Source organism: Streptomyces sp. NBC_01320 (genome assembly GCF_035974375.1).
GTDB classification, from domain to species: domain Bacteria; phylum Actinomycetota; class Actinomycetes; order Streptomycetales; family Streptomycetaceae; genus Streptomyces; species Streptomyces yanii.
Genome location: NZ_CP108390.1, coordinates 1,494,043 through 1,551,713, shown reverse-complemented (window position 1 = coordinate 1,551,713; position 57,671 = coordinate 1,494,043). Strand labels below are relative to the sequence as shown.

45 protein-coding genes and 6 pseudogenes (1 of these 51 running past the window's edge) are annotated in these 57,671 nt (G+C 68.4%); 30 read left to right on the top strand and 21 right to left on the bottom strand.

The genetic code is table 11. The annotated features are described in order from the left end of the window. From OG395_RS07465 to OG395_RS07410, 13 genes and pseudogenes are all read left to right on the top strand, one after another. Window positions 1-1,054, top strand: the 3' portion of a protein-coding gene (locus tag OG395_RS07465; RefSeq protein WP_327242176.1) for a cupin domain-containing protein. 59 nt of this gene lie to the left of the window's left edge; the window shows 1,054 of its 1,113 coding nt (coding positions 60-1,113); its start codon lies off the left edge, out of view; the stop codon is at window positions 1,052-1,054. Window positions 1,055-1,091: 37 nt separating this feature from the next. Beyond that, the gene (locus OG395_RS07460) at window positions 1,092-2,009 is read left to right on the top strand and encodes a fumarylacetoacetate hydrolase family protein (RefSeq protein WP_327242175.1); all 918 of its coding nucleotides are present in this window, start codon (window positions 1,092-1,094) and stop codon (window positions 2,007-2,009) included. Continuing rightward, window positions 2,006-2,806, top strand: a complete 801-nt coding sequence (locus OG395_RS07455; RefSeq protein WP_327242174.1) for a maleate cis-trans isomerase family protein — start codon at window positions 2,006-2,008, stop codon at window positions 2,804-2,806. The genes OG395_RS07460 and OG395_RS07455 overlap by 4 nt, the downstream gene beginning before the upstream one ends. Further along, window positions 2,763-4,388 carry an AMP-binding protein gene (locus OG395_RS07450; RefSeq protein ID WP_327242173.1) on the top strand — a complete coding sequence of 542 codons (1,626 nt, stop codon included), beginning with the start codon at window positions 2,763-2,765 and terminating at the stop codon, window positions 4,386-4,388. The genes OG395_RS07455 and OG395_RS07450 overlap by 44 nt, the downstream gene beginning before the upstream one ends. 108 nt (window positions 4,389-4,496) lie before the next feature. Next, a pseudogene (locus tag OG395_RS07445) lies at window positions 4,497-5,584 on the top strand (integrase core domain-containing protein). A 44-nt stretch (window positions 5,585-5,628) separates the two neighbouring features. Then, window positions 5,629-7,164, top strand: a complete 1,536-nt coding sequence (locus OG395_RS07440) for a PucR family transcriptional regulator (protein WP_327242172.1) — start codon at window positions 5,629-5,631, stop codon at window positions 7,162-7,164. Between the two features lie 206 nt (window positions 7,165-7,370). Next, entirely contained in the window at window positions 7,371-8,999 is a 1,629-nt protein-coding gene (locus tag OG395_RS07435; RefSeq protein WP_327242171.1) for a GMC family oxidoreductase, read from the top strand. Between the two features lie 23 nt (window positions 9,000-9,022). Further along, entirely contained in the window at window positions 9,023-9,415 is a 393-nt protein-coding gene (locus OG395_RS07430; RefSeq protein WP_327242170.1) for a hypothetical protein, read from the top strand. Window positions 9,416-9,445: 30 nt separating this feature from the next. Beyond that, window positions 9,446-10,888 carry an aminobutyraldehyde dehydrogenase gene (locus OG395_RS07425; protein WP_327242169.1) on the top strand — a complete coding sequence of 481 codons (1,443 nt, stop codon included), beginning with the start codon at window positions 9,446-9,448 and terminating at the stop codon, window positions 10,886-10,888. A gap of 24 nt (window positions 10,889-10,912) precedes the next feature. After that, window positions 10,913-12,370, top strand: coding sequence for a purine-cytosine permease family protein (locus OG395_RS07420; RefSeq protein ID WP_327242168.1), 1,458 nt, complete (start codon window positions 10,913-10,915; stop codon window positions 12,368-12,370). Then, a complete protein-coding gene (gene speB, locus OG395_RS07415) occupies window positions 12,363-13,352 on the top strand; it encodes an agmatinase (protein WP_327242167.1) in 990 nt (329 codons plus the stop codon). Before OG395_RS07420 ends, speB begins: the two co-directional genes overlap by 8 nt. Before the next feature lie 328 nt (window positions 13,353-13,680). Next, on the top strand, window positions 13,681-13,914 hold the full coding sequence (locus OG395_RS58160) for a TetR family transcriptional regulator (protein WP_442818523.1): 234 nt from the start codon (window positions 13,681-13,683) through the stop codon (window positions 13,912-13,914). Beyond that, window positions 13,829-14,392, top strand: a complete 564-nt coding sequence (locus OG395_RS07410) for a hypothetical protein (RefSeq protein WP_327242166.1) — start codon at window positions 13,829-13,831, stop codon at window positions 14,390-14,392. Before OG395_RS58160 ends, OG395_RS07410 begins: the two co-directional genes overlap by 86 nt. Here OG395_RS07410 and OG395_RS07405 read toward each other — a convergent pair. Next, window positions 14,389-16,017, bottom strand: a complete 1,629-nt coding sequence (locus OG395_RS07405; protein ID WP_327242165.1) for a transposase — start codon at window positions 16,015-16,017, stop codon at window positions 14,389-14,391. The two genes, OG395_RS07410 and OG395_RS07405, sit on opposite strands and share 4 nt — an antisense overlap. Window positions 16,018-16,305: 288 nt before the next feature. Here OG395_RS07405 and OG395_RS07400 point away from each other — a divergent pair, with 288 nt between their 5' ends. The 3 genes from OG395_RS07400 to OG395_RS07390 all read left to right on the top strand — a co-directional run bounded on the left by OG395_RS07400 (window position 16,306) and on the right by OG395_RS07390 (window position 19,057). Then, window positions 16,306-16,704: a hypothetical protein gene (locus OG395_RS07400; RefSeq protein ID WP_327242164.1), complete on the top strand. Its 399-nt coding sequence runs from the start codon at window positions 16,306-16,308 to the stop codon at window positions 16,702-16,704. After that, entirely contained in the window at window positions 16,701-17,333 is a 633-nt protein-coding gene (locus OG395_RS07395) for a transcriptional regulator (RefSeq protein WP_327242163.1), read from the top strand. The genes OG395_RS07400 and OG395_RS07395 overlap by 4 nt, the downstream gene beginning before the upstream one ends. A gap of 77 nt (window positions 17,334-17,410) precedes the next feature. Continuing rightward, window positions 17,411-19,057 carry a pyruvate, phosphate dikinase gene (locus OG395_RS07390; RefSeq protein WP_327242162.1) on the top strand — a complete coding sequence of 549 codons (1,647 nt, stop codon included), beginning with the start codon at window positions 17,411-17,413 and terminating at the stop codon, window positions 19,055-19,057. Between the two features lie 237 nt (window positions 19,058-19,294). Here OG395_RS07390 and OG395_RS07385 read toward each other — a convergent pair whose 3' ends face one another. Next, on the bottom strand, window positions 19,295-19,753 hold the full coding sequence (locus OG395_RS07385) for a hypothetical protein (RefSeq protein ID WP_327242161.1): 459 nt from the start codon (window positions 19,751-19,753) through the stop codon (window positions 19,295-19,297). A gap of 150 nt (window positions 19,754-19,903) precedes the next feature. Between OG395_RS07385 and OG395_RS07380 the strand changes: the two are divergent. Beyond that, a pseudogene (locus tag OG395_RS07380) lies at window positions 19,904-20,386 on the top strand (IS701 family transposase); the annotation flags it as partial. 277 nt (window positions 20,387-20,663) lie between these two features. On the opposite strand, the gene OG395_RS07375 reads toward OG395_RS07380, so the two are convergent. Then, complete coding sequence (locus tag OG395_RS07375) at window positions 20,664-21,218, bottom strand: alpha/beta fold hydrolase (protein WP_327242160.1); 555 nt, start codon at window positions 21,216-21,218, stop codon at window positions 20,664-20,666. A gap of 178 nt (window positions 21,219-21,396) precedes the next feature. Between OG395_RS07375 and OG395_RS07365 the strand changes: the two genes are divergently transcribed. The 4 genes and pseudogenes from OG395_RS07365 (at window position 21,397) to OG395_RS07350 (ending at window position 24,464) form a co-directional block, all read left to right on the top strand. Then, on the top strand, window positions 21,397-21,702 hold the full coding sequence (locus tag OG395_RS07365; RefSeq protein WP_327249761.1) for a hypothetical protein: 306 nt from the start codon (window positions 21,397-21,399) through the stop codon (window positions 21,700-21,702). A gap of 102 nt (window positions 21,703-21,804) precedes the next feature. Then, window positions 21,805-22,503: an aspartate/glutamate racemase family protein gene (locus OG395_RS07360; RefSeq protein ID WP_327242159.1), complete on the top strand. Its 699-nt coding sequence runs from the start codon at window positions 21,805-21,807 to the stop codon at window positions 22,501-22,503. Window positions 22,504-22,966: 463 nt separating this feature from the next. Beyond that, window positions 22,967-23,344 (top strand): annotated as a pseudogene (locus OG395_RS07355) (NF041680 family putative transposase); the annotation flags it as partial. A 274-nt stretch (window positions 23,345-23,618) separates the two neighbouring features. Further along, complete coding sequence (locus OG395_RS07350) at window positions 23,619-24,464, top strand: DUF6895 family protein (protein WP_327242158.1); 846 nt, start codon at window positions 23,619-23,621, stop codon at window positions 24,462-24,464. 17 nt (window positions 24,465-24,481) lie between these two features. Here the strand turns inward: OG395_RS07350 and zwf are convergent, their stop codons facing one another. From zwf to OG395_RS07325, 5 genes and pseudogenes are all read right to left on the bottom strand, one after another. Further along, on the bottom strand, window positions 24,482-25,819 hold the full coding sequence (gene zwf, locus OG395_RS07345; protein ID WP_327242157.1) for a glucose-6-phosphate dehydrogenase: 1,338 nt from the start codon (window positions 25,817-25,819) through the stop codon (window positions 24,482-24,484). Beyond that, window positions 25,816-26,952 (bottom strand): transaldolase, encoded by a 1,137-nt coding sequence (gene tal / locus OG395_RS07340; RefSeq protein ID WP_327249268.1) that lies wholly within the window; start codon window positions 26,950-26,952, stop codon window positions 25,816-25,818. The genes zwf and tal overlap by 4 nt, the downstream gene beginning before the upstream one ends. A gap of 29 nt (window positions 26,953-26,981) precedes the next feature. Then, window positions 26,982-29,069, bottom strand: coding sequence for a transketolase (tkt, locus tag OG395_RS07335; RefSeq protein WP_327242156.1), 2,088 nt, complete (start codon window positions 29,067-29,069; stop codon window positions 26,982-26,984). 62 nt (window positions 29,070-29,131) lie between these two features. Further along, window positions 29,132-30,572: pseudogene (gndA, locus tag OG395_RS07330) on the bottom strand (NADP-dependent phosphogluconate dehydrogenase). 137 nt (window positions 30,573-30,709) lie between these two features. Continuing rightward, window positions 30,710-31,177, bottom strand: coding sequence for a zinc-binding dehydrogenase (locus OG395_RS07325; RefSeq protein ID WP_327242155.1), 468 nt, complete (start codon window positions 31,175-31,177; stop codon window positions 30,710-30,712). On the opposite strand from OG395_RS07325, the gene OG395_RS07320 reads away from it, so the two are divergent. Beyond that, window positions 31,176-31,478, top strand: a complete 303-nt coding sequence (locus OG395_RS07320) for a muconolactone Delta-isomerase family protein (protein WP_327242154.1) — start codon at window positions 31,176-31,178, stop codon at window positions 31,476-31,478. The genes OG395_RS07325 and OG395_RS07320 overlap by 2 nt on opposite strands. Before the next feature lie 305 nt (window positions 31,479-31,783). On the opposite strand, the gene OG395_RS07315 is transcribed toward OG395_RS07320, so the two are convergent. From OG395_RS07315 to OG395_RS07285, 7 genes are all read right to left on the bottom strand, one after another. After that, a complete protein-coding gene (locus OG395_RS07315) occupies window positions 31,784-33,775 on the bottom strand; it encodes an acetoacetate--CoA ligase (protein WP_327242153.1) in 1,992 nt (663 codons plus the stop codon). 187 nt (window positions 33,776-33,962) lie between these two features. Next, window positions 33,963-34,523, bottom strand: a complete 561-nt coding sequence (locus OG395_RS07310; protein ID WP_327242152.1) for an RBBP9/YdeN family alpha/beta hydrolase — start codon at window positions 34,521-34,523, stop codon at window positions 33,963-33,965. After that, window positions 34,520-35,851, bottom strand: a complete 1,332-nt coding sequence (locus OG395_RS07305; protein ID WP_327242151.1) for an MFS transporter — start codon at window positions 35,849-35,851, stop codon at window positions 34,520-34,522. The genes OG395_RS07310 and OG395_RS07305 overlap by 4 nt, the downstream gene beginning before the upstream one ends. 32 nt (window positions 35,852-35,883) lie before the next feature. After that, window positions 35,884-36,801, bottom strand: a complete 918-nt coding sequence (locus OG395_RS07300; RefSeq protein WP_327242150.1) for a TauD/TfdA dioxygenase family protein — start codon at window positions 36,799-36,801, stop codon at window positions 35,884-35,886. A gap of 35 nt (window positions 36,802-36,836) precedes the next feature. Further along, window positions 36,837-37,808 carry a quinone oxidoreductase family protein gene (locus tag OG395_RS07295; protein ID WP_327242149.1) on the bottom strand — a complete coding sequence of 324 codons (972 nt, stop codon included), beginning with the start codon at window positions 37,806-37,808 and terminating at the stop codon, window positions 36,837-36,839. A gap of 100 nt (window positions 37,809-37,908) precedes the next feature. Next, entirely contained in the window at window positions 37,909-38,967 is a 1,059-nt protein-coding gene (locus OG395_RS07290; RefSeq protein WP_327242148.1) for a 3-keto-5-aminohexanoate cleavage protein, read from the bottom strand. A gap of 872 nt (window positions 38,968-39,839) precedes the next feature. Beyond that, window positions 39,840-40,862: an AraC family transcriptional regulator gene (locus OG395_RS07285; protein WP_327242147.1), complete on the bottom strand. Its 1,023-nt coding sequence runs from the start codon at window positions 40,860-40,862 to the stop codon at window positions 39,840-39,842. Window positions 40,863-41,218: 356 nt separating this feature from the next. Here OG395_RS07285 and OG395_RS07280 point away from each other — a divergent pair, with 356 nt between their 5' ends. The 4 genes and pseudogenes from OG395_RS07280 (at window position 41,219) to OG395_RS07265 (ending at window position 45,392) form a co-directional block, all read left to right on the top strand. Continuing rightward, complete coding sequence (locus tag OG395_RS07280; RefSeq protein ID WP_327242146.1) at window positions 41,219-42,304, top strand: TauD/TfdA family dioxygenase; 1,086 nt, start codon at window positions 41,219-41,221, stop codon at window positions 42,302-42,304. A 31-nt stretch (window positions 42,305-42,335) separates the two neighbouring features. Further along, window positions 42,336-43,841 carry a long-chain-fatty-acid--CoA ligase gene (locus OG395_RS07275; RefSeq protein WP_327242145.1) on the top strand — a complete coding sequence of 502 codons (1,506 nt, stop codon included), beginning with the start codon at window positions 42,336-42,338 and terminating at the stop codon, window positions 43,839-43,841. An 18-nt stretch (window positions 43,842-43,859) separates the two neighbouring features. After that, entirely contained in the window at window positions 43,860-44,711 is an 852-nt protein-coding gene (locus OG395_RS07270; RefSeq protein WP_327249267.1) for a LysR family transcriptional regulator, read from the top strand. 159 nt (window positions 44,712-44,870) lie between these two features. After that, window positions 44,871-45,392 (top strand): annotated as a pseudogene (locus OG395_RS07265) (enoyl-CoA hydratase/isomerase family protein). 79 nt (window positions 45,393-45,471) lie between these two features. On the opposite strand, the gene OG395_RS07260 reads toward OG395_RS07265, so the two are convergent. Then, window positions 45,472-46,281 carry an MBL fold metallo-hydrolase gene (locus OG395_RS07260; RefSeq protein ID WP_327242144.1) on the bottom strand — a complete coding sequence of 270 codons (810 nt, stop codon included), beginning with the start codon at window positions 46,279-46,281 and terminating at the stop codon, window positions 45,472-45,474. A 140-nt stretch (window positions 46,282-46,421) separates the two neighbouring features. Then, on the bottom strand, window positions 46,422-47,279 hold the full coding sequence (locus OG395_RS07255) for a LysR family transcriptional regulator (RefSeq protein ID WP_327242143.1): 858 nt from the start codon (window positions 47,277-47,279) through the stop codon (window positions 46,422-46,424). Window positions 47,280-47,398: 119 nt separating this feature from the next. Between OG395_RS07255 and OG395_RS07250 the strand changes: the two genes are divergently transcribed. Continuing rightward, the gene (locus tag OG395_RS07250; protein ID WP_327242142.1) at window positions 47,399-48,601 is read left to right on the top strand and encodes a YbfB/YjiJ family MFS transporter; all 1,203 of its coding nucleotides are present in this window, start codon (window positions 47,399-47,401) and stop codon (window positions 48,599-48,601) included. Window positions 48,602-48,626: 25 nt separating this feature from the next. Then, window positions 48,627-49,658: an NAD(P)H-dependent flavin oxidoreductase gene (locus tag OG395_RS07245; protein WP_327242141.1), complete on the top strand. Its 1,032-nt coding sequence runs from the start codon at window positions 48,627-48,629 to the stop codon at window positions 49,656-49,658. A 241-nt stretch (window positions 49,659-49,899) separates the two neighbouring features. Here the strand turns inward: OG395_RS07245 and OG395_RS07240 are convergent, their stop codons facing one another. The 4 genes from OG395_RS07240 to OG395_RS07225 form a co-directional block, all read right to left on the bottom strand. Next, window positions 49,900-50,049 (bottom strand): hypothetical protein, encoded by a 150-nt coding sequence (locus tag OG395_RS07240; RefSeq protein WP_327242140.1) that lies wholly within the window; start codon window positions 50,047-50,049, stop codon window positions 49,900-49,902. 256 nt (window positions 50,050-50,305) lie between these two features. Next, a complete protein-coding gene (locus OG395_RS07235) occupies window positions 50,306-51,343 on the bottom strand; it encodes an ABC transporter permease (RefSeq protein WP_327242139.1) in 1,038 nt (345 codons plus the stop codon). Continuing rightward, window positions 51,340-52,935 carry a sugar ABC transporter ATP-binding protein gene (locus OG395_RS07230; RefSeq protein WP_327242138.1) on the bottom strand — a complete coding sequence of 532 codons (1,596 nt, stop codon included), beginning with the start codon at window positions 52,933-52,935 and terminating at the stop codon, window positions 51,340-51,342. Before OG395_RS07230 ends, OG395_RS07235 begins: the two co-directional genes overlap by 4 nt. A gap of 125 nt (window positions 52,936-53,060) precedes the next feature. Then, window positions 53,061-54,101, bottom strand: coding sequence for a substrate-binding domain-containing protein (locus OG395_RS07225; RefSeq protein WP_327242137.1), 1,041 nt, complete (start codon window positions 54,099-54,101; stop codon window positions 53,061-53,063). A 1,430-nt stretch (window positions 54,102-55,531) separates the two neighbouring features. Between OG395_RS07225 and OG395_RS07220 the strand changes: the two are divergent. After that, window positions 55,532-55,678, top strand: a pseudogene (locus OG395_RS07220) (carbohydrate ABC transporter substrate-binding protein); the annotation flags it as partial. Between the two features lie 283 nt (window positions 55,679-55,961). Further along, the gene (locus tag OG395_RS07215; RefSeq protein WP_327249266.1) at window positions 55,962-57,524 is read left to right on the top strand and encodes a glycoside hydrolase family 2 protein; all 1,563 of its coding nucleotides are present in this window, start codon (window positions 55,962-55,964) and stop codon (window positions 57,522-57,524) included. Window positions 57,525-57,671: the final 147 nt, after the last annotated feature.

Genomic DNA, 57,671 nt, shown 5'->3' with positions numbered 1-57,671 from the left:
CGCGTACTACGAGCGGCTCGCCGAGCACGAAGCCGGAGCGCTGTGGACCGTCGCCAACGAGATCGAGCCGTGGTACCCGCAGCCCAAGTCGGTCCCCGTGCACTGGTCGTACGAGCGCCTGCGCCCGCTGGTGCTGGAGTCGCTCGACCTGGTCAAGGCCGATGACGCAGGTCGCCGAGTCGTGATGCTGGTCAATCCCGGCCGCAAGGACGTCTCCGCCGCCGTCGGCATGCTCTACACCGGACTGCAGATCATGGGACCCGGCGAGTCCATGACAGCGCACCGCCACCAGGCCGCGGCGCTGCGCTTCGTCGTCGAGGGGCAGGGCGCCTGGACGATCGTCGACGGACAGAAGCTCAAGGTCGGCCCGCGCGACTTCGCCATCACCCCGAACTGGGCCTGGCACGAGCACGGCAACGAAGGCGACGATGCCCCCGTCATCTGGCAGGACGGCCTGGACATCCCACTGGTCAACGCGCACGACGCGGGCTTCTACGAGGTACACCCGGACCTGTACCAGGAGCAGGGGAAGATCGTGAACTCCTCGCTGCTCACCTACGGCGCCGGCGAGCTGCGCCCGTACGGCTTCGAGGACGGCTGGACCAAGCCCTACTCCCCGCTGTTCGCCTACCCCTGGGACCAGGCGTACCCGGCGCTGCTGAACGCCGCCAAGGCGAGCGACGGCTCCCCGTACGACGGGATCATCCTCGAATACAGCAACCCGCTCACCGGCGGTTCCGTGATGCCCACCATGGGCGCCCACCTCCAGCTGCTGCGCCCCTCGGAGGCCACCAAGGCGCACCGGCACACCGGCTCGGTCGTCTACAACGTCGCCAAGGGCCAGGGCCACTCGATCATCGCCGGGCAGCGCTTCGACTGGCAGGAGGGCGACATCTTCTGCGTCCCGTCCTGGGCCTGGCACGAACACGCCAACACCAGCAGCACCGACGACACCGTCCTCTTCTCCTTCAACGACTTCCCGGTCATGCGCTCCCTCGCCTTCTGGCGCGAGGAGGCGTACACCGCCAACGACGGCCACCAGCCGACCGCCTGAACCACCCCGGAACCCCGCACACCTCCAAGGAGTCCACATGCTGCTGGTCAGCTACACCCGTGACGGCGACGAGGCGCGCCGGCTGGGCGTACAGCGCGACGACACCGTCATCGACATCGCCACGCTCACCGCCGAGTACGGCGCCGTCGTCCCCGGGCTCGGGGCAGCTCCCGCGACCGTGCTGGACCTCGTCCACGCGGCTCCCGAAGCCGTCGCCGCCCTGACCGAGCTGCTGACCCGACCCGTGCCCGAAGCGGCGCGGCATCCGCTGGCCGAGGTCACGCTGAAGGCGCCCCTGCGTCCCGGCAAGATCGTCGGAGTCGGCCTCAACTACACCGAGCACGTCGCCGAGTCGGCCCGCACGCTCGACACCGACAAGGAACTGCCGCAGCGGCCCGTGCTGTTCAGCAAGCCCGCCACTGCCGTCACCGGGCCCGGCGAGCCCATCTGGCACGACGGCGACCTGACCACCCAGCTCGACTGGGAGTGTGAGCTCGCCGTCGTCATCGGCAGGACCGCGAAGAGGGTGCGGCCCGAGGACGCGCTCGACCATGTCTTCGGCTACAGCATCGTCAACGACATCAGCGCCCGCGACCAGCGCCGCTCCGAGCAGTGGTTCTACTCCAAGGGCCAGGACTCCTACGCCCCCTTCGGCCCGGCCGTCCGCACCGCCGACGACGTACCGGACCCGCACGCCCTCGACCTGTCCCTCCGCGTCAACGGCGAGGTGAAGCAGAAGGGCAACACCCGCCACATGCTCTTCCGTATCCCCGAGCTGATCGCCGACATCAGCGCCGGCATGACCCTCGAGCCGGGCGACGTCATCGCCACCGGCTCCCCGGCCGGAGTGGGCGCGAGCTTCACCCCGCAGCAGTTCCTCACCCCCGGCGATATGGTTGAGGCAACAGTCGAGTCGATCGGCACCCTGCGCAACCCGGTGGTGGACGCACGATGAGCGAACGCCCCAAGACCATCCGCATCGGCCAGATCGTGCCGAGCTCCAACGTCACCATGGAGACCGAGATCCCGGCCCTCTTCCGCGCCCGGGAGACCGTCGCCCCCGAGCGGTTCACCTTCCACTCCAGCAGAATGCGGATGAAGCAGGTGCGCAAGGAGGAACTGGCGGCCATGGACGCCGACTCCACCCGCTGCGCCGCCGAGCTGTCGGACGCCCGTGTCGACGTGCTCGGCTACGCCTGCCTCGTCGCGATCATGAGCATGGGGCACGGCTACCACCGCACGTCCGAGCGGAACCTGACCGCGGTGACCCGGGAGAACGGCGCTCCCGTGCCGGTCGTCACCAGCGCGGGCGCACTGGTCGGTGCGCTGCACACGATGGGCGCCCGCTCGATCACCCTCGTCGCCCCCTATCTGCGGCCGCTCACCGAGACCGTCGTCGACTACATCCGCAACGAGGGCATCGAGGTCGGCGACTGGACGGCACTGGAGATCCCCGACAACCTCCAGGTCGCCGCGCACGACCCGCGCGACCTGGTGCCCATCGTCCGCCCGGCGCGGGCCGGCTGCTGTCCGGCGCCTACGCCGACGCCCCCTTTCCAGCTGTCTGATTCACCACCCCACGCCGCATGTACGACACGGGCCCTCGCTGCTCCGACCGTACGACACCGGGCCGTCGCCCACCCGCACGGCGGCGGCTCGTCCCTCAACCCGCGCTCCGGACACCGCCAGTCAGAAGGGGGCGCTGCCCATGCAGCTCTCGCCGTCCGCGCACCACGACACGTACTGCCGTGACCACCTGCCGCCCGCCGACCAGTGGCCGGAATTCCACTTCGACCTGCCCGAACTGCGCTACCCCGAGCGCCTGAACTGCGCCGAGGTCCTCCTCGCCGAAACCATCCGCCGCTTCGGCCCCGACCGCCCCTGCCTGCGCACGCCCACCGAGAGCTGGACGTACGGCGATCTGCGGCGCCACACGGACCGGATCGCCCAGGTGCTCACCGAGGACCTCGGTCTGGTGCCGGGCAACCGCGTCCTGCTGCGTGGCCCCAACACCCCCTGGGTGGTGGCATGCTGGCTCACGGTCGTCAAGGCGGGCGGGGTGGTCGTGACCACCGTTCCGCTGCTGCGCGCCGGCGAACTCACACCGCTCATCGAGCTGACCCGCCCCAGCCTCGCCCTGTGCGATCACCGTTACGCGGACGACCTGCGCACGGCGGCGGGCGACGGTCTGCCCGTCCTGTGCTTCGGCGCCGACGGCGATCCGGACGACCTCACCACCCGCGCCGCCACCAAGAGCGGCGGGTTCACCGCCGTCGACACCGCCGCCGACGACGTCGTCCTGCTCGGCCCCACCTCCGGCACCACGGGCCGGCCCAAGGCCACCATGCACTTCCACCGCGACGTCCTCGCCAGCGCCGACACCTTCTCGCTGCACGTCCTGCGGCCCACACCGGACGACGTGTTCACGGGCACCCCGCCGCTCGGCTTCACCTTCGGGCTCGGCGGACTGGTGGTCTTCCCGCTGCGTGCCGGTGCCTCGACGCTGCTGCTGGAGCGGGCCACACCCGGCGAACTCGCCGACGCGGTCGCCGAGCACGGTGCCACCGTCCTGTTCACCGCCCCCACCGCGTACAAGGCGATCCTCGCCGCGGGCCGCGAGGACGCCCTGAAGGGCATACGACGTTGTGTGTCGGCCGGAGAGCACCTTCCGGTCACGGTGTGGGAGGAGTTCGAGCGGGCCACCGGCGTCCGCATCATCGACGGCATCGGCGGCACCGAGATGCTGCACATCTTCATCTCTGCCGCTGACGAGGGCATCCGGCCCGGCGCCACCGGCCGCGTGGTCCCGGGCTTCCGCGCCGCGATCATGGACCTCGACGGCAACCCGCTCCCGAACGGCGTACCGGGCCGACTCGCCGTCCAGGGACCCACCGGCTGCCGCTACCTCGCCGACGACGACCGGCAGCGGGTCTTCGTCCAGCACGGCTGGAACATCACAGGCGACACCTACCTACGCGACGCCGACGGCTACTTCTGGTTCCAGGCCCGCAACGACGACATGATCATCTCCTCCGGGTACAACATCGCGGCGCCCGAGGTCGAGCAGGCGCTGCTCGCCCACCCCGATGTGGCCGAGACCGCGGTCGTCGGAGTCCCGCACGCCGAGCGGGGCGCGATCGTCAAGGCGTTCGTCGTCCTGCGCGAAGGGGTGCCGAGCGACGACGCGAAGGCGACCGAACTCCAGACCTTCGTCAAGGACACGATCGCGCCTTACAAATACCCGCGAGCCGTCACCTTCCTGCCCGAGCTCCCGAAGACCCTCAACGGCAAGATCCAGCGGTACCGGCTGCGCAGCGGTCGGCAGGCCCCCTGACATCGAGTCCGCGATGTCCGTGCGGGGATTGTGTGCCGTTCAGAAATGCGTCGCTGCAGGTCGTAGGGGGTCTGGTGGCGCTCAGGGTCGCGTGGGACGATGCCGCGGGTGATTGTCTCGCTGGTCTATCGGGTGATGAGGAAGCTGTTGTCGGTCCCGGTGTTGCTGCTGTGTCGGCGGGTGGCCAAGGGCGCCGGACTTCTTGTCCTGCGGCACGAGAGCGCGGTGCTGTGCAGGCAACGTGCGGGTCCGGTGGGCTACGGGCCGGCGGACCGGCTGTGGTTCGCGGCGTTGTCCTCGCTGATACCCCGGCGTCGTTGGGCGCAGGTGTCCCCGGTGGCTTTGGGCACCGTGCCGGCGTGGCATCGAAGGCTCGTGGCGCGCCGGTGGGACTGCAGCAAGCGCCGGAGCAGGCCCGGTCGGCAACCGACCACGAAGGCGATCAAAGAGCTGGTGCTGCGGCTGGCCGCAGAGAATCCGCGTGGGGGGGGTGTCGCAGGATCCGAGGCGAGCTCGAGCGGCTCGGGCATCGGGTCGGAGCCTCCACGGTCTGGGAGATCTTGACTGGTGCCGGAGCAGGCCCTGCTCCCCGTAGAGGTGGGCCGACGTGGCGAGAGTTCCTGACGGCGCAGGCCGACGACGTCATCGCCTGCGACTTCCTGCACATCGACCTGGTCGGTCTTCGCCGGGTCTACGCGCTGGTCTTCCTCGAGCACGGCACGGCCCGCCTGCACATCGCTGGTGTGATCGCGCATCCGACCGCGCAGTGGACGGTCCAGCAAGTCCGCAGCCTCGCCGTCGGCCTGGGCCTGCGCGTGGAGTCGCTGCGCTTCTTGGTCCGCGACCGGGACCGCGAGTACACCGAGTCCTTCGACGCGGTCTTCGCGTCCGAGGGCATCGAGACCCTGAGGACGGCGCCGCGGGCCCCACGGATGAACGCGCACTGCGAAAGGGGCATCGGGACACTCCGGCGCGAGGCCCTCGATCACCTGCTGATCCTGAACGAAGCCCAGGCTCGACGTGTGCTCGACGTCTACGCCTTCCACTGCAACGGCCATCGCCCCCACCAGGCCGGGGGACAACTTCCTCCCCTTGCCGAGGAGCACCCGGCGCCCTCGACCGACTTGACCGCGCACCGACTCCTCCGCACCCGAGTACTGGGCGGCGTCATCATTGAGTACAGATACGCGGCTTGACCAGCAGCGATGAGTTTCCGAACGGCACAGGGTAGGAGCAGCGCATGTCGATCACTGTCGAGGATCTCCTCGAGTTGCCGCACCTGCGCCTGCATCTTTATTGCGGAAGCGAAGGTAAGGACCGGGCGGTTTCGTGGACGCACGTGTCCGATCTGCCGGATCCGTGGCGGTGGCTGACCGGCGGCGACCTGCTGCTGACCAACGGGATGTCGTTTCCGTCGGAGCCGGGCCAGCAGGCCGCACTGATCGAGAAGTTGGACGACGCGGGTGCCAGCGGGCTGGCGATCGGTGAGAAAATGTACTGCCCGCCTCTCACCGATGAGTTCGTCGCGGCGAGTGAGCGCCTGCGTTTCAGCGTGCTGATGGTCGACTACCCGATGCCGTTCGTGGCGATATCCCAGGCGGTTGCCGCCGCGAACCTGCTCGAGCAGTCGGATCGCCTGGTTCGTACGGAGCGCATCTACCGCACCGTCCAGCGGATGGTCGCAAGCGATGACGGCGCGTCGGTGCTGTGCGGGCCTCTCGCGCAGGTGTTGGGGTGCGACGTGCACGTCTGTCACCGCGAGTCGGGCGACCCCTGGTATCCCCAGGACCAGCGCCTCGATCCGGTTCTCGCGGCGGCTCTCGACAAGATCGCCAGTGGAACAGCCGATCTGCGCGCGGGCGCGTTGGTCCTACCGCTCGATGACGGGCGGGAGATGCGTCTCGTGGACATCCCGACCCAGCGTGCGGCGGTGCTGGTGCTCGTGTCCCAGAGGCGCAGCGTCATTGATGCGATCCTCATGCAGCATGCCGTGACCGTCGTCGCCCTGGAGCTTTCCCAGTCGTTGGTGGCGATCGAGCATCGCCGCCGTCTCGGTGCCGAGTTGCTCGCGCAGTTGATGGAAGGCCGCATCGATCCGCGAGTTGGTCGTCGGCAGCTGACGAGCTTCGGTATGGACGTCGCGGAGGCCCGCCTCCTTGCGATCAGTTCCACCGAGGTTGGCAAACTACGCGACTCTCACATCGCTTTGTGGCGCAACGCCGTTCCTCATGCCGCTGCACACCACTCGGGGGTGCTGTACCTCATAGCCGTCGACGTCGGGGACGTCAGCGAAGTAATGCGGGCCGAGCTCGGGCCGCAGGCTCTGATCGGGGCCAGTGGAGTCATCCGAAGCGTCGAGCGGATGCCGGAGGCTCTGCGCGAGGCGAACTGGGCGTTGCGTGCTGCTGACGGGATGCCGGGGCGCACGTTCAGCTACGGGGATGCCACTCCGTTCATCGGTGTCGGGAGTATCGATGACGCGGCCGCCCTGGTGACGCGAGCTCTCGGGCCGCTGATCGAGTACGAACGGGTTCACGACACTCCGCTGCTGGCGACACTCGATGCCTATCTTGCGAATCAGCGGTCGTGGCAGAAGACGGCCGATGTGCTGCGGGTACACCGCCAGACGGTGCTGTACCGAATCCGCAAGGTCGAAGAGATCACCGGACTGAGCATCAACGAGAGCCGCCACATCGCCGAGCTGTGGCTCGCGATGCAGGCGCGGGCGCTGCTGCTGCCCGGCGACGGCGCGGCCGCTGGACCCGGCTCAGACTGACAACTCCATCGTCAGCGGCGGCTTCGGGCCCCGGTCGACCGCCTTGTGCACGTGCACAAAGCGTGCGGCAACGAATGTGGCAGCTTCGATGGCGCGCGCTCGGGCACGGCGGGGGCAGTCTTGGGCCACCCCACGGCGCGGACGTCTGATCCGAGCCGGTCGGATTCCGAAGTGGCGGATGTCATCGCCGGTCAGGAGTGTGTCGAGTGATCGTGCAAGCAGCGGCCGACGACGTGGATGTGCTCATCGTCGGCGCGGGAGCATCCGGTGGTGTCGCCGCGCTCGAGCTGGCCGGTCGGGGATTCCGGGTCGTCTGCCTCGAGCAGGGTGAGTGGGCGCTGCCGGACGATTTCACCGGCGGCAAACCGTCGTGGGAGCTGTCCCGGCTCAAGCAATGGCACCCCAACCCGAACGTACGCGGCCGCGAGACGGACTACCCCGTCAACACAGCGGAGAGCCCGCTCGATGCACTCATGTTCAACGGTGTCGGAGGCAGCACGATCATGTTCTCCGGGCACTGGGTGAGAGCGTTGCCCTCGGACTTCCGAGTGCGCACCCTCGACGGCGTCGCCGATGACTGGCCGTTCACCTATGAAGACCTTCGGCCGTTCTACGACGAGGTGACGCGCCACATCGGCGCCTCGGGACTCGAAGGGGACCCGGCATACCCCGATGCGCACGCCTTTCCCCTGCCGCCGATGCCGATCGGAAAGTACGGCCTCGCCGCGGCCAGGGGGATGGACAAGCTCGGCTGGCACTGGTGGCCGGCGCCGAATGCGATCGCGTCCCGCAAGTTCCGCAACCGGCCCGCCTGCCTGAGGTACGGCGCCTGCGAGTCGGGTTGCCCGACCGGTGCCAAGGCGAGCACCGACTTCACCCATTGGCGAGATGCGATCGCCGCGGGCGCGGTGCTGGTCACCGGAGCTCGGGTACGGCAGCTCACGGTGAACAGGCAGGGTTTGGTGACGGGCGCCGAGTACATCGACCGTGAGGGGGTGGTGCGGCATCAAGCCGCCGGCGTCACCGTCCTCGCCGCCAACGGCGTCGGTACTCCGCGCCTGCTTCTCAACTCGGCGTCCTCGCGATTCCCCGGCGGACTCGCGAATTCGTCCGGCCTGGTGGGTAAGCGGCTCATGGTCCACCCGTACGCGTCGGTCTACGGCGCCTACGAGGACGACCTCGAGACTCACCTCGGGCCGACCGGCCAGGCCCTGCAGTCACTCCAGTTCTACGAGACCGACACGAGCCGAGGTTTCGTCCGCGGCGCGAAGTGGAACCTGATGCCGACGGGCGGCCCGCTCACCCACACGCTGTGGGAACCGGGCCAGGACTGGCGCGAAGGCTTCGGCTCGGCCTTCCACGCGCGGCTACGGAGCACCTTCGGACGCTACACCGAGTGGGGGATCACCACCGAAGACCTGCCCGAAGAGCACAACGAGGTGGCCCTCGACCCCGAGCTGACCGACTCGGACGGCATCCCGGCCCCGAAGATCCGCTACCGGATCAGCGAGAACACCCAGCGGATGCTCGACTTCCACGTCGCCCGGGCGATCGAGGCGCACGAAGCGGCAGGCGCGATCTCGATCAACCCGATCCCCGTGGTTCGCGAGAGCGGGTGGCACCTGCTCGGCACCGCGCGGATGGGCGCCGATCCGGCATCGTCGGTCGTCGACGAGTACGGCCGGTCCCACGACATCCCGAACCTGTTCATCATCGACGGCAGCACCTTCGTCACATCGACCGGAGTCAATCCGACGGCCACGATCATGGCCGTCGCGCTGCGAGCGATGCGCCACCTCGTCGACGACCGGCACAACCAGATCACTGCCTCCTGATCGCTGCCTCCCGAGGAGTCCGCATGCTCGATTCCGACCAGGGCGACACCTTCGCGGTGATCGTCGACGTACTCATCCCCGCCTCGGACCCGATGCCCTCCGCGACCGGAGCCGGCGTGCCCGGCGCGCTCATCGACCAGGTGCTCGGATACCGACCAGACCTCGTCGAAGCGTTCGGCCTCGCACTCACCGCCTGTGCCGGCAAGGACCCGGAAGCGGCGCTCGACGAGCTCGCGACCGAGCACCCAGATCAGTTCGAGGCGCTCACTCTGCTCACCGCAGGCGCCTACTTCCAGAGCCCGTTGGTGAAGAAGGCACTCGCCTACGAGCCGGCCCCTCGGGCCGTCCAGGACGACGTCGACACCTACGTCGACATGCTGGAGGCCGTCGTCGAGCGCGGCTTCCAGAACCGCTGACCAAGACCTTCGCTGACGAGGACACCGACCATGACACAACCGCGAGAACTCGCGCACTTCATCGACGGCGACCCGTGGGAGGGAACCGGCGAGCCCACCCAAGAGGTGGTCAACCCCGCGACCGGCGAGGTCATCGCCTACGCACGGCGCGGCACGGCGGCGGACGTCGACCGTGCTGTCGCCGCCGCCAAAGCGGCCTCGAATGCGTGGGGTCGCAAGACACCCAAGGAACGCGCCGACGTACTGCTCGCGGCAGCAGCCATGATCGAGGCGCACGCTCAAGAGCTGGCCGACATCGAGTCCCGGAACGCCGGCAAGCCCAAGGAACTCGCGGCCTCCGACGTCGCCGGGACCATCGACACCTTCCAGTTCATGGCCGGCGCTGCTCGCGCCCAACTCGGCGTGAGTGCGGGGGAGTACGTCGAGGGCCGAACGTCGATGATCGTCCGCGAGCCCGTCGGCGTGGTCGGTGCGATCACGCCATGGAACTACCCGCTGCTGATGGCGGCCTGGAAACTGGGACCGATTCTCGCGGCCGGCAACACGTGTGTGCTCAAGCCCTCGGAACAGACGCCGCTGAGCACCCTGCGACTGGCCGAGTTGCTCACCGACGTGCTTCCGGCCGGCGTACTGAACATCGTCACCGGTGACGGAGCCGTCGTCGGCCAGGCGCTGGCGACTCACCCCCACATCGCGCTGGTGTCGGTCACCGGCAGCGTGCGCAGTGGCCGGGCCGTTGCTCGCGCTGCTGCCGACTCGCTCAAGCGGGTGCACCTCGAACTCGGAGGCAAGGCGCCCGTACTGGTCTTCGCCGATGCCGACCTCGACGCCGTTGCCGACGGTGTCATTCTCGCGGGATTCGGCAACTCCGGTCAGGACTGCGGCGCGGCCTGTCGGGTGCTCGTCGAGGCATCCGTCCACGACGACCTGATCGCCCGCCTGGTCACGCGAGTCGAGGCAATGGTCGTGGGCGACCCCGCTGACGGTGACAAGGTCGAGATGGGTCCGCTGGTCTCGAAGGATCACCGCGACCGCGTGCTCGCGGCGCTCGACCGGGCGTACGCCGAGGGTGCGCGCGCAGCGGCCGGTGGCGGCGCGCCTGACCGTGACGGCTACTTCGTCCTGCCGACCGTGCTCGTGGACGTTCCGGAGGGGGCCGAGTGCACCCGGGAGGAGATCTTCGGCCCGGTGGTCACGGTCGAGCCATTCACCGACGAGGACACCGCGGTCGCGGCCGCGAACGGCACGCCGTACGGGCTGTCGGCCTCGGTCTGGACCGAGAGCGCGCGGCGCGCAGCAGACCTGCCGACCCGCCTGGACTTCGGCACGGTCTGGGTCAACGACCACCTCGCGTTCGCAACGGAGATGCCGTGGGGCGGCTTCAAGACCTCCGGGTACGGCCGTGACCTGTCCTCGTACGCGCTCGACGACTACTCGCGGACCAAGCACGTCATGGTGAACCGGTCCCGCTAGGGCCCAGAGCTGAGAGATGACGAGATGACTCAACTGCGCGAAGAGCGCCGCTCCTCGGGCGCCGACATCGAAGAGTCCACCATCCAGCAGATTCCGCCGGATCAGCGACACGGCCGCAGCCGCGACATGTTCACCATCTGGTTCGGCACGAACATCATGGTGCTGAGCATCGTCACCGGTGCCCTCGCCACCACCGTGTTCGGCCAGCCCGTATGGTCGGCGGCGTTGGCGATCGTGATCGGCAACCTGTTCGGTGCGATCTTCATGGCGCTCCATTCGGCGCAGGGGCCCAGGCTCGGCGTCCCCCAGATGGTGCAGACAAAAGGCCAGTTCGGCGCCTGGGGCTCGGTGCTCATCGTCGCCGTCGTGGTCTGCATGTACCTCGGCTTCTTCACCTCGATCCTCGTCTTCGGCGGCGAGTCATTGGCCTCGGTCATCCCCGCTCTCGGCAAGTCGGGCGGCACCGTCGTACTCGCGATCACCAGCCTAGCGGCGGCGATCTGGGGCTATTCGCTGATCCACGCCTACGCGCGCATCATGACCATCGCGTCCGGACTGGCCCTGATCCTCGCGCTCATCTGGGCATTCGGCGTGCATCACGTCCCGCCGCACTTCTTCCACAGCGGCGGAGCGACCCTGGCGGGATTCATGGGCACGGTCTCGGCATCCGCGGTGTGGCAGATCGCGTACGCACCGTACGTCTCGGACTACTCGCGTTACCTGCCGGCCGAGACCGGCTCCAAGCCGGCCTTCTGGATGAGCTATTGGGGCACCACGATCGGCTCCATCCTTCCGATGTTCCTCGGCGCCGGCATCGGGGTGCTGATGCCCACCGCCGACCCCGTGGTTGCGCTCGCCAAGGCTACGGCCGGGATCAGCGTGCTCGTGGTCGCCGTGTTCAGCATTGGTGTGGCTGCGACCAACGCAATGAATCTGTACTGCAGCACGCTGTGCACGATCACTATCGTGCAGACCTTCGCTCCGCGGTTCACGGCACGCAGCCGTGAGCGGGCTGTCATCGCCATTGTGCTGGTTGCCCTCTCACTGACGGTCGCCCTGACGATCGGCACCCACTTCGTGCACGTCTACAACAACTTCCTGACACTGCTCCTCGGTTCGCTCGTGCCGTGGACCGCGGTCAATCTGGTCGACTTCTACCTGGTCCGGCACGGCGACTACGAGGTCGGCGACTTCTTCCGCGCCGACGGCGGCCGATACGGGCTGGTGAACTGGCCCGCCGTCATCTGCTACCTCGTGGGCGTTGGCGTCCAGATCCCCTTCATGGTGATCGGCACGTACTACACCGGCCCGATCGCCAAGGCGCTCAACAACACCGACATCTCCTTCATAGCCGGGTTGGTCATCGTCTCACCGCTCTACTACTTCACGGTCAATGCCGTCGAACGGCGCAAGGCACGTGCAGGACGCGCCGCAACCGTCACCGTCCCGAACACCCTGATCGGAGCCACCAGCGATGAGTAACCACGATCCGATCGGTGCCCTTGAGGCCACCGTAGTACCGCGATTTGCCGGGGCGAGCACCTTCGCCCGAATCCCGACCATCGACGCGGTACCGGACTACGACATCGCCGTCCTCGGCGTTCCATTCGACGGCGGTACCTCGTATCGACCGGGGGCGCGCTTCGGCCCGATGGGCGTCCGCCAGGCATCGCGTCACCTGCGCCCGCGTTTCCACGTCGAGCTCGACACCGCGCCGTTGGAGCAGCTGCAGGTCGTCGACGCCGGCGACGTTCCGTGCACGCCCTACTCCATCGACGATGCGATGCAACAGATCGAGCAGGCAGCTCGCGAGGTAGTCGGTGAGCGCGACCGCCGCCTGGTCACGATCGGCGGTGACCACACGGTCGCGCTGCCGATGCTGCGGGCCGCGGGGGAGAAGTACGGGCCGATCGCACTGGTCCACTTCGACGCTCACCTCGACACCTGGGACACCTACTTCAACGCGCCGACCACCCACGGCACGGTGTTCCGTCGGGCTTTCGAGGACGGTCTGCTCGCTGAGGACAAGTCGATCCACATCGGTATCCGCGGTCCCATCTACGACCGGCTCGACCTGGTAGATGACGCCTCCTTCGGCTTCCGGGTGATCCGCGCCGGTGACCTCGACGTGCTCGGGATCGAGGGCGCTGTGGACGTCGTGCGCCGACGCGTGGGCGATGCCCCTGTCTACGTGTCGGTCGACATCGACGTCCTAGACCCCGCGTTCGCGCCGGGCACCGGCACACCGGAGATGGGTGGACTCAACAGCCGCGAACTGCTGCGCATGCTGCGTGCGCTCGACGGCTTGAACATCGTCGGCGCCGACGTCGTGGAGACCGCGCCGGCGTACGACCACGCCGAGATCACCTGCGTGGCCGCCGCGACCGTCGCCTTCGACCTCATCACGCTGATGACCAAGACACCCGCCATCACCCCCGAACCGGCCTCGATGACGGCTGGCTAGGGATCAGGGCCCCAGCCCGGTCGGGGGCCAGCCCAACCTATTCTCGGCCGTTTCACCGAGGCAGGAGAGATCTCGCCCGCCACCGGCGGGCGACGTCCTGGATCACGTCCCGCGCAGTGGTGCGGTGGCGCGATCTTGCTGAGTCTGTGCGTCGCGTGGACCAGGGAGCTGGTGCAGGCGGGGCCTGAGAGGTGATCGCTGGTACACCACTCGGCGGGACACCATCGCCGCCCGCCGTGCGGTTCACCGGAAACATGACTCCGCGCGATGGGTATCCCAGCGACCTGTCCGGCGAACGCTGGGAGCTGATCGAACCCGTACTCATCGTGTGCCGTTCAGAAATGCGTCGCTGCAGGTCGTAGGGCAGCAGGAGCGCACGCGCGCGGCCGTACTCGCCGTGACGAAGGCGGAGTTCACCGAGCGCGGCTACGCGGCGGCAAAGGTGGACGAGATCGCCGAGCAGGCCGAGCTGACGCGTGGCGCGGTGTTCGAACTTCCCGAGCAAACGCGCTCTCTATGTGGCGGTGCTGGTCTACATGGTCGAGCGTGCCGCCACGGCTGAGCACAGCGGCACCGCGGAGCGGAGCGGCACGACGGAGCAGAACGCCATCGCGGAGTCTGACGCCACCAGCGCGGTCCCGCAGCCTCGGACACCGTCTGCGGGATCCGAGGCCGACGCGTTGGGCGCATTCGTCCGGACCTGGCTCGAACGAATGCCCCTGGCCGACGGCACCCTCTCCTTCGGCCGGGTGAATCTCCGCCCGCCGGCCGGGGTTCTCGACAACGAACCGATCCGCGACGCGTTCGGACAGGTGACCCACCTCGAGGCTCTGCTGCTGGCACTCGCGCTCGAGTCGCACGCGCCCGCCGACGCCCCGTCCGTGCGCCAAGTCCGGCGGGCCCAGCTGGTCCTGAGGCTGCTGGAGGGCCCGGGTGCCTCGGCGGATCCGGCGCTCGGCTTCGGCGACCCCTTCGACGTCGTTCAGGCCTGCGCGCATCTGGGCGGGCTCGCCCTCGCCGACACCTGGAACCGTTCCTAACCAGTGTGCGTAAGTGAGTCTTGGACCCACTGTTGCGTACTGGGCGCATCCCGAACGGTGTTGGATGCGCTGGGTTCCCGCGTTCGCTTCCCGCTCGGCGACGGTCCTCCAGGGGGCCGGTCCGTTGTGGGTGGGCGGGTTCCCTCACGCCCCCGGTGACCTGGTCCGGCCTGGACGGTCCGATGCCCCGCACGATCACTCCGGTCGTGTGGGGGCGGTGCCGTCCGACGCCGGATCGGATGTCCAAGGGCGCGTCGACCGATCGCGATGCCCGCGGCATCGTGACGGGACATCTTTCGGTGGGGGGTGGCCAGCGGTTTCTGCCAGTGCTGGGCACCCCACAGGCTGGTGTAGGCGGGGTCGACCGCGACGATCGCGAGCCCGTGTTCGGCGGCCATGGAGACGAGCCGGGCCTTGAGCCTGCCGGTCGGGATGCCGGAGATGAGCTGCCGGAACCGCTTCTGGCGGCCGTGTTTTTCCCGGGTCTTCTCGGTGGTGAAGTCGAGGTCTTCGATGCCGATCGCGGCGACACCGACAGACTTGGCCCAGCTGATCAGGCGGGTCAGGGCGTGGCGGATCTGTGCGTCGCGGTGACCGGCCGAACCGGACAGGTCATAGGGGAAACGCCGCGGGTCACCGACTGGGTTGCCGTGCCGGTCGAGAAGGTAGGCGGCGAAGTGGTCGGCGTTGGTGTCGACGCCGACCATGCCCCGGGCGCGGGCGGTCTCCAACGGGATGGTCTTCACGGCGGTGCGTTGCCAGGATGCGGTGAGGTACCAGCGGCCACGGTCCACGTCGAGGTGGACGCGGTAGGCGACGGACCGGTTCGCTTCGATGCGGTCGGCCCACTCCGCGCCCCGGTGCGCGAACGCGATGCGGGCACTGAGGGTGTACCGGCCGTGCCGGGCGTTGGCCAGGTGCGCGAGCGGGGCAGGCAGCCTGATGCTGACCTCACCAGTGTCGGTGACGCGGATCGTCTCGTTCCCGAACCGCTTCCCCGACTCACCATCAGCAGCGATGAACCAGCGTCCCGCCTCCCACCGTTGCCGCCATTGGTCTTCGGTGAGCTGGGCCTCGGTGAGGTGGTGGCGGGTGTTGAGGAGACGCTTACCGCCCCGTACGACCCGGACCCGCCCGGCCTCCCAGTCGGCGACAGCCGCCGTGTGCCGCGCTTCCAGCATCGCAAGGCGGCGGGACTTGCGGAACCACTCGCCCTTGGAACGGTAGCCGCCCGCGGCCCGCCTCGTTCCGGGCTCCCCGAGCGGGAGGGACAGGCGGTGCCGCAACGTCCTGATCCCGGCCGCCAGCTTCTGGATGTGCGCTGCCTGGCAACGGCGCGCGAGCGCCCACTGACCGTGCGTGGCCTTCGTGATCGCCCCCGCGATCCGCGACGACGACACCCCGGTCAGCTCCCGCTTACGCGCCGCCCAGGTCTCCGCACCGTGCTCCAGACCATCCGCACAGCGGGCCTTGAGATCACCGGAAGCCAGCGCGCCTTGATGCGCACCGACAGCACGCAGCACCCTCTCGTCCTCGACGGTCAGGTGCCCCAGACGATCCCGGACCGCCACCCCGCAAGGCCCGGGCATCACGAAGGACACGGCCAGCTTCCGTAGACCACCCACCACATCACCCCCTCCCCGGCCGGACACCTGCCACCAGACCCAACGAGCAGCAGCCACCAAGGTCACCCATTCGGCCCCAGAACCCCCGTTCCCACCCCCGCGAATGCACCGCCAGGACTCACTCCTGCTCACCACCACTCACTTCGACTCAGTAAACCGACAGCAGCTCACAACCCTCCGCACCTGCCCTACGTCCCGCCGGCCCGAGCCTGTCGGGACCGCTGGTCCCCGCCGCAGGAGCTGCAGGATCTCATCACGCACCGCCCCGTCGGCTTCGCCGCGGACGGGGTGATCACGCTCCTCGGCACCAACCGCCTGAAAGCCGCCGAGGAGGCTGTCCGCGCCGCACGGACCGGCGACCGGATCACCGTGGTCGTCACGACGGCGGACCCGGCCGAGACCGGCCGCCTTGTACAGCTGAGGGCCGGTGACTTCGCCCGGTGCCTGCGGCGCGTGTTCGAACCCGGCGCCTGGCCACGTCTCCGCCTCGTCCTGGACGAGCGCGGTCTGCTGGCGTCGGCCGTCGGCGTACCGGATGCCGACGACGCCACCGAGTACGCGGTACGCGTGCAGCATGGCACGATCGTCACCCGAGCCCAAGGACCCGGTGCCGCCCATGGAGCGGCCACCTTCGATCTCACGACCGCAGATGTCTCCCGCACCACACCCGATGGGGCCGCGCCATGACCCAGCCTGTTTCGTCCCACGCGACCAGCACCGACCTGCTGGTGCTTCACACCCTCCGCTGCATCGGCTTCTCCGGCCTCTCCGGGGTGGCCAGGGTGTCGGGACTCCCCGAGTCCGACGTCGAATCGGAACTGATCGACCTCGCCGTGGCCGGACTTGTCACCTATGCCGCGGGCGACTTCGGCGGATGGGGCCTTACGGAGGAGGGCCGAGCCGCGGACGCCGAGCGGATCGCCGACGAGTTGGAGGAAGCCGGAGCCCGGGCCCGACTGACCGCGGCGTTCGACCGGTTCCTGGTGCTCAACCCCGAGCTGCTCGATCTCTGCACGGCATGGCAGACCCGCACCGTAGACGGCTTCATGACGATGAACGATCACAGCGACCCCTCCTACGACGGCCGGGTGCTCGACCGGTTCACGGAGTTCCACCAGCGTGCCGAGCCCCTCTGCGCCGAGCTGTCCGCGGCGCTGCTCCGCTTCCAGCGCTACCCCGTCCGGCTCGCCGACGCGCTGGCCCGGGCGAGGGCCGGCGCTCTGGAGTACGTGACGGACAGCACGTCCTCATATCACACCGTGTGGTTCCAGTTGCACGAGGATCTGCTGGCCACCCTCGGCATCCCGCGCCATTGAATCCGCCGCCCACCACCCCGCGCATGGCGCAGGACCCGCAGCCGCACCATCAAAGGCGACGCAGAGATGACCACGCGATGAACTGGATTCACCCGATTTCGGCTGAGGTCGAGGAGACGGCGGAAGTCCTCGGCGGCAAGGCACTCGGTCTCGTCGTGCTCCGCCGTCTGGGACTGCCCGTGCCGCCGGGCTTCGTCATCAGCACGGAGGCGTGCCGCGCCTTCCTCCGTACCGGACGGCTGCCCAGCGGCCTCGACGCCGAACTGGCGGCCGCTGTCGCCGGCCTCGAAGCCGCCACGCACCGCAGGCTCGGCGGTCCACGGCGGCCGCTTGCGGTGTCCGTCCGCTCCGGCGGCAGCGTGTCGATGCCCGGCATGATGAGCACCGTCCTCAACCTCGGGCTCACCACCGAGGCGACCACCACCCTGGCCGACGAGACGGGCGACCTGCGGTTCGCACTCGACTCGCGGCTGAGGTTTCTGACCAGCTTCGCCTCCGAGGTCGCCGGCGTGGGCCCGGAGAGCCTGGCGGGCATCGACCGTGCGCTCGCCGGACAGGACACCGACACGAGCCGCCTCGCCGAGGCGATCCAGGACGTCGAGCAGCTCATCGCAGAACGCAGCGGCGACAGCGTGCCCGAGGACGCCACCCGCCAGTTGGAGCTCGCCGTCGAGGCCGTGTTCGCGTCGTGGAACACACCGCGCGCGACGACCTACCGCGAACTGCACGGCATCCCGCACGACCTCGGCACCGCCGTGACCGTACAGGCGATGGTGTTCGGCAATCGTGACCAACGCAGCGGGACGGGCGTCGCGTTCAGCCGTGATCCCAACACCGGCGAGCATGTCCCCTTCGGTGAGGCCCTGTTCGGCCGCCAAGGCGAAGACGTCGTCTCGGGCTCGTCACTGACCGAGCCCCTGAGCGAACTGGCCGACCGGGAACCCGAGGTGTGGACCCGCCTGCTGTCCGCCCTGACCCGGCTCGAGGAGAACTACCGCGACGCGTGCTACGTCGAGTTCACCTTCGAGGCGGGCGAACTGTGGATCCTGCAGGTGCGCCCCGGGCGGTTCGTCGGGCGCGCCGCAGCCCGGGTCGCGGTCGACCTAGCCGACGCGGGAACGATCGGGCGCGACGAGGCGCTGCTCCGCGTTTCACCGCAGTACCTCACCCACGTACGTACGCCTCGGATCACGGCGATCGAACCCCGCGACCTGTTCACCCGAGGGCTGGGCGCCTCCCCGGGAGTCGCTGTCGGCCAAGTGGCGACCACCGCCGACAGCGCGGCCCGGCTCGCCGCGGGAGGGCCGGTCGTCCTGCTGCGCCCCGAAACCTCCCCGCTCGACATGCACGGCCTGGCCGCCGCCGCCGGGGTGGTCACCGCTCGCGGCGGCCCGACGAGTCATGCGGCCGTGGTGGCGCGGTCGATGGGGAAACCCGCCGTCGTGGGTGCCGCGAACCTCACCGTCGACGCCGCCGACGGCTGCGTCCGGGCAGGCGGACGCACCCTGCCCGAAGGCACTCTCATCGCCGTTGACGGAACGAGCGGAGAGGTCGTCGTCGGCGAGCCCCGCATCGCCGCGTCCTCGACCGACCCACAGCTGCACCGGCTGCTGGGCTGGGCCGACGACGTCGCGGGCGACAGGACCACGGGCCGCAACGAATCCGAACGCCTCGCCTCGGCACAGGCCGCCCTCCGGCGGACCGGCGACGGACCGGAGAGCTGACGGCGTTCATGCGGGGCGCGCGAGACTCGGTCGGCGTGAACGCCCTTCACCACCGGTAGACGAAGAGTGGCTCTGTACGCGACGACGAGCAGCGTTTCGTCAGCAGTTTGGGAGGCACCGCGGCGGCCGGCGCGTCTCGGATGCTCACGACGACGAACAGCAGCGCCCGGTCTCTGGAGGGGATGGCCGCCATCCGGACGGCAACGCCTCCTGGCAGACCGAGGACAAAGACGCTGGCTACAGGGCCACGCGGTCGGTGGTGGTGGCGGCGCCGTCGCCGGTGAACAAAGCCAGGGCCGAGGCCCAGCCGACGAGGGGCATCGCCTCGTTGTAGTGGGGGGCGAACTGCGCGGTGATCAGAGGCGGCATCTGATAGTTCAGGCTTCGCGCGTGGGCGATGAAGGCTTCGGGGAGGTGGACGTGGTGCGTTTCAACGTAGTGCGGGAAGTCCTGACGCCAGAGCCATGTGCCGTCGGTGACCAGCGATGAGCATCCCGAGGAGTGGCGGTGCGGGCTCCTGGTGAGGACGTCGTGGCCCGCTTCCAAGACGTCGATGAGCACGTGGCCACCGTCCAGGTAGGCCACCAGGTCCGTCTCATCCGGTTCACCGAGAGGCCGGACGGCATCGCGTGGGGATCCGTTCGGCTGACCGGGGTGGCCGTCGAGTTCGACATAGAAGCCCAGCAGTCCCAGCACCGGATCTCCTTCGACGATAGGACTGTCACCCTGCTGGCAGGAGTGGGTGCGGCCACCGTTGATCATCGGTGTGTGAAGACTGAAGATCATGCGGTGGCCGCAGGTCACAGCGTAGACCCCGTCCGTTGGCTGGAGTCCTTCGAGGGACTGATGGGCCGGATCGCAGGCCAGTTCGCACGGGTGGAGTTACGGCGTTGGGCCAGGCGGCTGGTACTCGGACTCCTGTCGGACCTGCCGCGCAACAACTGCTGGACCATCGCCGAGTGGGCCGGGGAGTCCACCCCGAACGGCATGCACCACCTGCTCAGCCGGGCCAAGTGGGACGCCGACGCCGTCCGTGACGATGTGCGGGGCTACGCGGTGGAGCACCTGGACGACGAGCGGGCGGTGCTGGTGGTCGACGAGACCGGCGACGTGAAGAAGGGCACTGGCACGGTCGGCGTCCAGCGCCAGTACACCGGCACCGCCGGCAGGATCGAGAATGCCCAAGTAGCTGTCTGCCTGGTCTACGCCGGCCAGCGCGGGCACGCCGTGGTGGACCGGGAGCTGTACGTCCCGCGCTCCTGGACCTCCGATCCCGACCGCTGCCGCGCCGCCGGGCTCGGCGAGGAGACCGCCTTCGTGACCCGACCCGGCGTCGGGTCGGGCCCCGTCCGCGCACTTCACGACGCGGTTCGCGGACTCATAGGTGCGTGCTACTGCGCCATCGAAGGGAGCGGCGGGGCGCAGGAGTTCGGTGCTGCCGTCGTGCAGGTACGCTTGGATGCCTGCCGCGAGGCCCTCCCAGCGTTCCGTGCGGCCAAGCGCTCGGTACACGGCACGGTCGAACTCGGCAGGACCGAAGCCGTTCACCGGACGGGCTGCGAGTCCTCGGCGCGCCTGACGATAGCCGTCACGGACCCGGACGGTGCTACCGCCGAGACCGAAGCGCTCTTCGTACCGGGCGACCCAGATGAAGAACCTCGCGCTGGCGCAGCAGTGCCCGGCTCTGCCGCAGGTCGAAGTCGTACCACTTCCCGGGGCCGACGACGCTGTCGAGCACCATACGGCCGACGTGCTGCGGGAACAGTGCGGCATAGATGGCGCCGAGGCAGCTGCCGTAGGAGACGCCCAGGAAGCCGATCCGCCGTTCGCCGAGTGCGGAGCGGGTGGCGTCCATGTCCCGGGCGGTCTGAGTGGTCGACAGATGCGCCAGCGCGTCGCCGACGCCGGCCGCGCAGTCGTCCGCCATACGCCTCAACGAGTCGAGGGACGCCCCTTCCGCGGTGTGGCCGGACGGTACTGGTTCCGCTCCGGGGCTGTCGAAAAGGCCGCCCATAGGGTCACAGCTCGCGGGCGCGCTCCGCCCGGTGCCGCGCGGGTCGAAGCCGATGACGTCGTGCGAGCGGCGCACGCGCTCGCGCAACTTGGCCCGTTTGGTGACGGCGTACGCCGGCCCAGGGCCACCGGGCCCGCCCGGGTTCACCAGCAGAATGCCGCGCCGCTCCTAACCACTCGCCCTGCGACCGGTACCCGCCCGGCTTCCCCTTGGTGCCCTTTTCCCCGACAGGGGGGACAGACGGTGGAGGAGCATGCGGATGCCTTCGGCGAGCGTGTCCGGGTAGGCGAACTGGCCGCGACGGGCGAGAGCGTACTGGTCGTGGGTGCCCTTGGTGATCGCGCCCGCCCACCGGGAGGAGAACCCGCACATCCGCTTCCATTTCACTCCCGTCGGTTCCTCGTGGTTGAACCAGATCGAAATCTGGTTCGGGATCCTCACACGGCAGTCCATTCGCCACGGCACGTTCTCCAGCGTCAACGTCCTGGTCAAGCAGATCCGCGACTACATCAACTCCTGGAATGAGCACGCGAGTCCGTTCACCTGGACCACATCCGCCGAGGAGATCCTCGCGAAGGTCCGCTTCGCCCAGACCAACATGAAGAAACTCGTCAATAACAACTCAAACTGACACGATCAGGATCACGAAACACTACCCGACCACAAAAGCCACCGTTGCTGTCACTCGGATCCTCTGCGCGGTGGCCTACGAAGGATGTGCGAGGGTAACCCGATGAAGACCATTGGGTTGATCGGCGGCATGAGCTGGGAGTCGACGGCCGAGTACTACCGGCTGCTCAACGAGTTCGCCCGGGAGCGGCTGGGTGGCCTCCACTCGGCCAAGTGCGTGCTGTACTCGGTCGACTTCGCCGAGATCGAGCGGCTGCAGGTGGCCGGGCACTGGGACAAGGCGGGCGAAGTACTCGCCGACGCCGCCCGGTCCCTGCAGGCCGCTGGCGCAGACCTGTTGCTGATCTGCACCAACACCATGCACAAGGTCGCAGACCAAGTGGCGGCGACGGTCGACATTCCGTTGCTGCATCTGGCCGACGCGACGGCGACGACGGTGCGTACCGCAGGTCTGCGCCGCGTGGGATTGCTGGGCACCGCCTTCACCATGGAGCAGGACTTCTACCGCAACCGCCTCGCCAGCCACGGCCTCAGGGTCCTCGTTCCCGACGAAGACGACCGGGCCGTCGTCCATCGGGTGATCTACGAGGAGCTGTGTCTGGGCATCATCCGGGAGGAGTCCCGAGCGACCTACGGTGAGGTGATTAGCCGGCTGGTGGCCTCTGGAGCGGAGGGCATCATCCTCGGTTGCACCGAGATCGAGCTCCTCATCGCCCCGGAACACAGCCCTGTTCCCATCTTCGCCACCACCCGCCTGCACGCCGAGGCCGCCGTCACTGCGGCACTCGCGCCAGAACGGTAGGCCCGGGCGCGCATCGCGGATAACGAGCTCGTACCTCGACCGCGTCCGCACGTCACCGGCTCGATCAAGGCCCAACGCTCGGCGGATAAGTCGCTGGGGTTCGGCTTGCGCTCGCTCACCCCTCCTACCCCAACACGGCCAACCGCGTCGACCGGCCCAGATGCCTCAGAGCCACCCATTTCAGCGATGACGAACCAGGGGTCCCGAGGGCTGGACGGCCTGCTCCGATCGCAGTAGCGGGGGACTATGCGCTGCGAGGCTCTGGTGTGCCGCATATGAGGTTGAAGGTGTCTTCGGCGATGGCTGGTACCGTGCCCATTCCTCGTCCGCCGATGCCGGTGGCCAGGAGGACGTTGTCTTCGATCTCGTGTCGGAGGAAAAGCTCACCATCGGTGCGTTGTGCGTAGGTGCCGCTCCACCTTCTGCGAATGGCGGGTGCCGGGCGTCCGGTGAGTGCGACACCTGGCACCAGCCCGACGTCACCACGAGCACAGACACCACGCGCTACGGCACAGCCGAGGCGATCGCCTGGGACCGGATGCACCCCAGACTCGCCCACCGCAGCCCCTGGCTGGAGCACGCGGAGGAGGAACTGCCCATCTTTCACGGCACGTTGATCCGGCTGAAGGTCGAGCGCCTGCCGGGCAACCGCGACCCGAAACCAGTCTGGCTATGGTGCTCGGCCACCGGCGTCACACCCGCGGACGTGGACCGCTGGTGGCAGTCGTTCCTCCGACGCTTCGACCTGAAGCACACGTTCCGGCTGATGAAGCAGACCCTCGGCTGGACCGCTCCGCAGGTCCGTCACGCGGACACCGCAGACCTGTGGACCTGGATCGTCACGCTGCACCAAGTGGGCTGACCGAGCACGGGACGACCACGCGCGATGACCGGGCTGGGAGACATGGTCGCCCTGGCCGCAAGGGCGCTGGGAATCGAACCCGGCCCGGGGTGCGGCTGTCGCCACCGTAGGGATCTGCTCAACAAGATGTTCCCGTTCCCACGATGGCTGCGTGGCGCAGGACGCCGGCACGACCCCCGCCGGAACTGACGCCGCGTCTGTGGCGGTACCGGTGAATGCCTTGTGAGGGTAGAGGGCCGCGATGGATGGCAGCATGCGTGCGGCACGTCGTCTTTGTCAGTGGCTGGAACAGCATGTGCCGGACTTCTGCACCGACACGCACCGGCTCGACGGGCTCATAAGAGTTGCGGAATTCACGATCGTCCTCCTCGGTCTGACCCGCCCTCTTTCCTCGGGAGCCTCAGGCGACGTGTACGCGCGCTGGGCCCACGGCGTCGCCGACGTCCTCTGGGCTGATCTGCACCGCAAGGAGAAGTACGTTCTCCGCTCGCTCGCCGCCACGCGATCGGCCCACGCGCGTGCTCTGCTTTTGCCGTTCCCGGCACTTGAAACGATCACACGGCGCAGGTTCGACAACCACGCGCTGGTGAGGGCCTTGCTCTCCGAGGGAGCAGGCCGCACGGGACATCTGGAGGTGGACGTGGCCTTCGCCTGTGACGTGGCGGGCTTGGGGGACTGCAGGGAGGCGACGTGGACGCGACTGGCCGAGCTGTCGGGCGCGGCCGGGCCGCCGGGCGAGTCCGTGCAGGGCATGTACGACCTGACTCATCTCGCCTTCTACGCGACCATACTGGGACGGCGGTCCGCGCATTGGAGTCCTGGCATGGCGGGATGGGCTCGTGCCTTTCTGGAAGAGGGCGGGGCCGTCTTCCTCCGTCGACATGATCTCGACCTTGTGGCCGAGTGCGTGATGAGCCTTCTCAGCTTGACCAGCAGCGATGAGTTTCTGAACGGCACAGGTCAGCATGTACCTGCCCCGTGCGGCCACACAGCAGACCATGACCACCTTCATCAAACGGCAGGACAACGCCATCAGCCAGTTCCTCACCGCCTGGGCCGACCACGGAGACGACCCCGTCCTGGTCCGGGACCGCAGTGAGAGCCGGGAGATGGTTCTCACCGGGCAGGACGAAGCCCACTGGAACCAGGGACCGCTCGTACCGGGCGCCGCGCCGCAGGTGCGGACCAAGTCCGGAATGTTGTTCGACACGGCGACGCCGTGTTCGGGCTGGCCGGCAGGGCGACACCTTCTACCTGTACCGGGGCGTTCTCGCCGAGCTCCGTCGTGGCCGAAGGGTCGAACGGCGAGTGGGGCGCCCGCTGGAAGACGATCGCGATCTCGGTGACGCGGCGGCCCAGGCGCTTACCGGCACGCAGGTAGAAGGGGACACCCGCCCAGCGGCGGTTATCGATCTCCAACTTGATCGCCGCGTACGTATCCGTGATCGAGGACGGAGCGATGCCGTCCTCCTCCAGATATCCGCGCACCCTCTCGCCGCCCTGCCAGCCCTCGGCGTACTGGGCACGCACCGTGGACTTTGCCAGGTCGGCGGGCAGCCGAACGGACTTGAGGACCTTGAGCTTCTCCGTCACGAGCGACTCGGCGTCGAACGCGGTGGGCTCCTCCATGGCGGTGAGGGCCATCAGCTGGAGCAGGTGGTTCTGGATGACGTCGCGGGCGGCGCCGATGCCGTCGTAGTAGCCGGCACGGCCGCCGATGCCGATGTCCTCGGCCATCGTGATCTGCACGTGGTCGACGTAACTCCGGTTCCAGATCGGCTCGTACATCTGGTTGGCGAAGCGGAGCACCAGGATGTTCTGGACGGTCTCCTTGCCCAGGTAGTGGTCGATCCGGAAGACCTGCTCGGGCGCGAAGACGTCGTGGACGATCCGGTTCAGCTCCTTGGCCGACGTGATGTCGTGACCGAAGGGCTTCTCGATGACCGCGCGGCGCCAGGAACCCTCGGGGGCGTCGGCGAGGCCGTGCTTCTTGAGCTGCTGGACGACCTGGGGGAAGAACTTCGGCGGCACAGACAGGTAGAAGGCGAAGTTACCTGCCGTGCCACGAGCGGCGTCGAGTTCGTCGACCGTCTTGCGCAGCCGCACGAACGCCTCGTCGTCGTCGAAGGCGCCGGGAATGAAGCGCATGCCCTCGGCGAGCTGCTGCCAGACCTCCTCGCGGAAGGGGGTGCGGGCGTATTCACGCACGGAGTCGTGAACGACCTGCGCGAAGTCCTCGTCCTGCCACTCGCGCCTCGCGAACCCGAGGAGCGAGAAGCCCGGCGGGAGCAGACCTCGGTTGGCGAGGTCGTAGACGGCCGGCATCAGCTTCTTGCGGGACAGGTCGCCGGTGACGCCGAAGATGACGAGCCCGGAGGGGCCCGCGATGCGCGGCAGGCGGCGGTCGCGCGGGTCACGAAGCGGGTTGAGCCATCCCTGAGTGGTGACGCTCACTTGTCGTCACCGCCCTTGCTCTTCAGGGAGGTCGCGACGGCGTCGAGCAGGTCGTTCCAGGCGGCCTCGAACTTCTCTACGCCCTCGTCCTCCAGCTGCTGGACGACGTCGTCGTAGGAGATGCCGAGCTTCTCGACGGCGGCGAGCTCGGCGCGGGACTGCTCGTAGGTGCCGCGCACGGTGTCGCCGGTGACCTCGCCGTGGTCGGCGGTGGCCTCCAGCGTCGCCTCCGGCATTGTGTTGACGGTGCCGTGGGCGACCAGGTCGACGACATACAGGGTGTCCTTGTACGCCGGGTCCTTGACGCCGGTCGAGGCCCACAGCGGACGCTGCTTGTTGGCCTGCGCCTTGTCGAGGGCGGCCCAGCGGTCCGAGGAGAAGACCTCCTCGTACGCCTCGTACGCCAGACGGGCGTTGGCGAGACCGGCCTTGCCCTTGAGGGCCTTGGCTTCGTCGGTGCCGATGGCGGTGAGGCGCTTGTCGATCTCGGCGTCCACGCGGGAGACGAAGAAGGACGCCACGGAGTGGATCTTGGAGAGGTCGAGGCCGCGCTCGCGGGCCTTCTCCAGACCGGCCAGATAGGCGTCCATGACCGCGCGGTAGCGCTCCAGCGAGAAGATCAGTGTCACGTTGACGCTGATGCCGAGGCCGATGACCTCGGTGATCGCCGGCAGACCCGCCTTGGTGGCCGGGATCTTGATGAGCGTGTTGGGGCGGTCGACCAGCCAGGCCAGCTGCTTGGCCTCGGCGATGGTGGCCACCGTGTTGTGGGCCAGGCGCGGGTCGACCTCGATCGACACGCGGCCGTCACTGCCGCCCGTCGCGTCGTACACCGGGCGCAGGATGTCGGCGGCGGCGCGGACATCGGCCGTGGTCATCATGCGGACGGCTTCGTCGACGGTGGCACTGCGCACGGCGAGGTCGGCGAGCTGGTTCTCGTACCCCTCGCCGGAGCCGATGGCGGCCTGGAAGATCGAGGGGTTCGTCGTGACGCCCACGACGTGGCTGTTCTCGATGAGCTCGGCGAGGTTGCCGGACTCGATGCGCTTGCGGGACAGGTCGTCCAGCCAGATGGAAACGCCTTCGTCGCAAAGAGACTTGAGGGGGTCGACGGCGTTGCTCACGGTGTTCAGCTTCTTTCGGGTCTACTGAGTCGTACTGATCAGGCGCGGGCTGCGGCCAGGGATTCCCGAGCCTGCGCGGCGACGTTGTCTGCGGTGAAGCCGAATTCGCGGAAGAGGACCTTCGCGTCGGCCGAGGCACCGAAGTGCTCTAGCGAGACGATCCGGCCGGCGTCGCCGACGTACTTGTGCCAGGTGAGACCGATGCCGGCCTCGACGGCGACCCGCGCTTCCACCGACGGCGGCAGGACGGAGTCCTTGTACGCCTGGTCCTGCTCCTCGAACCATTCGACGGACGGCATCGAGACCACGCGGGTCGGGATGCCGGCGGCCTGGAGCTGCTCGCGGGCCTCGACGGCCAGGTGTACCTCGGAGCCCGTGCCGATCAGCACGACCTGGGCGTCGCCGCCTTCGGCGTCGAGCAGGACGTAGCCGCCCTTGGCGGTGTCGTCGTTGGGCGCGTACGTCGGCACATTCTGACGGGTCAGCGCGAGGCCGTGCGGGGCGCCCTTTCCGAACACGCGGGTGTGCCGCTTGACGTTCTCGCGCCAGGCGATGGCGGTCTCGTTGGCGTCCGCCGGGCGGACGATGTTCAGGCCGGGGATGGCGCGCAGCGAGGCCAGGTGTTCCACCGGCTGGTGTGTCGGACCGTCCTCGCCCAGACCGATCGAGTCGTGGGTCCAGACGTACGTCACCGGCAGGTGCATCAGGGCCGAGAGGCGGACCGCGTTGCGCATGTAGTCGGAGAACGCCAGGAAGGTGCCGCCGTAGATGCGGGTGTTGCCGTGCAGCGCGATGCCGTTCATCTGCGCGGCCATGGAGTGTTCGCGGATGCCGAAGTGGATCGTGCGGCCGTACTTGTCGGCCGCTGGGAGCGGGTTGCCCTCGGGGAGGAACGACGAGGTCTTGTCGATCGTCGTGTTGTTGGAACCGGCGAGGTCGGCCGAGCCGCCCCACAGCTCCGGGATGACGGCGCCGAGCGACTGCAGGACCTTGCCGGACGCGGCGCGGGTGGCGACACTCTTGCCTACCTCGAAGACCGGGATCTTCGACTCCCAGCCCTCGGGCAGCTCGTTCGCCTGGATACGGTCGAACTCTGCCGCCCGCTCCGGGTTGGTCGTACGCCACTCGGCGAGGGACTTCTCCCACGCGGCGCGGGCCTCACGGCCACGGTCGCCGAGCGCGCGGGTGTGACCGATGACCTCGTCGGTGACCTCGAAGGTCTGCTCCGGGTCGAAGCCGAGGACGCGCTTGGTGGCCGCGATCTCCTCATCGCCCAGGGCCGAGCCGTGCGCGGCCTCGGTGTTCTGGGCGTGCGGGGCCGGCCAGGCGATGATCGAGCGCATCGCGATGAACGACGGACGCTCGGTCTCGGCCTCGGCGGCCTTGATCGCCGCGAACAGGGCGGCCGGGTTCAGGTCGCCGTTCGCCTTCGCCTCGACCCGCTGGACGTGCCAGCCGTACGCCTCGTACCGCTTCATCGTGTCCTCGGATACGGCGGTCTCGGTGTCGCCCTCGATCGAGATGTGGTTGTCGTCCCACAGCAGGATCAGGTTGCCCAGCCTCTGGTGACCGGCAAGCGAGGACGCCTCGGCGGAGATGCCCTCCTGGAGGCAGCCGTCACCGGCGATCACGTAGACGCGGTGGTCGAACGGGGAGGTGCCGGGGGCCGCCTTCGGGTCGAACAGACCGCGCTCGTAACGGGCGGCCATCGCCATGCCCACCGCGTTGGCGACACCCTGGCCCAGCGGGCCGGTCGTCGTCTCCACACCCGCGGTGTGGCCGTACTCCGGGTGCCCCGGGGTCTTCGAACCCCACGTGCGGAACGCCTTCAGATCGTCCAGCTCGAGCCCGAAGCCACCCAGGTAAAGCTGGGTGTAGAGGGTCAGGGACGAGTGCCCGGCGGAGAGCACGAAACGGTCGCGCCCGGCCCACTCCGGGTCGGCCGGGTCGTGCCGCATCACCTTCTGGAAGAGGGTGTACGCGGCGGGTGCCAGGCTCATGGCCGTACCGGGATGGCCGTTGCCGACCTTCTGTACGGCGTCCGCGGCCAGGATGCGGGCGGTGTCCACGGCCCGCTGGTCCAACTCGGTCCACTCGAAGTCCGAGACGGACAGTCGTGTGCTCACTTCTGGTCAGAGCTCCCTGCTCGGTGTCGTGTCGCGCGGCGGTTCGGTCCAGGTGAGACCGGTTACGCCTGAGTCTCGGGGCGGCCCGGCTCGGCCCAGTGGGTGTGGAAGATGCCGGGGCGGTCGGTGCGCTGGTAGGTGTGGGCGCCGAAGTAGTCGCGCTGGCCCCTGCAGGAGGGCGGCGGGCAGGCGGTCGGCGCGCAGGGTGTCGTAGTAGGCGAGGGCGGCGGAGAAGGCCGGGACTGGGATGCCGCGCCGGGCAGCGGAGGCGACGACTTCGCGCCACGGCACCTGGGCATCGCTGATCTCCTTGGCAAAGGAGTCCTCGGCGAGCAGGCTGACCAGTTCGGGGTTGCCGGCGTGGGCGGCGCGGATACGGTCGAGGAAGGCGGCGCGGATGATGCAGCCGGCACGCCAGATCGAGGCGACGGCACCGAGGTCGATGTCCCAGCCGTATGCGGCAGCGGCGTCGCTGATCATCCTCCAGCCCTGGTCGTAGGCGATGACCTTCGACGCGTACAGGGCCTGCTCCACCTGCGCGGTGAAGCGCTCGGCCTCGCTGCGGCTCAGTGGCGGCGTGGTGCCACCGGGCAGGTTCGCGTAGGCGGCGCGCAGGTCAGACTGGCCGGAGGCGGCGCGGGCGAAGGTGGCCTGGGCGATGGCGGTGACCGGCGAGCCGAGGTCGAGAGCGGTCTGCACGGTCCAGCGGCCGGTGCCCTACTGCCCGGCGCTGTCGACGACGACGTCGACGAACGGCTTGCCGGTGGCAGCGTCCGTGTGAGCGAGGACTTCGGCGGTGATCTCGATCAGGTACGAGTTCAGCCGCCCCTGGTTCCAGGTACGGAAGATGTCCGCGATCTCTGCCGGGGTGTAGCCCGCGACCTGCCGCAGCAGGTCGTACGCCTCGGCGATGAGCTGCATGTCGGCGTACTCGATGCCGTTGTGGACCATCTTGACGAAGTGCCCGGCGCCGTCGGTGCCGATGTGGGTGCTCATCGGCTCACCGTCGACCTTCGCACTGATGGTCTCGAACATCGGGCCGAGCACGGCGTACGACTCGGCTGACCCGCCGGGCATGATCGACGGACCGTTGAGTGCACCCTCCTCGCCGCCGGAGACGCCCGCGCCGACGAAGTGGATGCCGCTCTCCCGCAGTTGAGCCTCGCGGCGACGGGTGTCGGCGAAGTGTGCGTTGCCACCGTCGATGATCATGTCGCCGGTCTCCAGGAGCGGGGCGAACTCGTCGATGACGGCGTCGGTTGCCGTGCCCGCCTGCACCATGATCATGAGGCGGCGGGGACGTTCGAGGGCAGCCACAAGTTCTTCGGGCGTCTCGGCCGGGACGAAGGTGCCCTCGTGGCCGAACTCCTCGATGAGCGCCCGGGTGCGGGCGGGGGTGCGGTTGTGGACGGCGACTGTGTAGCCGTGCCGGGCGAAGTTGCGGGCCAGGTTGCGGCCCATGACCGCAAGGCCGGTGACGCCGATGTGGGCGGAGGTCTGCAAGGTGATGCCTGTCCTTTGAGTGGGGGTACTGCGAAGGGGGCCGTTGGAATCACGGGGCACGCGATGGACCAGGCTTGCTCGGGCGCGGTGTCGTGCGAGAGCGCGGCGTGGCCTCGGCGGCGCCCGAATCGGTGGGCTCAGCCTGTGCCGCCTGTGGAGCGAAGCCGGTGCGGCCGGCCGGGCGGGGCTTGGCCGCCGCCGGTCGCCGCCAAAGACGGGTCACCATCGAGTCGGGCAACCTTGTGGCGTGTCGGCATTGCCGCACCAGCGGGAACGGTGACGACGATCTTGCCCACCTGTCCGCCGGCCTCCAGGTGGCGCTGGGCGCCGGCGATGGCCTCCAGCAGGAAGGTGGTGTCGATGACCGGGTCAGCTCGCCCTTCCTGCGTGCTCATGATGACCTTCTTCCAGGGAGATGAGGATGACTGATTACCAGCCGACCGGTCGCCTATGTCAAAGTAGACGACCGGTCGAAATATTTCAAAAGGCGTGCGTGCCGTCGGGCGGCAGGGTGTGCGCCCGCGGAATGCATGGGCGGCGATGCCGCCTTCTGTACGTCGTCGCGAGGGGCCGGTAGGCCCCGCAGAGAGAAGGAGAAGAGCCATGGAGGAGTTCCTGGTCGAGCTCACCACCACCGTTCCCGAGGGCACCGACCCGGTGGAGGTCGACCGTCGTCGCGCCGAGGAATCCGTAAGGGCTGGGGAACTGGCCGCGGCCGGTCACCTCGTCAGGCTGTGGCGCCCGGTGGGCGAACTGCGCAGTATCGGTCTGTGGCGGGCCGCCGACGAGGGTGAGCTGTACGAGAAGGTCCTCGGCACACTGCCGCTCTGGCCGTGGATGGCCTCGGTGGTGACGGTCCTGGAGTCCCACCCCAACGACCCGGGCAGGACTGCCGTCACCACCTGATCGCACGGGCCCGACGGGCCTCGTCGCTCCCGCCGCAACCGCGGCACCCGGTCTTGAATCATCTGGACCGGTCGTCCAGTGCCGCTCGCGGTTCTGCGCCGGCAGGTCACCGCGCCCAAGCCCGGCTGGCCAGACCGGGCGCTGCTCGCCGCCCTGGCCCGACTGTTCCCCCGAGCCCTGCGAGGGCACCGGATCACGCCGCGGACCCTACTGGCCTGGCACCAGCGCCTGGTGAAGAAGAAATGGCAGGTCCACCACGGCCTTGCCATCAACGACCGACCAGTGCGGACGGGGCCTCATCCCGGTCAGCCTTCGGCCGGTAGTCCGGCCGCGAAGTCGGCGAACCAATCCAGCATGCCAGGGTGGGTGATCGCCCCCTCGGCCCGCACCTCGGCCGCCGAGGCGCCCTGCAGGATGCGCTTGACGGGGACCTCCAGCTTCTTCCCGGTCAGGGTCCGCGGCACGGCCGCTATCTCGATGACGGCGTCCGGGACGTGACGGGGCGAGAGCTTCTGCCTGATTGTCGCCTTGATCGTCCGCTGCAGCTCCTCGTCGCAATCCGTTCCCTCGGCGGGAACCACGAACAGCGGCATGTAGTACCGGCCGTCCGGCAGTTCGGCGCCGATGACGAGGCTGTCGGCGATCTGCGGGAGGTCCTCGACGGCCGAGTAGAGGTCGGCGGATCCCATCCGGACGCCCATGCGGTTGAGCGTCGCATCGGAACGTCCGGCCACGACGACCGACAGGTCCGGCCCCACCGTGACCCAGTCTCCATGGCGCCAGACCCCCGGGTAGACGTCGAAGTAACTCGCCAGATAGCGCTCGTTACCGGGGTCGTTGACGAAGTACAGAGGCATTGACGGCAGCGGCGCGGTCACCACGAGCTCCCCCTGCCGCCCGACGGCGGGACGTCCCGAGGGATCCCACGCGGCGAGAGCGACACCGAGCGCGGGGCACTGGATCCGGCCGGATCTCACGGGCAGCAGCGGTGAGCCGCCGGCGAGCACGGAGCACACATCCGTTCCTCCGCAGATCGACTGCAGCCAGGCGTCGTCGATGAGACGGCGGTACACCCACCGCCAGGTGCTCTCGGGAAGTGACGAGCCGGTCTGCAGGACGGACCGCACCGCGCTCAGATCCATCTCGGACGCCGGGTGGGCGTCCGCCTTCTCCCCGGCCACGAGATAGGAAGCGCCCACACCGACCATCGTCGCGCGGGTCTGCGCGGCGACCCTCCAGACGCCGTTGACGTCGGGATGGGTGGGGCTGCCGTCGTACAGGACGAGGGTGGCCCCGTGCAGCAGACCCCCGACCATGAAGTTCCAGACCATCCAGCTGGTGGAGGTGTGGAAGAAGTACCGGTCGTCGCTCCGCAGGTCGCCACCGAGGCCCAGGGCCTTGAGCAGCTCTACCACGATGCCGCCGTGGCCTTGCGCGATGCCCTTGGGCAGGCCTGTGGTGCCCGATGACCACAGGATCCACAGCGGATGGTCGAAGGGGACGTCGGCGAAGCGGAGTTCCGCCTCCTTGCCGAGCAGCGCGGACCAGGCGTGCTGCTCCACGTCCGGCCTCGGCGACCACCGCGAAGCCGTGGACGAGGAGGAGAGGTGGCCGACTGCGACGAGATGCCGGACGCTGGGCAATCCGTCCACGATCTCTGCGACCGCCTCGCGCCGGTCGAGCTCCTTGCCCCCGTAGCGGTAGCCGTCGACGGCCACCAGAACCGTCGGCTCGGCCTGTCGCAGCCGCGCGACCACGCTGGGCGTACCGAACTCCGGAGCACACACCGTCCACACCGCGCCGACCGCGGCACTGGCCAGCAACGCGACCACGGCGTGCGAGGTGTTCGGCAGATAGCCGGCCACCCGGTCCTCCGGCCCCACGCCCATGTCACGCAACGCCGCGGACATGGCCGCGACGTCGTGTCGCAGCCGCTCCCACGACGTCTCCGCTGCAACGCCGCTTTCGGACACCTCGATCAGGGCCGGACGCGCATCGGTGGCCTGGGCGAGGCACCGCTCGGCGAAGTTCAGCCGCGCTCCCGGGAACCAGGACGCGCCGGGCATCTTCGGGTCGGCCAGCACCTCGTCGTAGCCGCTGACGGCGTCGAGGCCGTAGAACTCCCACACCGCCGACCAGAACCCGGTCAGGTCGGTGGTGCTCCACCGCCACAGCCCGGCGTAGTCGGAGAAGGACAGTCCCCGGGTCTCGCTCAGCCAGCGCATGAAGCCGACGACGTTGGAGTTCTCAGCCTTCGAGATGCTGGGGGACCACAGCAGGTCGGGGTCAGTGCTCATCAGCCCTCCAGGGGCGGGGTCGTGCGGGCGGGAAGGAATATGGAAGCCCGGCAGGGGGGACCCGGCTCGACGGGGCGCCGGCTTCTGCGGCGGCTCACGCCCGGGGTACACGGCTCCCTCCTGCCTGAGAAGGCGAGGAGGGAGGGCGCGTGGTGTCTTCGGGCGGAGCCGTGCTGCCGGCAAGGGCTCAGCCGAGTTCGCGGACGAACTCCTCGGCCCTGGGCCATTCTCCGTAGCCGGAGGCGGGGTTGAGGTGTCCGACCGCGCCGAGGTCCACCAGGCGGCTGCCCCAGGCGCGGGCGAGCTCGGTGACGCGGTCGAATGCGGCCAGGGGGTCGTTGGTGCTCGCCGCAACGATGCTGGGGAAGGGCAGAGGGCTCCGGGGCGTGGGCGTCCAGCCGTTCTCGCGCAGGACCTCCAGGGAGGGATAACCCTCCGGGAGCGGCGTTTCGAAGTCCGGGGGCGTGGCGAGCAGCGCGCCTTTGACTGGACGCCGGTGCTGTCGCGCCCAGTGCACGGTGGTCATGACACCGGCGCTGTGGGCGACCAGGACGACCGGACCCGAGATCTCCGAGAGCGTCTTGTCCAGGGCGGCGACCTGGGCGTCGCGGTTGAGTCTTCCTTCCTGCAGGGGCGGGAGGATGAGGGCGTCGGCGAGCTTGCCGTCGAGGATGGTCTGCCAGTGCTCCGCCACGTGATCGCGCATTCCGGGCACGATCACGACGGTCGACGATGCGGTGGGGCTCATGACTGCGGCTCCGGGGTTGTGAGCACCACGCCGGGGAGCAGCCCCAGGCGGTGCAGGTCCTTTTCGTAGGAGAGCTTGCCGACGACGAAGGCCATGCCGCTCAGGACCGCGACCAGCGGCACCAGCTGCAGTGCCCCGCGCAGGCCCAGGTCGTCGGCCAGCATGCCCGTCACCACGGGCCCCGGGGCCAGCCCGAGCAGGCTGTTGGCCAGGGTGAGCGTGGCCATGGCCGTCGCCGCGATGGCGGCGGGGGTGAGGTTGGCCACCATGGCGGCCGCCGGGCCGGCCGTTCCGCAGGCCACCAGGGTGCCGGCACCGATCAGTACGAGCTGCACCGGGCCGGTAGGAAGCCGGAAGCCGACCATCAGCAGAACGAGTGAGGCGAGATTGCAGGCGATCGCGACGGTCCACTTCCGGGCCGCCAGGTTCCGGCTGAGGCGGTCGGCGGCGATTCCGCACAGGATCATGCCGGTGCCACTGAGCAGCGCGAAGACTCCTGCGGCCAGCCCCGCTTTGGCGGGGGCCATCGAGTAGTAGCGGTTGAAGAAGCTGGGCATCCAGGCGAGCATGGCCATCGCGATGAACATCTGCAGTCCGCTGCCGATGTAGGCGCAGACCACGGAGACGGACGAGAACAACCTCGGCAGCAGGGTCCGCAAGGGGGCCCGCTCACCGGCCCCGGCGCTGTGCTTGTTGGAGGCCGTCCCCAGCCTCTTCTCGGTGACCACGAGGCCGTAGACCGTGGCCAGGACCAGTCCGAAGATTCCCATCGCGCTGAAGGCCCAGCGCCAGCCGTGTTCCTGGGCGATGACACCGCTGGCCGACACACCCAGCACGGATCCGAAGGACCCTCCCGCGATGAACGCTGCGGAGAGCGTGGCCCGCAGGCGGATGGGGAAGACGCTGAGGACGACCGCGATGCCGACGCTGCCGTAGGCCGCCTCTCCGACGCCGACTATGAAGCGGGCCGCGAACATCTCACCGAAGCTCGCGGAGACGGCGCATCCCAGGGTCGCCAGGCTCCACACCACCGCGGAGAGGACCAGGCTCCTCACCCTGCCCCAGCGGTCGGCCACGAGCGACAGGGGGAAGGTGAGCAGGCCCACCATCAGTGCCACGATGCTGCTCAGCGAGCCCAGCTGACCGTCCGAGAGTAGCCATTCGGCCTTCAGCAGCGGGAACACCGAGTTGAGGACCTGCCGCGACATGTAGTCGGACAGCAAAAGCCCGAAACTAAGTGCGAACACCAGCCATGCATAGCCGCGTGACACGGCCTGCGCGGCGGGGGACATTTCAGGCACGGCCGGGTCGGCAGTGTGCAGTCCCATGGGCGTCACCTTTCTCGTCACTGGACGGCAGCTCAGAAGGGTCTGTCACCGACGATTCCCGCGCGCTCCATCTTGCGGACGGCGGGCCAGTAGTCCTGGACGGCGTAGTGCTGTGTGGAGCGGTTGTCCCAGATGGCGAAGCTGTTCTTCTGCCAGCGCCAGCGCACCTGGTACTCGGGGACGGCCGCCTGGCTGATCAGGTAGTTCAGGAGGTTGCTTGCCCCGGGCGCGTAGTCCTGGCCGAAGCGCACGTGCTCGGGCCGGTGGTAGTTGACGAAGTGCGTGGTGAAGCTGTTGACGAAGAGGATCTGTTCACCGGTCTCCGGGTGGGTGCGCACCACGGGGTGCTCGGCGTCCGGATACCGGGCCTTGAGCGCGTGCCGCTCCTCTGTGGGAAGGACGGCACCGAAGGTCGCCTCGATGCTGTGCCGTGCACGGAGGTCGGCGATCTGCGTCCTGATGTGCTCCGGCAGCCGGCGGTAGGCCTCGGCCATGTTGACCCAGATCGTGTCGCCACCCACCTCTGGTGTTTCCACGCAGCGCAGCACGGCGCCCATGGGCGGGCACGCGCGCCAGGTTGCGTCGCAGTGAAGCGCGTTCTCGTAGTGCTCTGGTTTGCTGTCCAGCTCCTTGTAGATCCGGACCAGCCCCGGGTGGTGGGGATCGCTGCCGAGCACCGGGTGGTCCTCGAGCTGACCGAAGCGCGAGGCGAAGGCGATGTGTTCGGCCCGCGTGATGTCCTGGTCCCGCAGGAACAGGACCTTGTACTGCAGCAGCAGCTTCTTGATCTCGGCGAAGAGGTCGTCGTCGCGCGAGGCGTCGCCGAGGTTCACGCCGAAGAGCTCGGCGCCGATGGTACAGGTCAGCGGCGTGGCGGTGATCGAGGGGCGCAGGACGCCCGAGCGCACCAGGGCGGGTGCGTCCTCCCTCGGTTGGATGGTCTGAGACATGGTGCTCACTCCTGGGGGCTTGTGGGCGAGTGTGCTCACAGGACGAAGATGGAAGATCCCGTGGTCCGTCCGGCTTCCAGATCGCGATGCGCCTGGACCGCGTCCTGCAGGGTGTAGCGCTGATTGATTTGGATCTTGATGCGTCCGGAGGCGACGTGCCCGAACAGTTCGCCGGCCAGGGCGTCGCGCTCCTGCGGTTCGGCGATGTAGTCGGCCAGCGCCGGCCGGGTCACGAACAGGGAGCCGTGGATGGCCAGTTGCATGGCATCCAGCGGCGGCATTCCGGAGGACGTGCCGAAGCACACCAGCAGGCCGCGACGCTGCAGCGAGGCCATGGAGCCGGCGACGGTGTCCTTGCCGATGCTGTCGAAGACGACCGGGACGCCCTTGCCGCCGGTCAGCTCGCGCACCCGTTCGGCCACGTCTTCGCGCCGGTAGTAGATGATGTGCTCGCAGCCGTGGGCGCGGGCGATCTCGGCCTTCTCCTCGCTGGAGACCGTGCCGATCACGGTGATGCCGAGCAGCTTGGCCCACTGGGAGAAGATGAGGCCGACGCCGCCCGCGGCCGCGTGGAGCAGCACGGTGTCTCCGGACTTCAGCGGGTGGATCCGCCGCAGCAGATAAGCCGCGGTCAGGCCGCGCATGGTCATCGCGGCGGCGGTCTCGCAGCTGATCTCGTCCGGCAGCCTGATCAGCGGCGCGGCGGACATGACGCGTTCCGTGCTGTAGGCGCCCAGCGGGCTGCCCGTGTAGGTCACCCGGTCGCCCTCGGCGACGTGCGTCACGCCCTCGCCCACGGCCTCCACCACGCCGGATGCCTCGACGCCGAGTCCGTTGGGCAGCGGGACGGGGTAGAGCCCGGTGCGGAAGTAGGTGTCGGCGAAGTTCAGCCCGACGGCGACGTGCCGGATCCTCACCTCTCCCGGGCCGGGGTCACCGACAGCGACCTTCTCCCACCGCATGACGTCGGGGCCACCGGTTTCCTGGAAGCGAACGGCGTGTGCCACAACTTGCTCCGTTTACTCGTGTGTAGGGGGCGGTCGCGGAGAGGGCGCCGCCCGCTTGCGGACTGCCGCATTCCGGTGCCGCGACCGCCGTGGAGTCGGTTCAGATCTTGGTGTCGCGCAGCATGAAGCCGCGCTGGCCCGGACGGCGGTTCGGCACCATGCCGAGCTGGGCCAGGGTCTCGTCGGCGTCCGAGTACCATTCGCCGATCTTGTAGATCTTCTTCGCCTCCTGTCCGGTGGCGATCTCACGCCCGAGCGCATGGGCGATCTCTACCATCTGCTCAACCTGCTCCACGGAGGACATCCGTTCGCCCTTGTGCCGCCACAGGTTGTCCTCGTTGCCCACGCGGACGTGCGCACCGAGGGCGATGCCGACCGTGTTCATCGGGGCCACCGCGCGCATCGAGGCCTCGATCGTGAGCACCGCGCCGTCCGGGACACGGCGGATGAATTCGACCAGGTCCGCCGGGTGCCGCCCGGCGAACCCGCCGCCGATCGCGACGTAGTTGAGCACCAGCGGTCCGTTGTAGATGCCCTTGCGGATCAGTCGCTCGACGGTCTCGAGCTGTGCCATGTTGGCGAGTTGGAAGTGCGGCTGGATGCCGTTGGCACGGAGCCGCTTGAGGTGCTCGAGGTAGAAGTCCGGCCCGGCCTCGACGACCATGTCGCGATAGGCCTTGTACATGGCCGGCTTCGCGATGGAGGTGCCCTCGATGTCCTCGTCGTCGAAGAGCTCGACGATGTTCATCTGGTTGGTGCCGATCGCGATCGTCACCTGGTCCGGCCGGGGGTCGATCTCGGCCAGCATGTGGCGGGTGTCGTAGCTGAGCCACTTGGCGTCGCCGCCTTCGTCCTCGGGGGCGAAGGAGATCGATCCGCCGATCTGCAGGACCATGTCCGGCACGGCCTCGCGCAGCCGGGCCATCAGCTCGTTGAACATGGAGATCCGCTTGGAGCCGTGGCCGTCGAGCTCGCGCACGTGGATGTGCAGCACCGTGGCGCCGGCGTTGTAGCAGTCGACCGCCGCCTGCACGTGCTCGTCCATGGTGAGCGGTAGATCGTCGGCGTCACCGGGCAGCCACTCCGGCCCGTAGGGGGCGGCCTGGATGACCAGCTTCTCCTGGTTCTCCGGGTACAGGGAGTCGTCGAGGAAGTGCACGATCCATCTCCTTTGTAGGATGGCGATCACACGGGTGTCTTGCATCGATGCCTGCGGCGCAAGGGCTGGGGTCTGGCGGGATCGGCAGAGGGATCCCAGCCCCACTGGGTGGCTCGGCGTGCAACCAGCGGGTTGGCGAGGGGGCGTGAAGCTGCAAGCAGGGTTCCTACTCGCCGTTGTGGGGCCTGTGAGCTCCCTTGCGGTGATGCAACGTTAAGCGTCGGTTAACCGGGACGCTGCACCGGAGGTGACAAGTGAATTGTCAATTGGGGACAGGCGCCCATCGTGGTGATCACGCTGGTGGGTACCGGTACTGCTCGAACGCCGCAGCTTCTTCAGGTAGCCAGTCACGGCCTCCTCGCAGGTCCCTTTGTCCTGGGCCACGAGGTGCGGGGGTGGGCTGGGCGGCAGGTCGCGGGTCGTGTGCGACCGGTTGATCGTTCCCTGGCGGCCGTGGTGGAGCCGTGGCCGGCCTGGCGGAGATCTCGAGTTCGCGCGGCATGAAGCCGCGCCGGCAAGAACGGCGACGGCGGTTCGGCGCGATGCCGAGCCGGGCTGCCGGCGTCCCGGGTACTGCTCGTTCGTGGTGACCGGGAGGGCGCCGCGGCCACCGACAGCCGCTTCGGTCCGCGGGACCGGTCGGAACGACGCGTTTCTCGTGGCTCTCGGCCGCGGGCGTCGTCGAGCCGGGTTCCTTGATCAGGTCGAATCGGTTCGGCTCCGGCGTGATTGACGGATCTTCATCGGTCTTCCGGCCGGAGGCGACAGGGGACCCGCCCCCTTGAGGACATCCCTCTCCGTCGACGCCGCCCGGCCTGCCCGAGGTCAGTGGCCGGGGCAGGGGTCGGCGGCCGCACGCGATGGTGGGGGGATCATTCCTCGACGAGGTACTGCTGCCTGGCTTGGCGGACGCGCCAGTCCCTCGCGCTGCACCCGAACCGCTCGCGGAACCAGCGCGAGAAAGCACTCGGTGCGGAGAATCCCAGCAGGCCGGAGATCTCCGTCAGCGAGCGGCGCGGGTTGGCCACGAGCTGCTGCGCCAACTGAACGCGTGTTGCGTTCAGGAGGGAGGAGAACGTCTCGCCGGACGCCGCCAGATGCCGGTGGACGGTTCGACGGTCGACGCCGAGGCTGCAGGCGACCTGCTCGATCGAACAGCGTCCGGTCGGCAGCAGGACGCCGATCAGCTCCCGCACACGGTCCGGCATGGTCGTGTCCCTCGAGACCGCGATGGACTCGAAATACTGCCGGACGTAAGTCCGGAGCAGCGGGTCCGACATCGGGTTAGGAACATTGAGATCGCTGCCGTAGAAAACGATCCCGTTGAATTCGCGGTCGAATTCCACCACGTGGCCGAAGATGCGCCAGTGGGTGGTGAGGTCCACTGGGGCGTCGTGCGTGAAACACACGGACAGCGCCTGCCACCGGGCACCGAGGAAGTTGCGGAGTACCTGATGGAAGGCGCCCACGGCCAGCTCTATGGACTGGCGGGCCGCCACCGCCTCGACTGGTTCCAGCCTCAGCTTGAGGGTGGCCAGACCGCTCGCCTCGGACAGCACGGCATGGAGCATCTCGTTGTACATGTGCTCATGGCGGACCAGCAGCTCGATCGCACTGCGGACATCGGGCTCTTCGCGAATGACGAGGCTGATCGGGCCGAGATTGGAGAAGCGCCGCCGTTCGGCAAGCAGCAGCCCGAAGTCCTCCCGGCGTGCGGCCGCCGCCGAGAGTTCGAGCAGGTGGATCACGGACTCGCCGGAGATCCACCTGTCCTGGACCGCGAGGCCGGCAGCGTCCAGGCCCACGCGCTTCATCAGGGCTCGCGGATCGATGCCGAGCGACTGGCTGAGCTCGACGTAGCTGCTGAGGCTCGCGTTGCGAACAAGGGACTTCATAGGCACACTCCCGGGCTCTGTCCCCGATTGATAAGTTAAATGTCGCGTGAAGTCAAGCGATGCGCCACATAGTGACCTAGCGTTGCACCACCCGCGATGGGGTTCACCGCCCGGCATTCGAAGCCCCGGCCGATCGAGAAAACGACGGACAACACCATGGCAAATCATCCGATTGTTGGCCAGACCAGAAAAAGAGGTGCGGAATCCCTGGCTGGCGAGCGATCTGCTGCGCACACGCCTGCGCTGAAAACCGTGGAATTCCCGACGGGGGAAGGAGAAGGCGCATGCCCGCGGTGCACAGTTTCCAGCCGGCGAGGATACGCCGCGACTGCGGCTCGCAATCCAGGGAGTCCTCCATGACGAGCATGAGCGATGTGCTTCACCATCCCTGTACCGGGCCGGCCGTGTGGCAGGGCCCGTCCCTGGCAGGCTCACAGGAGTGGATCCTGCGACTGTCGCCGGCGCAGATCGACGAACTCGAGGCCGCTCTGCGCGCGGTCCGGGAGCGCGGTATCCCCCTGCTGAAGGTGACGGCCCGCGACTTCCCGCTGCCGACCCTGGCTCGCGAGCTGGAGCGACTTGCCGACATGCTGGAGAACGGACGCGGCTTCGTGCTCGTCAAGCGCATCCCGGTCGAGAGGTACAGCCAGGCTGCGGCAAGCGCCGTGTTCTGGGGACTGGGCCAGCATCTCGGCGTCCCGGTGTCGCAGAACGCGGCGGGTCATATGCTCGGCCACGCCCGGGACACCGACCGCACTATGACGGCCCCCTCGACACGCGGCTACCAGACCAGAGAGCCACTGCCGTTCCACACCGACGGCTCCGATGTCCTCGGTCTGTTGTGCCTGCGCGCTGCCCGATCCGGCGCACGCCTCTCCCTCGTCAGCTCGGCGGCCGTCTACAACGCGGTGCTGGCACGCCGCCCGGACCTGGTCGAGCGGCTGTACCGCACCCAATTCCTCGACCGCCGGGAGGAACACGGCCCGGGCGAGCGCCCGTACCACGCGGTTCCGCTTGCCGCCTGGTACGAGGGGAAGCTCAGTCTGCGGTACAACCGCTGCTACCTGGAGTCCGCACAGCGCTTTTCCGACGTCCCGCGTCTTGAGCCGGCCGACGTCGAGCTCTTCGACCTCATCGACGAACTCGCAGCGTCCCCGGACCTGCGGCTGGACATCGACTTCGGTGCCGGCGATGTACTGCTGGTCAACAACCACGCGGTTCTGCACTCCCGCACCGCGTACGAAGACTTCGCCGATCCCGCACTGAAGCGCCATGTCCTGCGCCTGTGGCTGGCCCTGCGACAAGGGCGCGTCCTTCCGCCGGACTTCTGGGGAGATCTCCACAGCACCGGAGGTGGCTCCGGTCGCGGCGGGATCGCGCCCCGCGACGTGATCGCCCCGTCGGACCTCGTAGACATCGGCGGCTCTCGCCGCCAGGAATGACCGCCAACCGTCCAGACCGATCGGAAAACGAATGAACAACCTTGCGGCAGTCGTGGCGGAATCCGCCTGGGCCGGCGGTGACCGGATCGCCGTACGCCAGGACGAGACCGCCCTCACCTATGCCCAGCTGAACGACGCGAGCGCTCGGGTCGCCGCGCTGTTGCGGGACAAAGGCGCCCGGCCGGGCGATCGCGTCGCGATGGTCATGCCCAATGTCGTCCACTTCCCGGTCGTGTACTACGGCATCCTGCGCGCGGGTTGCGTCGTGGTACCGATGAATCCGCTGCTGAAGTCCCGCGAAGCGGCGTTCGCGCTCCGGGATTCGGGAGCGCGGATCGTGCTGACTTACCCGCCCTTCGCGCAGGAGGTGGCGAAGGCTGCGGCCGAGGTCGGGGCGGAATGTCTCGTCACGGACCCGGTGGCGTTCTCGTCCCTGTTGCAGGCGACCGAACCGATGCCGGATATCGTCGACCGGGCACAGGGCGACACGGCCGTGATCCTCTACACCTCGGGCACGACGGGGACCCCGAAGGGCGCCGAGCTGACCCACCGCAACCTGATGAGCAACGCGGTCACAACGGTGGAAACGCTGATTCAGATCGGACCGGACGACGTACTGTTCGGTGGCCTTCCGCTGTTCCACGCGTTCGGGCAGACCTGCGCCCTTAACGCCGCCATCACCGCTGGCGCCACCCTCACGTTGCTGCCGCGCTTCGAGCCGGCCAAGGCACTGCAGATCATGCGCCGGGACCGGGTCACCGTCTTCCTCGGCGTCCCCACCATGTACACCGCCCTGCTGCACGCCAAAGTCCCCGACGGCCACGACCTCTCCCGGCTGCACGTGGCCGTCTCCGGTGGCTCCTCTCTCCCTGTGGAGGTGCTGCATGGCTTCGAACGCACATTCGACGTCACGGTGCTGGAGGGCTACGGACTCTCGGAGACGTCGCCGGTCACCGTGTTCAACCCCCCTGATCGGCCACGCAAGGCCGGCTCGATCGGTGTGCCCATCCGCGGGGTCGAGGTCAGACTCGTCACGGACGACGGCACCACAGTGGGCCCGGGTGAAGTCGGTGAGATCGTGATTCGCGGCGAGAACGTGATGAAGCGTTACTGGAACCGTCCGGACGCGACCGCGGAAGCGATTCGAGACGGGTGGTTCCACAGCGGCGACCTGGCCCGCGTCGACGAGGACGGCTACTACTTCATCGTCGACCGCAAGAAGGACCTCATCATCCGCGGCGGATACAACGTCTACCCGCGAGAGATCGAGGAGGTGCTCTACGAGCATCCGGCTGTCGGTGAGGCGGCAGTCGTCGGTGTGCCCCACAAGACCCACGGGGAGGAGGTCGCAGCCGTCGTGGCCCTCCGGGAGGGCGCGCAGACCACGGCCGAGGACATACGCGGATTCGTCAGGGAACGGGTGGCCGCCTACAAGTACCCGAGGATCGTCACGTTCACGGACGCACTTCCCAAGGGGGCGACCGGCAAGATCCTCAAGCGTGAGATCACCGTCACCGACCACGCGGCGACGGACTGAGTGGTCCCGCTCCCGCGGCTGCGGAAGCCGGAAAGGTCCGGCTTCCGCAGCCGCCCGGCAGGGGCACAGGTTCAGCTGCCGGATCTGAACGCACTGGAACTGCTCGTCGCAGTGGCGGAGACGGGCAGCCTCAGCCAGGCGGCGGCCCGGTTCGACATCAGCCAGCCGTCCGTCAGTGCACTGATGATGACGCTGGAGCGACGACTGGGAGTGAAACTGCTGGTGCGCTCCACCAGGCGTTCACGGCTGACCCCGGCCGGTTTGGTGGTAACGGACTGGGCCCGCTGCGTGCTGGAGAGTGTGGCTGTCTTCGTCGAAGGCACGGCCGCGCTGAGATCGCGGCAGGAGGACCGGCTGAGGATCGGAGCCAGTCTGACAGTGGCTGAGCATATGGTGCCCGGGTGGTTGCTGTCCTTGCGGGAGACCTTGCCCCAGGTGCATGTCGGGCTGGAGGTCACGAACAGTCACAAGGTGATCGAAGGCATCCGGCACAATGGGTTCGACCTCGGCTTTGTGGAGGGCCCCTGGGGGCCGCGGGACGTTCAGTCCACCGTGGTGGGACGGGACCGGTTGGTCGTGGTGGTGGGCCCGGATCATCTGTGGGCGCGCCGCCGCAGCCCGATCGGTGGGGCTGAGTTGGCGGCCACACCACTGGTGCTGCGCGAACGCGGCTCCGGGACTCGTGAGACGTTGGAAGCCGCACTGAAGACGTATGGCTCAGTCGCGAATCCCGTTCTGGAGCTGGGGGCGACCGCACCGCTGCGCACCGCTGCGGCGAGCGGACTCGGCCCTGCGGTGCTGTCGGCCATGGCCGTGCAGGAAGACCTGCGGGAAGAGCGGCTTGCTTCCGGGTCTGTTCGGACATGCTGAGACCGTGCACCGATCTGTCACAACATTGCAGTCCTACAAGCCCGTTTGAGCGGGCGCTCACGGCCGACCTCCTTGCCGCTGCGAGCGCCGCTGAACCGTTCCTGATCCGGCGGCGTCCCGGCCAGCCCACCCGCACGGGAGCACCGACTCGGCGGACGGATGTGTGCGCCGGTCAGGTCGGCTGGCTGCCGACCACGCGATGACGTCTCTGCCGCCGGTGAAGCCCTGGGGCTGACCGGACACCGGCTCGACGCAGCCGACGCGCTGTACACCGGGCTGGCCACGCACTTCATCCCGGCGAACCGGCTCGGCGCGGTCGCGGACGCCCTGGCTGATGGCGTCGGCACCCCGGTGGACACCGTTCTGGAGCGCCTCGGCCAGCAATCCCCGGTGGAGGAAACTCAGTTGGAGAAGGTGCGGGGAGACTTTGACTGAGCGTTCGGTGCCGTTGGCCTCGCCGGGATCAGGGAACGGCTGCACTGCCTCGACAGCCCGTGGGCAGCGGCCGTCTTGCTGCAGAGCTTGCGCATCACCCACGCCCTGCTGACTGCCTGCAGGCAGCGCACATTGCGTGAGTGCCTCGATGCCGATCTCCGGCTCGCACGGTCGACCATTCGTACCCCCGACTTACTGGAGGGAGTACGAGCGGCCTTGGTCGACAAGGACCGCACTCCCGTATGACAATGCGGGTATTGACCAAGCAAAGCCGACAACTCGGCCGTGTGAACGGCAAGTTCACACGGCCGAGTTGCTTAACTGCTCAGGGGCGCAGGGCCACCCAGTCTCCGTGCGGCGAGATCCGCAGGAGGGAGGACAGGCCCGCTTCGCTGAACGCCAGCTCGATGTCCGTCAGCCCTTCGGCGAAGTGGGTCCAGCCGTCGTAGTGGGCCGGAATCACGATGCCCGCGTCCAGGACGGCTGCCGCCGCCGCGGCCCGGCAGCTGTCCAGGGAAAGGGGCCGACCCTCGAATTTCGCGGGCACGCGTGCCGCCCCGGCGTTCAGTACGGCTGCGCCGATGTCCGGTACGCGGTGGGAGATTTCCGCGACTGTACGGATCGAGGCGTTGTCGCCACTCACGTAGACGGTGGGAAGGCCCTGTCCCGACAACACGAACCCGGTGACCTCGCAGTTGACGTTTCCGTCCGCGTCGCGCTCGCCGTCCTCGGGACCGTGGACCGCAGGAACGGCCAGCACGGTCAGATCGCCGTTGCCGTCCGCGCGCGGTAGGGAATGGCTCGTCCAGGGGGAGAGGCCGACCGCCGGGGAGCCGAGCCGGCTGGCGGAACGGGGACCGGTGAGGACCAGCGGGGCGGCCAGCGCGAAGGCGCGGCCGTGCTCGTCGAGGTTGTCCGGATGCAGATCGTGACTGACCAGAACGAGGTCGACCGGGCCCAACTCATCCGCGCCGACAGCGGGTCCGGCCGTCTTGGTGAGGTATCCGTGGGGACCGGCGGCGTCGAAGGTCGGGTCGGTGACGATGCGCAGGCCGCCGATGTCGATGACGGCCGTAGGACCGCCCAGGACCATGACCGAGCATTCCTGTCGTGGCAGCAGCTCTGCTGTCGTCATCGCCGTCCTCGCCGAGTCGTCTCGATCGCTTCGTTCATGCCGCCGAGGATAAGAACTTCACGCACGCGCGTGAAATGCCTGTCGTGATGCATCCATGTCCGGCAGACATGGATGCTGATCATCCCACCCGGGACGTCGGCTCACTCGTGCTCCGCCCTTACGGCGGCGTCCAGGAACCGGCGGACCAGGGCCCGTTGAGCGTCGGGCAGATAGACAAGGCTGACCGGGCTGGGCGGCGCCTCGGTGAGCGGAATGAAACGGAGGGCGGGGTGCTGGGTGCGGCGCTGCGCCACCTCGGGGACGATGCCGATGCCACGGTTGGCGGCCACCGTCTCAAGCCATTCGTCGTAGTTGGCCGTCTCGATGATCTGCTCCGGGCGCTGGTCCACGGACCAGGACCAGGGGCCGGTGGTGCCGCTGACCGTGTTGACGACCAGGGGCCAGTGCTGGACGTCCGTCCAGCTCAGGTGGCCGAGACGGACCAGATCGCAGTGCTCGGAGCAGACGGCGATGCGCGGTTCGTCGTACAGGTGCACAGTTCGCGCTGCCCTCGGCGGGTCGAAGTCGCCGCGGACCAGGGAGATGTCGACGGCGCGCTGCCGCAGAGCCTGAAGGGGGTCGTCAGTGCGGGTCAGGGTGACCGAAGCTCCGGTGTCCTGCTCGAAGTGGCTCACCGCCTGCTGGGCCCAGGGGTCGGGCAGCAGCCAGCTGAAGCCGAGCCGGAGGGTGACCTTGTGGCGCACGACGGCCAGGGCCTGGTCGAGGGTGGCAAGGACACGCTCGGCGTGGAGGAGGAACTCGGCGCCGGTGGCCGTCAGCTCGACGTGCCGGGAGGAGCGGTCGAGGAGGCGGACGTTCAGGTTGCCCTCCAACTGCGCGATCGTACGACTCAGAGCCGGCTGCGTGATCAGCAGTTCCTCGGCTGCCCGGGAGAAGGACCGGTGTCGTGCCACAGACGTGAAGGCCCGCAGGTGACGGAGTTCGACGTCCATGCTCATCGTGCCTTCTTCTCGGATCCATGCCTTCCATGCATAGCAGCAGCTTAACCGGCATTTCACAAGCGCTCGCGGGCTTTCTAGCGTGGGTGGTGGCCGCTGAACGCCGAGGGAAAGTGATCATGACGCCAGAAGTAGCACGACCAACAGCCCCCACCCGCCCGCGCAGGGAGTCCCCCTGGACGATCGTGGCCCAGGCCGCGGCAGCGCTCGCCGCGGGGATGGGGATCGGCCGGTTCGTGTACACCCCCATCCTGCCGCTCATGCACGCCCAGGCAGGTCTGTCCTCGGGGCTCGGGGCGAGCCTGGCCACCGCGAACTTCATCGGCTACCTCGCGGGCGCCCTCGTCGGCATCGCCGTCCCGGCTGTCGTACGCTCGGCCGCGACCTTGCGCGGCTCGCTGGCCATCATGGTCGCGACACTGGCGCTCATGCCGGCCACGCACGACGGCACCGCCTGGTTCGCGCTGCGGCTGGTGGCCGGCGCCGCCAGCGCGCTGGTGTTCGTGATCGCCGTCAGCGCCATGCTCTCCCGCCTGCAGGCGCACGCACACCACATGGTCGGATGGGCCTTCGGCGGTGTCGGCGCCGGAATCGCCCTGTCGGGCATGCTGGTGGTGGTCGTGCAGACGGCGTCCACCTGGCAGGTTGCCTGGTGGGCCTGCGCCGCGCTCGCGGCCCTGCTCGCGGCCGTCGCCTGGCCCCTCACGCCCGAACCGGAAACAGAGGCCGCTGAAGCCGCCAGCCCGGCCGAACGACCCCGCACCCACCGCTGGTTCATCGCCCTGTTCGCCAGCTACACCTTCGAGGGCATCGGCTACATCATCGCTGGCACCTTCCTGGTCGCGGCGATCCAGCAAGGCGTCCAGGGCTGGCTCGGCAGCAGCGCCTGGATCGTGGTCGGACTCGCCGCCCTGCCCTCCTGCGCCCTGTGGACCCGCCTGGCACGCCGCTGGTCGCGACCGGCACTACTGCTCACCTCGCTGAGCATCCAGGCTGTCGGCATCGCGCTGCCGGCTTTGCTCGGCGGCGTTGCCCCGGCGCTGCTCTCCGCCGTGCTGTTCGGCGCCACATTCATGGGCGTCAGCACGATCGCCCTGTCGATCGGCACTCATCTGCAAGTGCCACGCGCCGTGGCCCTGCTGACCGCCGGATACAGCGCTGGCCAGATCCTCGGCCCGCTACTGGCCGCACCCCTGCTGCGTCACGGCTACCACCAGGCCCTCCTGCTGGGCAGCACCATGGTCGCAATCGCCGGAGTCGCGGCCGCCGCCGTCTGCATCCGCTTTCCGCACCACCTCGCTCCCGTCGCCTCGACGGCCTGACACCCGTACTCCAGGAGGAGTTGTCATGAGCAGACTGCTGTCCGATCTCGGAATCGACCTCCCGGTCCTCGCCGCGCCGATGGCTGGCGGACCGAGCACACTCGCACTCGTCACAGCAGCCGCGCGCGCAGGCAGCCTGGGCTTTCTCGCCGGCGGTTACAAGACCGCGCAGGCGTTGGCCGGGCAGATCCACGCCGCACGGGCGGACGGAGTGCCGTTCGGCGTCAATCTGTTCGTCCCCAACCCAGTCCCCGTCTCCGCCGAGGCGTACCGGGGTTACGCCCAGGCGGTGCAGCCCGAGGCCGAGCTGTACGGGCTGAAGCTCACCGACGGGGACCCGGTGGAGGACGACGATCAGTGGACGGACAAGGTCGACCTGCTGACCGCGAGTCCCGTCCCCTGGGTGTCCTTCACCTTCGGTATCCCCGACCGCGCGGTCGTTGGTGCCCTGCGCCGGGCCGACACCACCGTCCTGCAGAACGTCACCTCGACCGACGAGGCACGCCGGGCGGCGGAGACCGGAGTCGACGCACTGATCGTGCAGGCGTCCACGGCCGGCGGGCACTCGGCCACGCTCACCCCCGAGCGACCGCTCACGCCCGTGCCGCTGCCCGAGCTGGTAGGCCAAGTGCGTGACGCCGTCACCTTGCCGGTCATTGCCACCGGCGGAATCGCCACCCCGGCCGATGTGGCGGCCGCGCTGCATGCCGGTGCGGAAGCCGTTATGGTCGGTACCCTCCTACTGCGTACGGACGAGAGCGGAGCATCGGCGCCGCACAAGGCGGCTCTCGTGGACCCCGCCTTCGAGACGACCATCGTCACGCGCGCCTTCACGGGGCGGCCCGCCCGCGCCCTGCGCAACCACTTCACCGACCGCTTCGACGCGATCGCTCCCGCCGGCTACCCCGCCCTGCACCACCTCACCGGCCCGCTGCGCAAGGCGGCCACCGCGGCCGGAGACACCCGGCTGATCCACCTGTGGGCCGGAACGGGTCACCGCGAGGCGAGGAGTGAGCCTGCTGAGCAGGCACTCGCTCGGCTTGCCAATCGGCTCTAGCCCTGGGCGACTCGGAGAGTGGCCTGTGCTCGCCTTCCCTGCGAAGCCGAGCCCGACCAGCGCCACTACGGCGGACGCCCGCCAGCCCGACTGTGGGCCTCCAGGACCCGCAGTACCCAAGGGGCAGCAGGTCGCGGATCTCCGGCGGCCACCACTTGGGCTCGGACGGCAGTTCCCTCTTCAGGTTCTTCGAGGTGATCATCCCGGCCCGGGCGGCCCGGAGCAGGTTGGGTATGCTCCGTCAGCCGCCGTCGCCGGGGCCCTCCCCGGCGGCCAACAGCCCGTGCCCATGGGCGAGCCGGGCCTCCGTCGCCCGTACTTGGTCCCGGGCCGCATCCCGCAGGGCGAGCGGTGCCCTGCCCGCAGAGGCCGGTTCGGTGCTGACCGTCACTGCCCTCACGAGGTGCTGGTCCCGGGGCGAGTTTGCGGTGCCATCGGGTTGCCAACGCCAGAGGAGCGAATTGGCTCATGTTTTATGTTTATCCCGTTTTGTGGCGATGGAGCGGAGCGGTACGGCAGCCACCCGGCGAGCCACCAGGGCTCAGAGGGTGCGCTGTGGTCATGCTCATGGAGAGGACCGGTGGCCGACCGCGCGGGCGCGGTTGACCTGCAGCCACCGGCCTCCGACAGGCTGGCAGCGGTACGGCTCAGTGAGGCAGACCGACGGCCCGTGCGCCGCTGCGGCGTTGCTGGATGACGACGGCCACGACCAGCAGTGCGCCCTGGGCGACGTTCTGCCAGAAGGAGTTGATGCCTTCGACCGTGAGGCCGTTCTCGAGGCAGCCGAGCAGGGCGACCGCGAGCAGGGTGCCACCGATGCCGCCCTTGCCGCCCTTGAGGGCGCAGCCTCCGAGGGCCGCGGCCGTGATGGCCTTGAGTTCGAGGCCTTCACTGCCGGATGTCGGCTGACCCGAGCCGGTCCGGGCCGTCAGCAGGATGCCTGCCACCGCGGCGGCGACACCGATGAGCGCGTAGACAGCGACCAGGTACTTGTTGATGCTGATCCCGGCCAGCCGAGCCGCGGTGTCGTTGCCGCCGATCGCGTAGACGTTGCGGCCGATGTCGGTGTACTTCAGCAGTAGGTGTACCGAGACTGCCACGATGACGAGGAGCCAGACCATCACAGGCAGCCCGGCGATCTTGCCGCGGCCCAGAAAGATGAAGGCGTCGTTGTTGAGGACGTAACCCTGCGCCCGGCCGTCCGACAGCAGCTGGGCAAGTCCCTTGTAGGCAGCGAGTCCCGCCAGGGTGGCGATGGTGGGGTTGACCCGGCCGTAGACGATGACCAGGCCGTTCAGCAGACCCACCAGGAGGCCGACACCCAGTGAGGCGGCCATGCCTACGAGGGCGTTGGACCCGGCGCTGGTGAAGGCCATGGCGCTGACGACCGACGCGACGCCGACCTGGGAACCGACGGAGATGTCGAGACCGCCGCAGATGATCACCACGGTCTGTACGACGGCGAGCAGTCCGGTGATAGTGGCGGCCTCGGCGATCACCTGCATGTTGGACAGGCTCAGGTAGTTGTCGTTGAGAATCCCGAAGAGTGCGAGCACGAGCACGAGCGCGCCGATGAGGCTGATGTTCTGGCCGCCGATGCCGACGAGGAACTCCGCCCTGCCGGTCTTGCGGCCGTGGGCGGCTGGTTCCTTCACGGCCGGGGAAGGGGTGCTGGTGAGGGTCATGAGGTGGCTCCAGAATTGCTGGTGCGGCCGATGTCGTCGGCCATCGCGAGGGCGAGGATGGATTCTTCGGTGGCTTCGTCGTGGCTGAGTTCGCCGGTGATACGGCCGCCCTGCATCACCACGACACGGTCCGCGAGACCGAGGAGCTCCGGGAGTTCGGAGGAGATGACCAGCAGAGCGACGCCCTCCTTGGCCAGGTCGGCGATGATCTGGTAGATCTCGGCCTTGGCGCCGACGTCGATGCCCCGCGTCGGCTCGTCCAGGATCAGGACCTTCGGCTTTCGCGCCAGCCAGCGCGCCAGGACGACCTTCTGCTGATTGCCGCCGGACAGCTTGCGGACCTCGTGGTTGATCGAGGGGGTGCGCACCCGGAGCCGGTCGGCGTAGTGCTGGGCGAGTTCACGCTCAGCCGCCCGCCTGACGAAGCGGAAGCGACGCAGCCGGTCCAGTACGACCAGTGAAGTGTTGTCTCGGACGGACTGCTGCAGGAAGAGGGCCTGTGCCTTGCGTTCCTCCGGCGCGAGTCCGAGCCCGGCCTGGATCACCTCGCCGGGATGGCCGCTGCGCAAGGGCTTGCCGTCGAGGGTGACGGTGCCGCTGCGGACCGGCTGATCGCCGGCGAGTGCCAGCGCCAGCTCCGAGCGTCCCGCTCCGATGAGTCCTGCCAGGCCGACGACTTCGCCCGCCCGGACCTGGAGCGAAATGTTCTGCACGTCGTCCGTGGTGAGGTTCTTGACGTCGAGCACGAGACGGTCAGTGGCCGTGCGCTGTCGCACGAACATGGTGGACAGGTCGCGCCCCACCATCAGGCGGACCAGCTCTCCTTCGTTCGTCGTGCTTGCCTGCTGCACACCGACCAGGCCGCCGTCGCGCAGCACGGCGATGCGGTCGGCGAGCTGGAAGATCTCCTGCATGCGGTGGGAGACGTAGACGATTGCGATGCCCTGGTCGCGCAGCCGACGGATCAGGGCGAACAACGCTTCCACCTCGTGCTCGGACAGGGAGGAGGTGGGCTCGTCGAAGGCGATCAGCCGCGCGGCTGTGTCGCCGGTCAGGGCGCGCATGATCTCGACCAACTGCCGCTGGGCAGACGTGAGCTGGTGTCCAGGGAGATCGGGGTCGAGTGCGTCGGCGAAGCCCAGCCGTGCCAGGTCCGCCACGATCCGGCGACGCAGTTCCTGGCGGTCGAGCAGCCTTCCGCGCTTGCGGGGCAGTGAGCCGGCGTAGACATTCTCGGCGACCGAGATGTGAGGGATGATCTCCGGTTCCTGCGGGATGATCCGGATTCCGGCGGCCCGCGCGCGTGCGGGGGAGTCGAGTTCGGTCCGCTCGCCGGCCACGACGACGTGGCCCTCGGTCGGCTGGTGATCGCCGGTGAGGATCTTGAGCAGGGTCGACTTTCCCGCGCCGTTCTCGCCCATGAGTGCGGTGACCTGGCCGCCGGGGAAGTCGAGCGTGACGTCGGTGAGTGCCTGTACGGCACCGAATTGCTTGGTGACGCCCGTGACGCCGATGGAGTCGTGCGGCGGTGCGGCGTCGGGCTGCCCGCCGGAAGGGCCGGAGTCACCGGTCGCGTTGGGTGCTCTGGTCATGTGTCGGTTCACCTCGATGGCGTCGCGCAAGTGTGGTCAGGGGTGCCGGGATTGCCCGGGGGCAGGGGGCCGGGGCTGTCTACCGGTGGCTGCCGCCCTTCGCGTCAGCCACCGGTGAGAGGGGATCAGCTGCAGGTGAGGCCGGCGCTCTTCCAGGAGTGGGAGTCGACCATGGTGGTGGGGGCGAAGGCCTCCTGCGGGAAGTCCTTGCCGTGCTTGAGCTTGTCGTACATGGTCTGGACGGCCAGAGCGCCGACGTCCTTGCCGTTGATGAACAGCGCCGCCTTCATGCCGGATGGCTTGTCCGACTGCCACTCCTTGCACGCGAGGTAGGCGCCCAGGCCGACGCCGAGGATGTTGGCGGGACTGGTCCCGGCGTTCTGCAGGGCCGTGACACCGCCCATCACGTTTTCGTCGTTGCAGCCCCAGACGACCCAGTTCTTGACCTTGGAGTTGGCGGTGATCGTCGCGGCGATCTTGTCCTGAGCTCCGGTGGGTGTGTTATCGGTGGCCACGTTGATGGTCTTCACTCCCGGAACGGCCGCGTCGAAGGCCTTCTTGGAGGCGTTGACCCGGTCCCCGCAGACTGTGACGTCCTGCTTCCAGGCGGAGATGACACGGGTGTCGGAGGCCTTCCAGCCCGCCTTCTTGAACTCGGCGGCCGCACGCTTGCCGACCTCCTCGCCCATCTGGGCGCCGCTGAAGCCGACCCGGGGCACGAGGTCGGCCTTGCTGCAGCTGGCCGGGTCGGGGCCGGTGGAGCAGATCTGATCGTCGGAGGTCAGCAGGGCGACCTTGCCGTCCTCGGCCGTGTGCACGACCTGGGGGCCCACAGCGGGGTCCGGGACGACGATGATGACGCCGTTGGTCTTCTGGGCGACGGCGGACTGGACCTCGCCCACCGTCTTGTTGGCGTCGTTGCCGAGATTGACGATCTTGAGGTCGATGCCGAGCTCGTCCGCCTTCGCCTTGGCTCCGGCGGCCTCGCCGACGAAGTACTCCTGGTCGCCCTGCTTCTGGAGATAGGTGAGGGAGATCTTGCCGTCCGCCTTGCCGACGGGGTCCTGCCCGGCAGCCTCCTTGCCCGAGGAACACGCTGTGCTCACGCCGAGGGTGAGCAGGAGGCCGGTGGCGGCGGCGACACGCCGCTGGAATGCAGAGGACATGGTGAAGCTCCTTTGTGCTGGCAGCGACCACCGGAGAAGACGTGTTCAGGGGTCGTGCGGTGAGGAGAGCGAGATGGCCGTCGAGCGGCCGGGTGCGGATGCTCGGAAGAGAGGTAGAACCTCAAAATCAACCAGAAACCATCAGGTTCAAACGGGCACACATATGACACTGCTCATTACGGGAGAGTGTCAAGCCTGTGTACGGGGGTGAGATGAGTCTGTGATCTTTCACCCGGGACGGGGTCGCTCATCGGTCTTGGCGGCCTTCGGCGTGGCGCAACTGCCTCCGCGCTGGTCTTGTCGTCGGGGGCCGCTGCGGAAGCGGTGCGCCGCACCAGTCACCCGACGCCGAGGCGACGCCCGAGGAAGGTGACGGGTGTGGACGGGTCGTCGGCGAGCAACTTCTGCCAGGTGTTTGTGTACTTCTTGGCGCCGGCGCCCGCGAAGGCGATGGTGACGTCGGTGCCCTTGGTCCTGTAGGACGCTGAGACCGCACAGCGGCTGGGATGTCACCGTTGGACCGTCGAACGCGCCATGCCCTGCTCGCTGGCGGTCGCCGCCTGCCCTGTTGCTATGAGCGCAAGGTCGAACACTTCCTCGCCTTCACGAGCATCGTCTGCACCCTCATCTGCTGCCGCAGAGTCGCCATATGGGATCACCTCTCAGTGCAGGCCGATGCCAGCCAGGGCTGTGATGTGCGGGTTGGACTGCACGCGGCCAGACAGGGGACGCAACGGGCGGATGTCGAGTAGTTGACGGGACGTTGACTCATGGCATCTGTTGGCCTACGTTGCAAAAGGATGTCGGTTTCTGGGAGTTTACGTTTCCTTCGCCCTTCCTCTTGCGTCACGTTGAGTCCGGGCTCTCGTCAGACGGCGAGCAGTTCGCCCCCATTTCCTATGGCTACGGGACATCGCCAAGCGAGGAGCCACCATGTTCGATCAGCCTTCAACAATCTCCATTGCAGGTGAGGGAGAGACGCGGCCCCCGCGCGCAGCCGCAGAAGTCTGCTGCGTGGCATCACCGGCGCGGCCGAACTGGCCGTCGTCTCCGGTGGTCTACTGGCGGCCTGCTCCGGCTCGTTGGGCACTAAGGAGAAGGACGACGGCGCCAGCTTCCCGGGGGCTCGGGCAATGTCGTCGGCAGCACGGTGACGTTCGGATCGAACTACTCCGACCCGGCCGGCAAGTCCGCCTTGCCCACGCTGACTTCGGCGGCTTAGACCGACCGGCAATTGGGGGGCGGCGTCACGGGGCTGGGGCACGCGCCTCGCGGCGTTGTCGTCAATCACCATGGCTCCTTCCCCAAGCTCTCGGCTTCGCTCGAGCAGGGGAGACCCCATCTGGCTCAATCCTCCGCCTTGCGATGCATGCACCCCAGCCCCGCACCTTCACCCACCCCCAATTGCCGGTCGCTCTTAAGCATTGACCAAGGCGAAGATCAACACGGTCGACCACAACACGTTCCAGCAGAACATCACCAGCTACCTGCAGGGCACCCCGGACGACCTGTTCACCTGGTTTGCCCGATACCGCATTCAGTACTTCGCCGTGCAGTGCCTGGCCCAGCCGATCGACACACGGCTGTGGCGGGGGCCCAGGCGGGACGACCGCCGCGCCGGCTGGTGAGATCACCGCCGACCAGCTCGGATCCGCGATACCGGCGTCACGGCCGACGCGTGGCCCAGCCGCCGCCATTGTCGATAGCCGGCAAAACAACCACTGCAACTGGATCGACTACCCGATGAGGTCGTGGAAGACGCGCCTCACGAAACGAAAGAGGTCACTGCCGATGAGCGGGAAGACAGGCGGCCCCAGACGCCGCAATGTACTCATAGCGGGCCTCGCTGGTGCCGGCGTGATGCTGGTACCCGGCGGGCTGGCGAGTGCCGCATCGCGTGGAGATGGAAGCGAGGCAACAGGGCGGCGCTCCATCAACCTCGACACTGACTGGGCATTCTGGCGCGACGATGCCCAGGGCGCGCAGGAGCTGTCCTTCGACGATTCCAAGTGGGCGGGTGTGTCGATTCCGCACACCATGCGGCTGGAACGCAAGGAACCGATCATCTACAACGTCTTCGCCGGCATCGGCTGGTACCGCCGGTACTTTCGCATGGCTCCCGGCGAAGCGGACCGCCGGGTGACGATCCGATTTGACGGCGTTCAGACAAACTGCATTGTCTACCTCAACGGTGAAAAGCTCCTCGAGCACCACGGCGGCTATCTCGGCTTCTCCGTCGATGTCACCGACAAGCTCCACTGGGATCGAGACAATCTCCTTGCCGTGCGGGTTTCGAATCTCGACGATCCGCAGACGCCCCCTGGTAAGCCCCGCGAAGAGCTCGGGTTCCTCACCTACGGCGGTATCTACCGCAGCGTCACGCTGCAGATGACCGGTCGCATCTACATCACGGATCCGCTGGAGGCCGACCGCGTCGCCGGCGGCGGGGTGTTTGTCACCTACCCGCGGGCCGACGCCGAGCTGGCTGTCGTCAAAGCCAAGACCAACGTGGTGAACAGCACCGATTCGTCTGCTGTCACAAGGCTGCAGTCGACGATCTACAACGCGCAAGGAGAGATCGTCGCCCGGGAGAGCCAGGTCGCGACGATTGCGAGCGGCGCCCATCACGACTTCGAGCAAAGCCTGGAGGTGATCCGTCCCGACCTGTGGCACCCGGACAGCCCGCACCTGTACAAGCTCGTCAGCGACGTCTACCTCCGTGACCAGGTGTTGGATACGGTCACCACGCGAATCGGGATTCGCCGCATCGAATACCGGGCGGACGGTTTCTATATCAACGGAGAGCGCCTCTACCTGCGCGGGGCGAACATCCACCAAAACTACGCCTACGTCGGCGACGCCGCACCGGCTTCGATGAAATGGCGCGAGGCGCTCAGGCTGAAGCTGGGCGGTTTCAACGCGGTACGTGCCGCTCATTATCCGCACGATCCCGCGTTTCTCGACGCCGCCGACGAGCTCGGGTTGGTCGTCGTCGCGTGCGCGCCTGGCTGGCAGTTCTGGAGCGAGAACGAGACGTTCGTCAATCGCACCTACGCGGACGCCATGCAGATGATCCGCAGGGACCGCAACCGTCCGTCGATGATTCTCTGGGAAACCTCGCTGAACGAGACGCATTACCCGGGGTGGTGGGCAAAGAAAGTCACCGAGCTTGCCCACGCGGAAATGCCCAACGACCAGATGTTCACCGCGGCCGACTATGGTTTGTGGGGGAAGGAGTACTATGACGTGAACTACAAGGTCGTCAACACGGACGGCTCGGATCCCGATCTGACCAAGCCGTTCTTCACGCGGGAATGGGGCGACTGGGGGGGCCAGGCGGGCCGCGAATGGGGCGAGGGTAGCCTCATCGGAATGGTGGCGACCAGGCAGGGATTCCTCAACCTCGATTCGTCTGCGGCCTGACGGCCGTATCTGATCCGGCGGGTTGCCCTGGTTTGTCCTGTCGGTGTGGACGTGGGGCCTTCGCATGCGCTGCGGGGGCGTCGGGCTCCACGGGCCCGAGGGGTGGTGCGGCTACTCCTTCCTGGTCTTCGTCGGGTCGGGGTCCGG

Excerpts from the sequence above, each read along its gene's own strand:
- OG395_RS07460 (WP_327242175.1), top strand. The coding sequence starts at position 1,092 with ATGCTGCTGGTCAGCTACACCCGTGACGGCGACGAGGCGCGCCGGCTG.
- OG395_RS07455 (WP_327242174.1), top strand. The coding sequence starts at position 2,006 with ATGAGCGAACGCCCCAAGACCATCCGCATCGGCCAGATCGTGCCGAGC.
- OG395_RS07450 (WP_327242173.1), top strand. The coding sequence starts at position 2,763 with ATGCAGCTCTCGCCGTCCGCGCACCACGACACGTACTGCCGTGACCAC.
- OG395_RS07440 (WP_327242172.1), top strand. The coding sequence starts at position 5,629 with ATGTCGATCACTGTCGAGGATCTCCTCGAGTTGCCGCACCTGCGCCTG.
- OG395_RS07430 (WP_327242170.1), top strand. The coding sequence starts at position 9,023 with ATGCTCGATTCCGACCAGGGCGACACCTTCGCGGTGATCGTCGACGTA.
- OG395_RS07425 (WP_327242169.1), top strand. The coding sequence starts at position 9,446 with ATGACACAACCGCGAGAACTCGCGCACTTCATCGACGGCGACCCGTGG.
- OG395_RS07420 (WP_327242168.1), top strand. The coding sequence starts at position 10,913 with ATGACTCAACTGCGCGAAGAGCGCCGCTCCTCGGGCGCCGACATCGAA.
- speB (WP_327242167.1), top strand. The coding sequence starts at position 12,363 with ATGAGTAACCACGATCCGATCGGTGCCCTTGAGGCCACCGTAGTACCG.
- OG395_RS07395 (WP_327242163.1), top strand. The coding sequence starts at position 16,701 with ATGACCCAGCCTGTTTCGTCCCACGCGACCAGCACCGACCTGCTGGTG.
- OG395_RS07390 (WP_327242162.1), top strand. The coding sequence starts at position 17,411 with ATGAACTGGATTCACCCGATTTCGGCTGAGGTCGAGGAGACGGCGGAA.
- OG395_RS07360 (WP_327242159.1), top strand. The coding sequence starts at position 21,805 with ATGAAGACCATTGGGTTGATCGGCGGCATGAGCTGGGAGTCGACGGCC.
- OG395_RS07350 (WP_327242158.1), top strand. The coding sequence starts at position 23,619 with ATGCGTGCGGCACGTCGTCTTTGTCAGTGGCTGGAACAGCATGTGCCG.
- OG395_RS07320 (WP_327242154.1), top strand. The coding sequence starts at position 31,176 with ATGGAGGAGTTCCTGGTCGAGCTCACCACCACCGTTCCCGAGGGCACC.
- OG395_RS07325 (WP_327242155.1), bottom strand. The coding sequence starts at position 31,177 with ATGGCTCTTCTCCTTCTCTCTGCGGGGCCTACCGGCCCCTCGCGACGA.
- OG395_RS07315 (WP_327242153.1), bottom strand. The coding sequence starts at position 33,775 with ATGAGCACTGACCCCGACCTGCTGTGGTCCCCCAGCATCTCGAAGGCT.
- OG395_RS07310 (WP_327242152.1), bottom strand. The coding sequence starts at position 34,523 with ATGAGCCCCACCGCATCGTCGACCGTCGTGATCGTGCCCGGAATGCGC.
- OG395_RS07305 (WP_327242151.1), bottom strand. The coding sequence starts at position 35,851 with ATGGGACTGCACACTGCCGACCCGGCCGTGCCTGAAATGTCCCCCGCC.
- OG395_RS07300 (WP_327242150.1), bottom strand. The coding sequence starts at position 36,801 with ATGTCTCAGACCATCCAACCGAGGGAGGACGCACCCGCCCTGGTGCGC.
- OG395_RS07285 (WP_327242147.1), bottom strand. The coding sequence starts at position 40,862 with ATGAAGTCCCTTGTTCGCAACGCGAGCCTCAGCAGCTACGTCGAGCTC.
- OG395_RS07280 (WP_327242146.1), top strand. The coding sequence starts at position 41,219 with ATGACGAGCATGAGCGATGTGCTTCACCATCCCTGTACCGGGCCGGCC.
- OG395_RS07275 (WP_327242145.1), top strand. The coding sequence starts at position 42,336 with ATGAACAACCTTGCGGCAGTCGTGGCGGAATCCGCCTGGGCCGGCGGT.
- OG395_RS07260 (WP_327242144.1), bottom strand. The coding sequence starts at position 46,281 with ATGACGACAGCAGAGCTGCTGCCACGACAGGAATGCTCGGTCATGGTC.
- OG395_RS07255 (WP_327242143.1), bottom strand. The coding sequence starts at position 47,279 with ATGAGCATGGACGTCGAACTCCGTCACCTGCGGGCCTTCACGTCTGTG.
- OG395_RS07250 (WP_327242142.1), top strand. The coding sequence starts at position 47,399 with ATGACGCCAGAAGTAGCACGACCAACAGCCCCCACCCGCCCGCGCAGG.
- OG395_RS07245 (WP_327242141.1), top strand. The coding sequence starts at position 48,627 with ATGAGCAGACTGCTGTCCGATCTCGGAATCGACCTCCCGGTCCTCGCC.
- OG395_RS07235 (WP_327242139.1), bottom strand. The coding sequence starts at position 51,343 with ATGACCCTCACCAGCACCCCTTCCCCGGCCGTGAAGGAACCAGCCGCC.
- OG395_RS07230 (WP_327242138.1), bottom strand. The coding sequence starts at position 52,935 with ATGACCAGAGCACCCAACGCGACCGGTGACTCCGGCCCTTCCGGCGGG.
- OG395_RS07225 (WP_327242137.1), bottom strand. The coding sequence starts at position 54,101 with ATGTCCTCTGCATTCCAGCGGCGTGTCGCCGCCGCCACCGGCCTCCTG.
- OG395_RS07215 (WP_327249266.1), top strand. The coding sequence starts at position 55,962 with ATGCTGGTACCCGGCGGGCTGGCGAGTGCCGCATCGCGTGGAGATGGA.